Below are 55411 nucleotides of genomic sequence, written 5' to 3' on the forward strand. Positions count from 1 at the left end.
AACAGGCCGGCGTCGAGGCGGGCGCGCTGACCTCGGGCAATACCGAGGAGGAGACCGAAGAGGTCTTCACCGCGATCGACGAAGGGCGGCTGAAGCTTCTCTACATGGCGCCGGAGCGTCTGGCCTCGGGTGGGACGCAGCATCTGCTGAAGCGGGCTGGCGTCAGCCTGATCGCGGTGGACGAGGCGCATTGCGTCAGCCAATGGGGCCATGATTTCCGGCCCGATTACCTGCGTATCGGTGAGCTGCGCCGCAGCCTCGGCGTGCCGCTCGCGGCCTTCACCGCGACCGCCGACGAAGAAACCCGGACCGAGATCGTTACGCGCCTGTTCGACGGGAAGCCCCCCGAGAGCTTCCTGCGTGGCTTCGATCGGCCGAATATTCACCTCGCCTTTTCCCCGAAAGATCAGCCGCGCCAACAGATTTTGCGTTTCGCCTCGGCGCGCAAAGGGCAGTCCGGGATCGTCTATTGCGGGACGCGGGCGAAGACCGAGAGTTTGGCCAAGGCGCTGAGCGAGGCCGGGCATCTCGCCTGTCACTATCACGGCGGGATGGAGGCCGATGACCGCCGCGCCGTGGAGACCCGCTTTCAGCAGGAAGACGGGCTGATCGTGGTCGCGACGGTCGCTTTCGGGATGGGCGTCGACAAGCCCGATATCCGCTGGGTCGCCCATGCCGATCTGCCCAAGAGCATCGAGGCTTACTATCAGGAAATCGGTCGCGCGGGTCGCGATGGCGCCGCCGCCGAGACGCTGACGCTTTACGGGCCCGACGACATCAAACTGCGCCGGTCCCAGATCGACGAGGGGCTCGCTCCGCCCGAGCGCAAGGAGGCCGATCACGGACGTCTCAATGCGCTGCTGGGTCTGGCCGAGGCGACCGAATGCCGCCGGGTGAAGCTGCTGCGCTATTTCGGCGAAGAGGCCGCGCCCTGCGGCCATTGCGACCTGTGCGATACGCCGCCCGAGCTGTTCGACGGGACCGAGGCCGTGCGCAAGGCGCTGTCGGCTGCGCTGCGCTCGGAAGAACGGTTCGGCGCGGGGCATCTGATCGAAATTCTGCTGGGCTCGCAGACCGACAAGATCAAGCAATGGGGCCATGACAAACTGCCGACTTACGGGGTCGGGCGCGATCTGAGCCGTCCGCAATGGCAGGCGGTGTTCCGGCAGATGATGGGGCATGACCTGATCCGCCCCGACGCGGCGCGGCACGGCGCGCTGGTGATGACCCAGACCGCCCATCCGATCCTGCGCGGCGAGCAGTCGATCACCCTGCGCCGCGATCTGGTGGCGAAGGCGAAGACCAAGCATGTTGTGCGGACGCTGGTGAGCGACGACGACGCGCCGCTTCTGTCGGCGCTGAAGGCGAAGCGGCGCGCGCTGGCCGAGGCGCAGGGCGTGCCGGCTTATGTCGTCTTCACCGACCGCACCCTGATCGAGATGGCCGAGAAACGCCCCGGAACGCTCGACGAGATGGCCGGGATCAGCGGTGTCGGTGCCAAGAAGCTGGAAAGCTATGGCACGGAGTTTCTGGAGGTGATCGCGGGCGCGGTCGAAGAGATGCACCCGCTGCGCCGCAAGCTGGCAGGTTCGACCGAGGGTGAGATATACGACCGTCTGGCCGATGCGCAGCGAAATCTCGAACGTGGCGCGGATGGTTATGATCGCCCGCTCTCCTGTTCGGCCTCGACGATCCGCAAGATCGCCGAGACGAAGCCGCGCTCGCGCGACGACCTCGCCCGGATTTCGAACCTGCCCGAGGCGAAGCTCGACCGATTTGCCGAGGCGTTTCTGGCGGTGTTGGCCGACTACCGCTAGGCGAGTTGGTCGATCGCGGGCGGGCGCGCATCTGCGGGGCGGTCCGACAGGATGCGTTCGGTAATCTCTCGTTTCTTCAAGGGCTTGGTCAGGTAGTGGTCGATCCCGGCGGCGAGAATGCCCTCGCTATCGCCCTCCATCGCATGGGCGGTCAGCGCGCAGATCGGGACATGCGCCGCGCCTTCCGACGCACGGATTTCCCGCGTGGCGTCCCGCCCGTCCATGCCGGGCATCGAGATGTCCATGAAGATTAGATCGGGCTGGAAACTGCGCCACAGCGCGACCGCCTCGTGGCCGTTATTGGCGAAGCGCAGATCGATATCGAGATCCTTCACCATCTTGGAAAAGACCAGCTGGTTGGTGCGGTTATCCTCGGCGGCGAGCACGCGCATCGCGCGCCGCTCGGTCAGCTCTGGTGGCGGGCCGGGGGGTGGCGGATCAGGCGTGGCACATGCCGCCCGCGACAGGTCCTGCAATGCGCGGAACAATTCCGAGCGCAGCACCGGTTTTTGCAGGCAGCCGGTGATACCCTCGGCCATCGCGGCCTTCGCAGCCTCGGGATCGGAGCTGAGCAGCAGGATCGGCACGTCGCCGCCATCCGCCCGAAGCCTCTGCGCCAGGGCAACCCCGTCGAGCGCGGGCATTTGGTGATCGGTCAGGATCACGTCGAAGGCGCTGCCATCCTCGATCACCTGCAACGCCTCCTCGCCGGAGCGGCAAAGCCTTACCTTGAGCCCGTAGGTCTGCAATTGCCGCTCCAGAATGACGCGATTGACCAGAAGATCGTCGACCACCAGCGCCGCGCGCAGCGTGATCGGCGGGGAGGGGGCGTCGATCGGCTCGACCGGTTCGGCGCGGGGCAGCCCCAGTTTGAGGCCGAAACACGAGCCTTCGCCAAGCGCGCTGTCCACCCAGACCTCGCCGCCCATCAGCTCCACCAGTTGGCGGGTTATCGCGAGGCCGAGGCCTGTGCCTTCGAATTTGCGATTGGTCTCGGCCTCGACCTGATTGAACTCGCCGAAGACGTGATCGAGCAGCTCGGGCGCGATGCCGATGCCGGTGTCTTCGACGGTGATATGCAGCTCGTAGTGACCAGCCTCGCGTTCGACCCCCACGACGCGGGCGAGGACGTGACCGGCGTCGGTGAATTTCACCGCATTGCCCAGAAGGTTCGTCAGAATCTGCCGCATCCGCCCGGGATCGGCCTCGAACCGGGTGGGCAGGAACAGGTCGTAATCCACCAGCAGCTTAACCTCGCGGTCCTTGGCGGAGGGCTGCAACAGCACCATGACCTCGTGCAGGCACCGCTCCAGATCGAAGGGCTCGGGGTAGAGCCGCATCCGCTCCGCCTCGATCTTCGAGTAATCCAGAACGTCGTTGATGATGGTCAGAAGCGCCTCGCCCGACGACCGGATGGTCTCGGCGAACAGGCGCTGTTCCTCGGTCAGATCGGTCTCGGCCAGCAGGTCCGCCATGCCGACGACGCCGTTCATCGGGGTGCGGATTTCGTGGCTCATATTGGCGAGGAAGGCGGATTTCGCGCGGTTCGCCGCCTCCGCCCGGTCGCGGGCCTCGCGCAGTTCGACCTCGCGCGCGACGGCGCCGGTGATGTCCTGCGCGAAGGTGACGAGATCGCCCTGCGCGCCCCATGTGTCGTTGAGCCGAAACCAGCGGCCATCCTGCGTGCGCAGCTCCATCGGGGGGATGTCGGTGCGGCGGATGCGTTCGCACATCTCGAAATGCCAATCGAGCGGATCGCGCCCCTGCAGGTCGAAGAAGCCGCTCTCTGCCGCGATGCGCGTCACCTCGTCATAGGAGACGCCGGGGCCGATCGCGATTTCCCCTTCGAAGAAGGCCAGAAACAGTTGGTTGGCAGCGACGAGGCGCAGGTCGCTGTCGAATACTGCGAAACCGTCCGATATCGAATTGACCGCATGCCAGAGCCGTGCCTGCGCGATCTGGGCGAGCGAATTGGCCCGCTCGAGATCGTCGCGCACGCGGCTGTTCTCGCCCAGCAGGGTTTCGCGTTCGCTGAGCGCACGGGCGAGGCCCTCGCGCTGCTCCACCACCTGATCGGAGAGCATGCGCGCGTGCTGGGCCAGCTTCTGGTTGGCGGCGAACAGCTCCTGGCGCTTCTGCTCCAACAGCTTTTCCGCCGCGAGTCGTCCGCGGCGTTCCTGTGCCAGTTTCTCTGCGATCGCCTTGTGCATGGACGCGGCAAAGCCCCTCGTGTGGTCCGGGAGGCAGAGTTGCAGTGCTGCGTGAAAGGCGGGTTAACCGCGATGATGGGCGGGCGGGAAAATCCTTAAATTGCTATGGATTGCCCGCCCGCTTGACCCTCAAAGATCGGGTCTTAGAGACGCTCGATCGACAGCGCGATGCCTTGGCCGCCGCCGATGCACATGGTGACGAGGCCGTGCTTGCCGCCGGTGCGCTCCAGCGCGTGCAACGCCTTCACGATCAGGATCGCGCCGGTGGCGCCGACCGGGTGACCCAGCGCGATCGCACCGCCATCGGGGTTCACCTTCGACGCATCCAGATCCAGCTCGCGCGAGACGGCCAGCGCCTGCGAGGCGAAGGCTTCGTTGCTCTCGATCCAGTCGAAATCGGAGGCCTGCATGCCGGTCTTTTCCAGCAGCGCGCGCACGGCGGGGATCGGGCCGAGGCCCATCACCTCGGGGCGCACGCCCGCGATGGCGTAGCCGGTGATCTTGGCGCGCGGGCTCAGGCCCGCCTCTTTCGCAGCCTCTTCGCGGGCCAGAACCAGCGCCGCCGCACCGTCATTGATGCCCGAGGCGTTGCCCGCCGTGACCGAGCCGTCCTTCTGGAAGACCGGCTTGAGCGAGCCGAGCTTTTCGAGGCTCGTCTGTTTCGGATGCTCGTCGGTGTCGAAGACGGTCGTGCCCTTGCGCGTGGTGATCTCGACGGGGGCGATCTCTTCCTTGAAGTGACCCTCGGAGATCGCTTTCGCCGCGCGCTCCTGGCTTTCCATCGCGAAGGCGTCCTGCTCTTCGCGCGAGATCGAACACTCGGCGGCCACGTTCTCGGCGGTCACGCCCATATGGCCGGTGCCGAAGGGGCACGACAGCGCGCCGGTCATCATGTCGAGCATCTTCGCGTCGCCCATCTTCTGGCCGAAGCGGGCGGCGGGCAGGATATAGGGCGATTTGCTCATCACCTCGGCGCCGCCGGCCAGCGCGAAATCGGCATCGCCCATCATCAGCATCTGCGCCGCCGAGACGACCGCCTGAACGCCGGAGCCGCAAAGGCGGTTCACGTTCATCGCGGGCGTGCCGACCGGGACGCCTGCATTCACCGCCGCCACGCGGCTGAGATACATGTCGCGCGGTTCGGTGTTGATGATATGGCCGAAGACCACCTGACCGATCTTGTCCGCCGACACGCCCGCCCGCGAGATAGCCTCTTTCGAGACATGGGTGGCGAGGTCGATCGGCGCGAAGCCGGACAGCGTGCCGCCGAACGTGCCGATAGGCGTGCGGGTGCCGGAGAGAATGACGATACCGGTCATGGGTAGCCTCCAATGTTTGGGTCGGCGAGAGGGTAGCGAATGGGCTGAACCCGCGCCAGCAGGGCCAGGCGCTTATGACGAGACGTCACTTGGCCGGGCGGTGGGTTGAAACTCTCGGCCAAGGGGACACATTCTAGAAAACGAATATGACTAGGAGGCCGACATGACTGCCAACCCGATCGTCAAAGGGTTCTGGGATAAACCCACCGGAAGCTGGCAATACGTCTTTCACGACCCCGATACGATGAAGGGGGCCGTGGTCGATCCGGTCTGGGATTACGACCATCAGGCGGGTGCCACGACACTGGGCAACGCCGAGAAAATCCTCGATTACGTGAAGGCCGAGGGGATCGACGTGGAGTGGGTGCTCGATACGCATCCCCATGCCGACCACCTTTCTTCCGCCGTCTGGCTGGCCGAGAAACTGGGTGCGAAGCGCGGCATCGGCGAGCGCGTGCGCAAGGTGCAAAGCCTCTGGGCCGAGATCTACAACACGCCCGATCTGCCGCAGGACGGGCGGCAATGGGACCACCTCTTCACCGAGGGCGAGACGTTCAAGATCGGCAATCTCGATGTGAAGGTGATGCTCTCGACCGGGCACACGCTGGCCTCGATCACCTATGTCGTGGGCGATGCGGCCTTCGTGCATGATACGCTGATGCAGCCCGAAAGCGGCACGAGCCGGGCGGATTTCCCGGGCGGCTCTGCGGCCGAGCTGTGGGATTCGATCCGGGCGATCCTCGATCTGCCCGCCGAGACGCGGCTGTTCATCGGGCACGACTATCCCGGCGAGGGCAAGGAGCCGCAGACCGGCGCGACCGTCGCCGATCACCGCAAGCACAACAAGCACGTCAAGGACGGCATCACCCGCGAGGAGTACATCAATACCCGCGAAGCGCGTGATGCGACCCTGCCGCTGCCGAAGCTGATGCTGGCCGCGCTGCAGGTGAATATCCGCGGTGGGCGCAAGCCGGAGGCCGAGACGGACGGGCGGTCCTACCTGAAAATCCCGCTCGACTATTTCGAGCCGCGGTAACGCTCAGCCGCGCGGCAGTTCGGCCCGGCCCTCGGGCGTCAGAAGCCACGCGTCGCGGCCTTCGATGACTGCGGTCGAGAGCGGGTGGCCATAGCCCGCGCCGGAATCGAGATTGAGGCGGTTACCGTAATGGGTGGCCGCCTTGATATTTGTATGGCCATGCACGATCAGCGCCCCGTGGTCGCGCGGATCGGTCAGGAAGGGTTTGCGGATCCACAGCAGGTCATCCTCCACCTGATCCTCCATCGCCACGCCGGGGCGAATACCTGCATGAACGAAGATCGCCTCGCCGCGGGGGAAATAGGCGGGCTGTCCCGCGAGCCAGTCGCGATGGGCCTGCGGGATGGCGGATAGTTCCTTTGCGACCTCGTCGAGGGGCCGGGAGAAAGCGTTCGGGATGCCGTAGCTTTCCAGTGTCGCCTCGCCGCCGACGCGCGGATTGAGATAGGAGACTTCCGCGCTCAGGATCGGGTCTTCGGTATAGGGATCGTCGAGGAAGCCGAGGAACATCCGGTCGTGATTGCCGCGCAGCACGATCCAGTTCTCGCCGCGTTGCTGACCTTTCATCAAGTAATCGATCACCCCGGCAGAATCCGGTCCGCGATCGACCAGATCGCCGACATGCACGATCGGGGCCTCGGTCTCGCCGCATGCCGCGCGATCCGCCGCGATCAGCTCATGCGCGCGCTCGAGCTTGTCGAGATGTCCGTGAATGTCGCCGATCGCATAGGTGCGCATGCCTGTCCCTTCCAATGAAAAGGCCCCCCGCGCGCGGCGGAGGGCCCGGATTCAACCGTTCAGCTAGATCAGCCGAGGACGAATTCCAGCGGTTTGACCTGCTTGAAGCCGCCCGAGGTTTTCAGCGCGTCGACCACGTCCTGGCCGACCGCCTCGTCGACATAGGCAATCGCGATCGCCTCGCCGCCCTGCTTGGAGCGACCCAGGGTGAAGTTCGCGAGGTTCACGCCCTTCTCGCCGAGGATCGTGCCGAGTTTACCGATGATGCCGGGCACGTCGTCATTGGTGGTGTAGAGCATGTGCTCGCCCACTTCGGCGTCGATGTTGATGCCCTTGATCTGGATGAAGCGCGGCTTGCCATCCGAGAACACGGTGCCCGCGATCGAGCGTTCCTTGCTTTCCGAGACGACGGTGACCTTGATGTAGCCCTCGAAGATACCGGTCTGGTCCTGCGAGGTGGTCGAGATCTGGATGCCACGCTCTTTCGCGATGACCGGGGCGGAGACCATGTTCACGTCCGGCTGGCTGGCTTTCAGGATGCCCGAAACCACGGCGGCGTCGAGCGCCTTGAGGTTCATCTCGGACGCCACACCGTCGAAGGTGATGTTGATCGCCTTGATCGCATCCTCGGTCATCTGACCGATGAAGCCGCCGAGGTGCTGCGCGAGTTTCACCCACGGGCCCATGACTTTCGCCTCTTCGGCGGTCATCGAGGGCATGTTGAGCGCATTCTCGACCGCACCGTCCAGCAGGTAGTTCGACATCTGCTCTGCGACTTGCAGGGCGACGTTTTCCTGCGCTTCGGTGGTCGAGGCGCCGAGGTGCGGCGTGCAGACCACGTTCGGCAGGCCGAACAGGACGTTGTCGGTCGCCGGTTCCTCGGCGAAGACGTCGAAGGCCGCGCCCGCGACATGCCCCGACTTGATGAGATCGGCCAGCGCCTGCTCGTCCACCAGACCGCCACGCGCACAGTTGATGATGCGCACACCGGGCTTGGTTTTCTGCAGGTTCTCTTTCGAGAGGATGTTGCGGGTCGAATCCGTCAGCGGCACGTGCAGCGTGATGAAATCGGCGCGACGCAGCAGCTCGTCCAGTTCGACCTTCTCGACGCCCATGTTGGCCGCCTTCTCTTCGCTCAGGAAGGGGTCATAGGCCACGACCTTCATCTTCAGGCCGCGCGCACGGTCGCAGACGATGCCACCGATATTGCCCGCGCCGATCACGCCGAGGGTCTTGGCGGTCAGTTCGACCCCCATGAATTTCGACTTCTCCCATTTGCCGGCCTGCGTCGAGGCATCGGCTTCGGGGATCTGACGCGCCACTGCGAACATCATCGCGATGGCGTGCTCGGCGGTGGTGATCATGTTGCCGAAGGGCGTGTTCATCACGATCACGCCTTTCTTGCTCGAGGCTTCCTTGTCGACATTGTCGGTGCCGATACCGGCGCGGCCGACGACTTTCAGGTTGGTCGCGCTTTCGAGCAGTTTCGCCGTGACCTTGGTTGCCGAGCGGATGGCGAGACCGTCATACTTGCCGATCACCTCGGCGAGCTTTTCCTTGTCCTTGCCGAGCGAGGGTTCGAAATCGACCTCGATGCCACGGTCGCGGAAGATCTGGACGGCGGTTTCCGAGAGCTTGTCGGAGACGAGAACCTTGGGGGCCATTTTCTGGGCTCCTTGAATTTTCAGAATATCGGGAAAGGACGGGCCCGGAGGCCCGCCAATCTGTCACGGATCACGCTTGCGCGGCGATCTCGGCCTCGAAGGCGTATTCGACCCAAGGCATCAGGGCCTCGACATCCGCCGTTTCGACGGTGGAGCCACACCAGATGCGCAGGCCAGCCGGGGCGTCGCGATAGGCGCCGAGATCAAGGCCCACGCCTTCGTTCTCGAGCCGCTTGGCGACGGCCTTGGCGAAGGCTGCGCCGTCCTTGATGCGATCGTCGGTGAACTTCACGCAGACCGAGGTGGTCGACGCGGTCGCCGGGTCGTTGGCGAGGTTCGCGATCCACGGCTTCGAGGCGCAGAAGTCCCACACGACTTTCGCGTTGGCATCGGCGCGGTCGATCAGGCCTTTCAGCCCGCCCACCGATTTGGCCCAGTTCAGCGACACGAGGTAATCTTCGACGCAGAGCATCGAGGGGGTGTTGATCGTCTCACCCTTGAAGATACCCTCATTCAGCTTGCCGCCCTTGGTCATGCGGAAGATCTTCGGCAGCGGCCAAGCGGGGGAGTAGTTTTCCAGACGCTCGACAGCGCGGGGCGACAGGATCAGCACGCCGTGACCGCCTTCGCCGCCCAGCACTTTCTGCCAGGAGAAGGTGGTGACATCGAGCTTGTCCCAGGGCAGGTCCATCGCGAAAGCGGCCGAGGTGGCGTCGCAGATGGTCAGGCCTTCACGGTCCGCCGGGATCGCATCGCCATTGGGGACGCGCACGCCCGAGGTGGTGCCGTTCCACGTGAAAACCACGTCGGTGTTGAAGTCGATGGTGGAGAAATCGACGATATCGCCATAGTCGGCGGTCTTCGTCTCGGCCTCGATCTTGAGCTGCTTGACCACGTCGGTCACCCAGCCCGCGCCAAAGCTTTCCCAAGCGACCATCGTCGCCTTGCGCTCGCCCAACAGCGACCACATCGCCATTTCGACGGCGCCGGTGTCGGAGGCGGGCACGATCCCGATGCGGTAATCGGCGGGCACGCCCAGAATTTCGCGGGTGGTGTCGATCGCCTCTTTCAGCTTCGCCTTGCCGATAGCGGCACGGTGCGAACGGCCCAGCGGCGCGTCATTGAGCATGTCGAGGGAGAAACCGGGGATCTTCGTGCAGGGGCCCGAAGAAAAACGCGCGTTTGCCGGCCGCGTAGCCGGAGCTTGAATAGCCATTGCTGGTATCCTTCCAGATATATGCCCTTCGTTGGGGAAGGGTGTCCCGCCGCCGCAGATACGCTTGCGCCCGCTCTGGCGCAAGGAGAATTTTTGGTCTAATGCGCCGCATCAGGTCACGGATACGACATTTGAACCGACATTCCCCAAGGAGCGCGCATGTTTACCGCCACGCTGATCGCTGACCCGAAAGAGGCCAATCTGGATCAAGGCACGCTGGATGCGCTTTGCGGTGCATGGGGCGGTGGCGCGGCGCGCTGGCTCAACCCGAATGTCGCGGCGGAGTTCATGGTGGACCGCGTGCCGTCGAATCGTTGGGAGGCCTGGGAGGGCCTGCAGGGGCTGGGCGTCGATCTGGTCGTGCAGCCCACCGAGGGGCGGCGCAAGCAGATGCTGCTGGCCGATATGGACTCGACGATGATCCGGCAGGAATGCATCGACGAGCTGGCCGATGTGGCGGGCGTCGGCGAGCGGGTGAAAGAGATCACCGCGCGGGCGATGAATGGCGAGCTGGACTTCGAAGGCGCGCTGACCGAGCGGGTGGGGCTGCTGAAAGGTCTGCCCGAGAGCGTGATTTCCGAGGTGATCGAGAAGCGCATCAGCTTCATGCCGGGCGGGCATGATCTGGTGGCGACGATGAAGGCCAACGGCGCCTATTGCGCGCTGGTCTCGGGCGGGTTCACCGCGTTCACCGGCTTTGTGGCGGAGACGCTTGGGTTCGACGAGAACCGCGCGAACCTGCTGCTGGTCGAGGATGGCAAGCTGACGGGCGTGCCGTCGCAGCCGATCCTTGGACGTGAAGCCAAAGTTCAGGCTTTGCTGGAAATTTCGGAAAAGCTGAAACTGGATCACGCGCAGGTCATGGCCGTGGGCGATGGGGCGAACGATCTGGGGATGCTGAAGCTCGCCGGTGCGGGCGTGGCGCTGCATGCCAAACCCTCGGTCGCCGCGGAATGCGACATCCGGATCAACTTCGGCGATCTGAGCGCGCTGCTCTACATTCAGGGCTATGCGGTGGAGGATTTCGCCTGACCACCCTGCCAGACTTCCGTCAGGCGCCAGTCGTCATCGAAATGCACCAGATCCCCGGCGAAGCCCGGCGCGATCCGGCCCACCGGCGCGCCGATTGCCTCTGCCGGGATGCGGCTTGCCATCGCGAGCGCCTGTTCCGGTGACACACCCACCGTCTCGATCATGAAACGCACCGCCTGCGGCAGCGACAGATCGGCCCCGGCAAGCGTGCCATCCTCCAGCCGCAGCGCCCCGTCGCGGCGCAGGATGCCGCGACCGGCGAGATCGAATTCCATCAGATCGGACCCGGCGCAGGCCATCGCGTCGGAGACGAGGAAAACATCGCCCTGCCGCTTCGCCGCCAGCGCCAGCCGGATCGTCTCGGGATGCACATGGATGCCGTCTGCGATCAGCCCCGCGGAGACCGGCTGCGACAGCGCCGCGCCGACGAGGCCCGGCTCGCGACTGCCAAGCTGGCTCATCGCGTTGAAGAGATGCGTGACCATCCGCGCGCCCGCCGCGATCGCCTCCTGAGCCTCCGAGAAGCTGCAATCGGAATGGCCGAGGCTGACGACAATCCCGGCCTCGGACAGCCGCGCGATCTGCTCGGGCGTCGCATTGGCGGGCGAGAGCGTCACGATCAGCGCGGGCAGCCCGGTTTTTGCCTCCAGCAGCGTCTCGATGTCTTCCTCGTCCAGCGGGCGGATGCAGCCGGGCGGATGGCAGCCGGGGCGTTTGGGGTCGAGATGTGGGCCTTCCAGATGCAGCCCGCCGAATCCCGCAACGCGGGTCACGGCGGCGATGCCAGCGGCCAGCACCGTCTGAGTCGCGGCGCGGGTGTCGGTGATCAGCGTCGGCAGGATCGTGGTCGCGCCGAGAGCGGTATGCGCGGCGCAGATGGTGGAGAGCGTCTCGAGCGTCGCGTGCCCGTCGAGCATCACGCCGCCCCCGCCATTCACCTGCAGATCGACGAGGCCGGGCGCGAGCGTGCCCCCCGGAAACTCGACCACCTCGCCCTCGGGCATCTCCGCGATCGGGCACAGCGCCGAAATTCGACCCTGTTCCAGCACAATCGCATGGTTTTCATGGAAGGCGGTGCCGTCGAAAACGCGCGCACCCGTCAGGATCAGCTTGTCCAAAACGCATCCTCCATCGCCAATGCCAAAGCGCCGTCCAGCGCGTTGCCTTTCGCAGCCCGTTGCGGCCAGTCCCCCAGCGCAAGACCCTCTCCAAGCCCGCCGAGCCACGTCACGGGCAACGGCTCCTCGGGTTGCAGCAGCGCAATCGCCGCGCGGATCTCGGCCTGCGCCGCATCGCGCACGGCCACGGCGGCGGGGTCGGTCGATTGCAGGATGCGCGGCGCAAACCGCGCCCAATCGGCGGGGGTCGCGTCGAGGCTGAAAGCGATCAGCCCGTTGCGCCCATCCATATCTTCGAGCAGCTCGCGCAGGAGCGGCGTCACCGCACAGAACCCGTCGAGCGCACGTCCGGCCCGCATCCCGAGCGCCCGGCCGATCCACGCGCCCGAGCCCTCATCGCCCAGCCGCAAGCCCCAACCGCCGATCGCGTGCTGCTGCCCGTCCAGCTGCCGCGCGAAAAACGAGCCGGTGCCGATGGCCGCGACGATCCCATCCTCGGGCCCCAGAGCACCCCGCACCGAGGTCGTCACGTCCTGCACGACGCGGGCGGGAAAAGGCAGCTCGTCCGCCAAGGCCTCTGCAGCCGGGGCATGGTTCGCCCCTGCCAGCCCGAGCACCGCGCGAATCTCGCGTGCGTCGATAGTTCCCATCGCGGTTTCGATGGCGGTGAAGATGTGATGGCGCGCCTCGTCATAGTCCGAGGCGATGTTCGCAGGGCCGGATTCGCCACGCCCGATGACATGGCCAGAACCGTCGGCAAATACCGCCCGGCACCCGCTGCCTCCGCCATCGACTGCAATGAAATGCATCCCCGCCTCCGTTTTGTGCGTAACAGTGCCAAATAGCGGCTCCGAGAGAAAGCGCGTAACGAAATCGGCGCGCGAAACGACTTGGGGAAAGATCGCATCGCCTCTATCACTGGGGCGTGACCCACGGGAGGACCATGCGCAAACCTCTGATATTCCTTGGCCTGATCGCTCTGGCGGTGATCGCGGCCTTTCTGGTGGCCGATCCCGACCCCGAGCGGCTGCGCGCGCTGCGCGACAGCCTCGCCGCGTGGCGCGAGGCGCATCCGCTGGCGCTGCCCATCGGGTTCTTCGTCACTTACGTCGTGGTGACGGCGCTGTCGCTGCCCTTCGCGGTCTGGTTGACGCTGCTGGGTGCGGCGCTTTTGGGGTTCTGGCAGGGGTTGGTGCTGATCTCTTTCGCGTCTTCGATCGGGGCGCTGCTGGCCTTTCTGGTCGCGCGCTATCTGATGCGCGACTGGGTGCGCGGACGGCTTGGCCCGAGGTTGGCGAAGATCGAGAAGGGTGCGGCGCGCGACGGGGAATTCTACCTGTTCTCGCTGCGCCTGATCCCGGTCGTGCCGTTCTTCGTCATTAACCTCGCCTTCGGGCTGACCCGGATGAAGGGGTGGAAATTCTATGCGGTGTCGCAGCTCGGCATGCTGCCCGGCACCGCGGTATATGTCGCGGCGGGCGCGCAACTGGGTGACCTGAACAGCCTGTCGGGGATCGTCTCGCCGGGGCTGCTGGGTGCCTTCGCGGCGCTGGCGGTGTTTCCCTGGGTGGCGCGCGCGGCGCTGCGGGTATGGGCACGCAAGCGGGCCTATCGCGGGTATGAGCGCCCGGCGAAGTTCGACCGCAACCTGATCGTGATCGGCGCGGGGGCTGCGGGGCTGGTGGCCTCTTACGTCGCGGCGCAGGTGAAGGCGAAGGTGACGCTCGTGCAGGAAGGCTCGATGGGCGGCGATTGCCTGAATTTCGGCTGCGTGCCGTCGAAGGCGCTGATCGCCTCGGCACGGGCTGCGGGCGTGGCGCGCGGCTCCGAGGCGCTGGGCGTGCGCGCGGATGTCTCGGTCGATTGGCCGGTGGTGACGCATCGGATTTCCGAGGTGATCGCGCAGATCGAGCCTAATGATTCCGTGGAGCGCTATGAGGGCTTGGGCGTCGAGGTGATCGAAGGTCATGCGCGGCTGGATGACCCGTGGACGGTGCGTGTCGGCGATGAGCGCCTGACCGCGCGCGGGGTGGTGCTCGCGACCGGCGCGGCCCCGGTGATCCCGCCGATCGAGGGGATCGGATCGGTCGAGCCGCTGACCTCGGACACGCTGTGGGAGACGCTCGCCGCGATGCCTGCGCCGCCCGAGAGAATGGTGATCCTCGGCGGCGGGCCGATCGGCTGCGAGATCGCGCAGGCGCTGGCGCGGCTGGGCGCGGGCGTCACCGTGGTCGAGGCGGCGGAGCGGCTGTTGATCCGTGAGGATGTCGAAGCCTCGGACGCCATCGCGGCAGCCTTGCGCGCCGATGGGGTCGACCTGAAGCTGGGCGCGAAGGCGATCCGTTTCGGGCACGATGACAGCAAATGGCTGGAGCTGGAGGACGGCTCGAAGATCGCGTTCGACACGCTGCTGGTCGCGGTCGGGCGCAAGGCGCGGCTCGAAGGCTTCGGGCTGGAGGAGCTGGGCATTCCGGCGAACAAGGTGATCGAGACGAACGACTACCTCGAAACCCTCATGCCCAATATCTACGCCGCGGGCGATGCGGCGGGGCCATTGCAGCTGACCAATGCCGCAGGTCATCAGGGCTGGATCGCGGCGGCCAATGCGCTGGCCTCCCCCTTCTGGCGCTTCAAGGCCCATGCCGCGCCGATCCCGCATGCGGTCTTCACCTCGCCCGAACTGGCACGGGTGGGAATGACGGCGGCGGAAGCCGAGGCCGAGGGCGTGCATCACGAGGTCACGACCTATCCGCTGGGCGATCTGGACCGGGCGCTCGCCGAAGGGGCGGGGCAGGGCTTCGTGCGGATCGTCACCGCGGAGGGCTCCGACAAGATCCTCGGCGCGACAGTTTGCGGGGCGCACGCGGCCGAGGTGCTGGCGGAATTCGCGCTGGCGATGCGGCACGGGCTGGGCTTGGGCAAGATCCTCTCGACGCCGCATATCTATCCGAGCTGGTCCGAGGCCGCGAAGAACGCCGCCGGGCGTTGGCGGCAGGCTCATGTGAACCCGCGCACGCTGCGGACCGCCGAGCGCTTCATGGCGTGGAGGCGCGGATGATCGACGCTGCTCTCCTGCCGCTGCAACGTGCCATGATGCAGCCCCCCGCCGAGGCGCTGGCCGCGCGCGGTATCCGCGCCGATCAGGTGACGGTGGCGGGCTTCGCGCTGGGCCTTCTGGCGATCCCGGCGCTGGCGTTTCACGCCTATTGGCTGGCGCTGGCGCTGATCCTTATCAACCGGATCGCGGACGGGCTCGACGGGGCCATCGCGCGGATCAAGGGGCCGACAGATCGCGGGGCGTTCCTCGATATCGCGCTGGATTTCCTGTTCTACGCGCTGATCCCGGTGGGCTTCGCGCTGGCCGATCCTGCGCGCAACGCGCTGGCCGCGACCATCCTGATCGCGGCCTTCGTCGGCACCGGGTCGAGCTTTCTCGCCTTCGCCTCCATCGCCGCCAAGCGCGGGATGAGCACCGATGCCTATCCGACCAAGGGCATCTACTACCTCGGCGGGCTCACTGAGGGGGCCGAGACGATCCTGTTCTTCTCGGCGATCTGCCTGTTTCCGCAGGCCTTCCCGATCCTCGCGGGCCTCTTCGCCGTCGCCTGTTTCGTGACCACCGTGACCCGCTGGCTGATGGGCTGGCGGGCGTTTTCCTGAACGGAGAGAGTATGAGAAACCTCCTTGCCGCCCCGGTTCTTGCCGCGAGTTTCGCGCTGCCGCTCGCATCCCCCGCCTTTGCCGATTGGGCACAGACCGAGGCCGAGGCGAAGGGTCAGACGGTCTATTTCAACGCCTGGGGCGGCGATCCGCGCACCAATGCCTTCATCGAATGGGTGTCCGACCAGATGCAGGAGAAATACGGCGTCACGGTCGAACAAGTGAAGCTGTCCGACACCGCGGAGGCTGTCTCGCGCGTTCAGGCCGAGAAGGCGGCGGGTAAGAATGACGGCGGCGCGGTTGACCTTATCTGGATCAACGGGCCGAATTTTCTGGCGATGAAAGAGGCGGGCTTGCTGCATGGGCCGTTCGTTTCCGATCTGCCCAATGCGAAATATCTCGACCTGTCCGAAGGCTCGGCGGCGACGACCGATTTCACCGTCCCGACGGAAGGGTACGAGAGCCCGTGGCGGCTCGCGAAATTCGCCTTCGCCTATGATGCGGAGCGAGTGAGCGATCCGCCGAAGGATATGGCGGGGCTGCTGGACTGGGCAAAGGCGCATCCGGGCCGCTTCACCCATCCCAACCCTTCGAATTTCATGGGGGCGAGCTTCCTCAAGCAGGCGCTGGTCGAGCTGGCGCCCGATCCGGCGGCGCTGTCGCAGCCCGTGACGGACGAGGCCTATGCCAAGGAAACCGCGCCGCTCTGGGCGTGGTATGATGCGCTGCGCCCGCTGATGTGGCGTGAAGGCAAATCCTTCCCCGAGAATGAGAGCGCGCAGGCGCAACTGCTGGCCGATGGCGAGGTCGATTTCGCGATGTTCTTCGATCCGGCCGCGCCCGCCGCGATGATCGAGCAGGGTGTGCTGCCGCCCTCGGTCCGCGTCTGGGTGCCCGAAGGGGGCACGATCGGGAATATCTCCTACGTTGCGATTCCCTATAATGCCGCGCATCAGGCGGGGGCGGAGCTGGTCGCGAATTTCCTGCTCGATCCGGCCACGCAGGCGCATATGCAGGATATCCGTGTGCTCGGCAGTTTCTCGGTGCTCGATCCGGCGAAGCTGGATGCCGATGCGAAACAGGCTTTCGCGGACCTGCCCACCGCGCCCGCGCTGCCGACGCTGGACGATCTCGGGCCGACGCTCCCCGAGCCGCATCCGAGCTGGATGACCAAGCTCACCGAGGACTGGGCGCAGCGCTACACGAAGTGAGGGTTTGATGCGGCTCGCCGGGGCGATCCTGACGCTGGTGATCGGCGCGCCGGTACTGCTCGGTGCGGCGCTGACGCTGGCGACCGGATTCGGCTGGCAGCCGGGGCTGGGGCGCGTCGCGCTGGGCTGGGAGGGCTTCACTGAGGCGCTGGCCGCACCGGGTATCCTCACCTCGCTGCGGCTGACGCTGGTGACGGGGATCGGCGCGGCGCTGCTGTCTCTCGCGGCCTCGATCCCGCTGGCGCGCTGGCTGGTGACGCGGCAATCGGCGTCGCGCTGGCTGACGCCGCTGCTGGCAGTGCCCCATGCGGCGCTGGCGATCGGGCTGGCCTTTCTGATCGCACCCTCGGGCTGGGCGGCGCGGCTGGTTTCGCCCTGGGCGACCGGCTGGGATCTGCCGCCGCAGATCGTGACGCTGGGCGATCCGTGGGGGCTGTCGCTGATCCTCGGGCTGATGCTGAAAGAGGTGCCGTTCCTGACCTTGATGACGCTGGTGGCCGCGGCGCAGCGCCCGGTTGCCGAGCAGATGGCGGCGGGGCGCGCGCTTGGCTATGCGCCGGGCCGCGTCTGGGCGCGGATCGTCTGGCCGCAGCTGTACCCGGCGCTGCGGTTGCCGGTGCTGATCGTGCTAGCCTTCTCGCTGTCGGTTGTCGACATGGCGCTGATCCTCGGGCCGTCGAACCCGCCGACGCTGGCGGTGCGCATTCTGCGGCTCTACGGCGCGCCGGATCCCGCGCAGGCGGTGCCCGCCTCGGCGCTGGCGGTGATCTTGCTGGCCGTGATGGGGGCGAGTGCGGCGCTGTGGATTGGGGGCGAGCGCGCGGTGGCACGGCTCGGCAAGGCGCTGATCCGCACCGGGCATCGCGGCGCATCACGGAGAAACTGGAACGGCGCTGGCCTGATCGGGGCGGGCGGTGCCTTCGCGCTCGGATCGCTCGGCGCGCTGATCCTCTGGAGCCTCGCGAGCTTCTGGCGCTTTCCCGACGCGCTGCCCGCTGATCTGACCTTCAAACGCTGGGCGAGCGCCGACTGGGCGGGGCCCGTGCTGACCAGCCTGACGCTTGCGCTTGTCTCGACCTCGCTGGCGCTGATCCTCGCGATGCTCTGGCTGGAAAGCGAGGACCGCTCCGGCAAACGCCTGCCGCTGGGCGCGCTGATCGTCCTGCCGCTCTTGTTGCCGCAGATCGGGTTTCTGCAGGGGCTGACCACCGGGTTTCTCTGGCTTGGCCTGCCGCCGGGAGTGGTTGCCGTCACTTGGGCCGAGCTGCTCTTCGTCTTTCCCTACGTGATGATCGCACTCGCCGGGCCATGGCGCGCGCTCGACCGGGTGCATCTCGCCAGTGCGGCGAGCCTCGGGGCTGGGCCGACGCGGCGCCTGCTGCGGATCAAGCTGCCGATGCTGCTGGGGCCGATCTGCGCGGCGGCGGCGATCGGGGTCGCGGTGTCGGTCGCGCAATATCTCGCCGTTCTGCTGCCCGGGGCGGGGCGCGTGCAGGCGCTCGCGACCGAAGCCGTGGCGCTGGCGTCCGGGGCGGATCGAAGGCTGGCCGCGATCCTTGCGATTATGCAGGCGGCGCTGCCATGGGTGGGTTTCGCGTTGGCGCTCGCCGTGCCGGCATGGTGGCATCGCAACCGGCGCGGCTTGCGCGGAGGAGTGGCATGAGTCTGGAACTGATCGATCTGAGCCTGACTGCGCCCGGCGCCTCCGCCCCGCTATTCGCGCCGCTGTCGCTGATCGTGGCGCCCGGAGAGACCGTCTGCCTGATGGGGCCGTCCGGGATCGGCAAGTCGAGCCTGCTCGCCCATATCGGGGGCCATCTGCCGCGTGGGTTCACGGCTTCGGGCGATGTGCGGCTCGATGGTGAAAGCGTCACGCATCTGCCCGCCGAGAAGCGCTGCATCGGGATTCTGTTCCAGCAGGCGCAGCTTTTCCCGCATCTCTCGGTCGGCGACAATCTGGCCTTTGGGTTGTCGGCGCAGGTGAAGGGCAAAGCGGCCCGGCGCACGGAGGTGGAGGCTGCGCTGGAACAGGCCGGGCTTGCAGGCATGGCGGATCGAGACCCGGCGACGCTGTCGGGCGGGCAGCGCACCCGCGCGGCGTTGATGCGTACGCTGCTGGCGCGGCCCCGTGCGGTACTGATCGACGAACCCTTCGCCGCGCTCGATGCGGAACTGCGCGCCGAGATCCGCAGCTTCACGCTGCAGCATCTCCAGGCCGAGCGTATCCCCTGCCTCATGGTCAGCCACGATCCGGACGACGGCGCGGCTGCGGCGCGCCGGATCGCGTTGGGCTGAACCCCGCGCAGCCGCAATGCGGCGAAACCCGGCAGACTTGCGCGATGAGGGCGCTGAGGCTATTTCCAAGCGCATGATTTTTGCTGTCGGACACCGCTCGTCACGTCTTTTGAAGCCCCTCGCCCTCGCGCTGGGGATGACCGGTTTGCTGGCCGCCTGCCAGCCGACGGCCTTCGGCACGGCGCAGGTCGCCAAGGCTCGCACCACGTTGGCCAATGGCGCGTTGACGGTGGCGGCGCCGAAAGGCTGGTGCATCGATCCGAAAAGCCTGCGCAATTCCGGCGCGGGGGGCTTTGCGCTCTTTGGCAATTGCGCGGCGATCTCCGGCAATGCCGAGGATGCCCACGCGCCCGAGCCCGCGCTGCTGAGCGTCACGGTCGGGCCGCCCGCCTTGGAGGACGGCTCCGGCAAGCTTTCGCAGGACCGGCTCAAGAAGATTGGTGATTTCTTCCATTCCGAAATCGGGCGCGCGGCGCTGTCGCGCTCCGGCGAAGCCGCCGACGTCACGATCAAGGGCACCGATATCTCGAATGGCACCTTGCTGCTGCGGGTCGAGGACCGCTCCGGCACGGGCGGACCGCCGATTGCCAAGACCTACCTGCGGGGCGTCACGGCCCTTGGCGGGCGGATCACGGCGCTGTCGGTGATGCCGCTCAAGGAAGGCGAAATGAGCTATGCCCAGCAGCGGCAATTGCTGGAGACATTCATCGCCGCGATCCGCGCCGCGAATTGACCGCCCAAGCCGACGCGCGGTTACCTTCCCGGTCAAAACCCGGAACGTGATGAGTTCGTGCGGAAATTCCCCCTTTCTCGCAACCCGATGATAAGGAATAACTGCTGTGATGCCGCAGACGGCACTGGCAGGCGGGAAAGAAGGGCAGCACATGGCAGGACGGAACGGCGGATCGCTGTTGCAACGGATTGCCGAGCGACGCAGCTTGCGGCGCTGGCGCGATGCGGCGTCCAAGGTCCCTGCATTGGATCCGGAGGGGCTTCGCGGTCTGCGCGCGCGTGCCCGCGCCCTGCGCAACGAAGTCGACACGGTGCTGCGCGCGACCGAACAGCGGCTAACGGCTTTTCCCGGCGATAGCTCTGTGCGCAAACCGTCGGGCAGCGATTGGGCGTGGCGACCGCCGCTCTGGCGCGTGAAGGCGCATCCGCATGGCATCGCGGGGGCGCAAAGCCGCGCCAAGCTCGGCGATGACCTCACCCTGTTCCATGACTGTCCGCGCTCCGAGATCACGCTGCGCCAGATCCGCAATACGACGGGCGAGACGCTCGCGCCGTTCGGGCTGCGGCTCGATGTGCTGCGGTTCGAAGGGTCGTTCCTGTCGCTGGTGCTCGACCTGCCCGATGCGGCGCTGGGCGGGCTGCAACTCAACCATCTCATCCGGCTGGAGATGCAGCTGGACTGCGAGCGGGAGCTGGAAGTGTTCTGCCGCCTCAACATCAAGCACGGCCCCAATTCGGAGCAGCTGGTGCGCGAACTGCCTCATGGCGATGGCGCGCGCTCTGTCGAATTCGATCTGGCCTATACGCGGATGAACGAGCGACGACTGGAAAAAGCGTGGGTCGATCTGATTTTTGAAAACCCACGGATGAACGAGGTGGTGATCCGCGATCTCACCTTCGCGCGCTACCCGCGCGCCGAACTGTGACGGAGGCGAGGATGCTGGACAGCACGCGGATCAAGGCAGGGCGCTGGGAAGCGGTGAGCCATGAGAAAGAGGCGCCCGATCTGGAGGTGCGCCATCAGGGCGAGGTGCTCGAAGGGCTGTCGGTCAGCGGCGCGCCCGGCGACTGGCGCCTCGCGCAGCCGATTCCGGCGGAGTTGCTGAGCGAGGGGGTGCTGACCTTCCTCGTCTGCCGCAAGGCGGATGGCGAGGTGATCGACCGCTTCTCGCTGGTCGCAGGCGCGCCGCTCGCGGGTGATCTGCGCGCCGAGATCGACCTGCTGCGCGCCGAGCTGGATATGCTGTCGCGCGCATTCCGCCAGCACTGCGCCGAGAGCGAAAACTGAGCATTTCACGCGCGCCCCTCGCGCGCGGGCGCGCGCACGCGTAGAAAGAAGCCCTACTCGTCGAGCAATTTGGCGACCGCCCGCAGCTCGAATTTCTGGATCTTGCCGGTCGAGGTCTTCGGCAGTTCCGAGAAGATCACACGCTTGGGCGTCTTGAAGCCTGCGAGCCGCGCGCGGCAGAACTTGATAAGTTCCTCCTCCGTCGCCTCCTTGCCCTCCTTCAGCTCGACAAAGGCGCAGGGCACCTCGCCCCAGGTCTCGTCCGGCTTGGCCACGACCGAGGCGAGCGACACCGCCGGATGGGCGCAGATCACGCCCTCCACCTCGACCGAGGAGACGTTCTCGCCGCCCGAAATGATGATGTCCTTCGCGCGGTCGGTGATCTTGATGTAGCCGTCGGGATGCATGAAGGCGATGTCGCCCGAATGGAACACGCCGCCCTCGAAGGCCTCGCGCGTCGCCTGCGGGTTCTTGAAGTAGCCCTTCATCACCATGTTGCCGCGGAAGACGATCTCGCCCAGATGCTGGGCGTCGCGCGCGACCTCCTTGCCCTGATCGTAGACGGTGACCTTCTCGAGCATCGGCATCGAGACCCCGGTGCGCGCCTTGAGATCGGCGCGGGCCTCGCCCTCGGTGCCCTCCCAAGAGGGCTTCCATGTGCATTCGACGGCCGGGCCATAGGTTTCGGTCAGCCCGTAGACCTGCGTGACGTTGAAGCCCAGCGGCTCGATCGCGGCCAGCGTCGAGGCGGGCGGGGGCGCACCGGCGGTGAAGACCTCCACCACATGATCGAAGGCGCGGCGATGTTCTTCCTTGGCGTTGATGATGGTGTTGAGCACGATCGGCGCGCCGCCGAAATGTGTCACGCCATGATCGGCAATCGCGTCATAGATATTCTTCGCGGTCACATCGCGGCAGCCGACGACCGTGCCGCCCATCATCGGCACCATCCAGCTATGGGTCCACGAGTTGCAATGGAACAGCGGCACGATGGTCAGCAGCACCGGATAAAGCTGCATCCGCCACGAGATCGCATTCGCCTGAGTCGAGAGATAGGCGCCCCGGTGGTGATAGACGACGCCCTTGGGCTTGCCGGTCGTGCCGGAGGTGTAATTGAGCGCGATGCTCTCCCATTCGTCCTCGGGCATGATCCAGTCGAACATCGGATCGCCCTCGGCGACCAGCGCCTCGTATTCGAGGTAATGCCCGGTCGGCTCGAAGCCGTGCTCGGGGTCGGCCACTTCGATGATCTGCGGCGCGGGGCCCTTCATCTTCTTCACGGCTTCTTCGGCCACGGGCAGGAAGGCCACGTCACAGAGCACGATCTTCGCACCGCCATGTTCGAAGATATAGGCGACGGTATCGACATCGAGCCGGGTGTTGATTGCGTTGAGCACCGCACCACAGGCGGGCACGCCGAAATGCGCCTCGATCTGGGGCAGGGTGTTGGGCAGGATTGTCGCCACCACGTCGCCGGGCTGGACACCGCGTGCCTTGAGGGCGGAAGCGAGCTGACTCACGCGCGCGTGGTAATCAACGTAACTATAAGAGCGGCTGCCGTAGATCACCGCCGGTCGCTCGGGGAAGACCTCCAGCGCGCGATTGAGATGCGACAAAGGTGTAAGCGGTGCGTAATTCGCCGCGCATTTCTCCAGACCCGTCTCGTCGGCAAGCCAGCCCATGAAATCCTCCACGTAAATTGTCCGGGCATCTTCAGGCGGCATCGCGCGAAAGGAAAGAGGGTTTGCGTCATCTTTCGTCACAGCTAGTGTCGCGCGCATGATCGTTTCGCATGGCCGCCGCTACATCTTCGTTCATATCCCGAAGACGGGTGGCACGGCGCTGACGCTCGCGCTGGAGAACCGCGCGATGGCGGATGACCTGCTGATCGGCGATACGCCCAAGGCGCGGCGACGCAAACGCAGGCTGGAGGGGCGTGAAACCCGGGGGCGGCTTTGGAAGCACTCGACGCTGAGCGACGGGCTGGGGCTCTATAGCGAAGACGAGGCGCGCGCCTATTTCACCTTCACGCTGGTGCGGAACCCGTGGGACCGGGTTGTCAGCTACTACCATTGGTTGCGCGAGCAGCGGATGGCGCATCCCGCCGTGGCGTTAGCAAAGTCGCTCAGCTTTTCGGACTTCCTTAACCATCCGCACACGCAGGCATCGCTCGCGGCGGCCCCCTATGGCAGCTACATGCGGCTGCCGGACGGGGAGGAGATTTGCGGCCTTTATATTCGCCTCGAAGATGTAGAGGCCGATGCCGCCCCCCTCGCGTCACATCTCGGTTTTTCCGTGACACCCCTCGCGAGATGCAACATCTCCGAGCGGAAGCGCAACTGGCGCGGGTATTTTTCAGATTTCGATGCTGAAGTGGTTTCGAAACTCTGTGCCGAGGACATCGCGCGGTTCGGTTACCGATTCTAAATTTTCGCGCAATTGCAATTTGCGACGCAATTTGGGCGATTCTCACGGGTCTGTGAGCGCCCCCCTATCCAAAAAGATAGGTCAAACGCGCGAACCCCTATCCAAAAAGATAGGTCAATCACGGGTCCGTGAGCAACTTACTGTCCGAAAGTATAGGTTTGCCACATTTCGGTCACCTTTCGGCCCCGGAAACTCCCCAGGAATCAATTGATCTAGGTAGGACGAAGAAATGGCCTCGCCGACTTTCAGAAGGAAGACCGACATGACCCGCAGTGCAACGACGACTTGGAACGACGATTGCGCCTTTGATTCCGCTCTGGCGGGCGCAACCTCCGGGCGAGTGCTCGATAACGGGGCTGCTTCGGGGATCGTTGCCGGAACGCGAATCGCGACCGCTATGGGCTGGCGCCCGGTGGAAGCAATTGCGGTTGGCGGCATGGTCATGACCTTCGACAGTGGCCTGCGTCCCGTCGTGGACGTCAAGCGAACTCAACTCTGGCTCGGTCACGGGCGTTGCCCGGACCATCGCAAGCCGCTCGCCGTGCCGGTCGGCGCGTTGGGCAACAAAACCCCGATGCTGCTTTTGCCTGAACAGAACATGATGGTGGAAAGCGACATGGCCGAGGCAATTTACGGTGACCCCTTCGCCGTAATCCCCGCCTCTGCTCTTGAAGGCTATCGTGGGATCGATCGGATTACACCCCACCGTCCGATCGACGTGATCGTGCTGGAGTTTGAGGAGGAGGAGATCGTCTACGCGAATGGTTCTGGCATGGTCCATTGCGGTTCGATCAACAGCCACCGGCTTGAAGCACTCTTCGACGATGATGCAGGCCCGAACTACGAGACGCTGTCGCTTGAAATGGCACGCTCGATCGTTGCAGGGCTCATCGACGAAGATCTGACCGCGCACGCTTACGCGGCAGAGTGATAGCCCGGCCTGATTCCCTCCTGATCAACTGACAGGCCGAACGCCGCACCCATGACCAGGGTGCGGCGTTTTCCTTTGTCTTGGAGGCAGGTGGGAGGCGGGCGTTGAAGTGCCTCCCGGCCATAGAAAAACGCCGGGGCCTTTCGGTCCCGGCGTTCTGGTTTCTCTGGCGCTGTCGGGTCAGGCGGCTTTCGCGGCCTGACCTTCGCCGTAGCGACCGTAGAAGGTCTCGCCCTTGGCTGCGATGTCGCGCAGCAGGGCCGGGGCCTCGAAGCGCGGACCGTATTGCGCGGTGAGCGCTTCGCAGATCGTGACGGCCTTGCCGGCGCCGAGAATGTCGAGCCAGCTGAACGGACCACCCGACCACGGGGCGAAGCCCCAGCCGAGGATCGCGCCCACGTCACCCTCGCGGATGTCTTCCAGCACGCCCTGCTCGAAGGCACGAACCGCTTCCAGCACCTGCGCCATCAGCAGGCGATGCTGGACGTGATGCACGTCGGGCTGCTCGTCGGCGCGCGGGAACTTGGCGTCGAGACCTTCCCAGAGGCCCTGACGTTTGCCCTTCTCGTCATAGTCGTAGAAGCCCGCGTTCGACTTGCGGCCCATCCGGCCTTCGTCGGCCATCCAGAACAGCACGTCATCGACCGCCTCGTCGGGATAGGCATCGCCCATCGCGGCCTTGGTGGCCTTGGCGATCTTCACGCCGAGGTCGATCGAGGTCTCGTCCACCAGCTGCAGCGGGCCAAGCGGCATGCCGACCATGGTGGCTGCGTGTTCCACCAGCGTCGGGTTCACCCCTTCGGCCACCATGCGAATCCCCTCGTTGATATAGGGAATGATGCAGCGGTTGGCGTAGAAGAAGCGCGCGTCGTTGACCACGATCGGCGTCTTGCGGATCTGGCGCACGAAGTCGAGCGCCTTGGCTACAGCCACCGGACCGGTCTGGGCACCCTTGATGATCTCCACCAGCATCATCTTGTCGACGGGCGAGAAGAAGTGGATGCCGATGAACTGCTCGGGGCGCGCGCTGGCCTTGGCCAGTTCGGTGATCGGCAGGGTCGAGGTGTTGGTCGCGAAGATCGCGTCCTGCGGGATCACGGCTTCGGCCTTCTTGGTGACCTCGGCTTTGACGCCCGGATCTTCGAACACCGCTTCCACGATCAGGTCGCAGCCCTCAAGGGCGGCATAATCCGTGGTCGCGTTGATCAGGCCCAGCGTCTTGGCCTTGCCCTCTTCGGTGACCTTCTTGCGCGAGATGCCCTTATCGAGGATGCCCTCGGAATAGGATTTCCCGCGATCGGCGGCCTCCTGGCTGTTGTCGATCAGCACGACCTCGATACCGGCCTTGGCCGAGACATAGGCAATACCTGCGCCCATCATGCCCGCGCCGAGGATGCCGACCTTCTTCACCTTCTGGTCCGGCACGTCGGGACGGTTCGCGCCTTTCTCCAGCGCGCCCTTGTTGATGAAGAGCGAGCGGATCATCGAGGTCGACGACGGGTTCAGCAGCACGTTGGTGAACCAGCGCGCCTCGATCTTGATCGCCTGATCGAAGGGCACGAGCGCGCCTTCATAGACCGCCGACAGAAGCGCCTTGGCCGCCGGATAGACGCCTGCGGTCTTGCCATGCACCATCGCGGAGGCACCGACGAAGGTCATGAAGCCCGCCGGGTGATAGGGCGCGCCGCCGGGCATCTTGAAGCCCTTCGCGTCCCACGGTTTCACCAGATCGGCGTCTTTCGCGTTCAGCACCCATTCCTTCGCGGCGGCCAGCGGATCCTCGACGACCTCGTCGATCAGGCCCGCCGCTTTTGCCTTCTTGGGGTCCGAGAGCTTGCCTTCCAGCAGGAAGGGCGCCGCCGCCATCGCACCGAGCTTGCGCGAGACACGGGTGGTGCCGCCGCCGCCGGGGAAGATGCCGACCATGATCTCGGGCAGGCCGATCTTGGCCTTCGGATTGTCCGCGACAAAGGTGCGGTGCGTCGACAGCGGCAGCTCCAGACCGATGCCGAGCGCGGTGCCGGGGATCGCGGTCGCGATCGGCTTGCCGCCCTTGTTGGTCTTCGGATCCATGCCGGCGCGCTCGATCTTGCGCAGGACATGGTGCATCTGCATCACGCCGTCGAAGATCGCCTGAGCGCCGCCTTCGCGCATCTGCGCGATGACGTTGAGGTCCATACCGCCCGCGAAGTCGGGTTTGCCGGAGGTGATGACCACGCCTTTGCATTTGTCATCCGCCAGCGCCTTGTCGATGAAGCTGTCGAGGAGCGCGAAGCCCTCCATGCTCATCACGTTCATCGACTTCTCGGGCACGTCCCAAGTGATGACGGCAACGCCGTCGCTGCCAAGTTCGTATTTGAAATCAGCCATTTGTTCCTCCCTCACACGCGCTCGATGATGGTCGCGGCGCCCATGCCGGACGCGACGCAAAGCGTGGCCAGACCGGTGTTCAGGTCGCGGCGTTCCAGCTCGTCCAGCAGCGTGCCGATGATGATCGCGCCGGTGGCGCCGAGCGGGTGGCCAAGCGCGATCGCGCCGCCATTGACGTTGACCTTGTCGGCATCGACCTGGAAGGCCTGCATGAAGCGCAGCACGACAGCCGCAAACGCCTCGTTCACCTCGAACAGGTCGATGTCGGAGATCGACATACCCGAATCCGCGAGGATCTTCTCGGTCACCGGAACCGGGCCGGTCAGCATGATCGTCGGATCGGTGCCGATCTTCGCGGTGGCGCGGATGCGCGCGCGGGGCTTGAGGCCATGCGCCTCACCGAATTCCTTGTTGCCGATCAGCACGGCGGCGGCGCCGTCCACGATCCCCGACGAGTTGCCCGCGTGGTGGACGTGGTTGATGTGATCGAGATGCGGGTATTTCAGCATCGCGACCTTGTCGAAGCCCGGCATCACCTCGCCCATCTCCTTGAAGGAGGGCTTGAGGCCGCCGAGGCTTTCCATCGTGGTGCCCGCCCGCGGGAATTCGTCGTGGTCGAGGATGGTCAGACCGTTCTGGTCCTTCACCGGCACGATGGATTTCGCGAAACGGTTTTCCTTGATTGCTTCGGCTGCACGGCGCTGCGATTCCACGCCGAGCGCGTCGACGTCTTCGCGGCTAAAGCCGTATTCGGTGGCGATGATATCGGCCGAGATGCCCTGCGGGACGAAGTAGGTCTTCATCGCGAGCGACGGGTCCACGGCGATTGCCGCGCCGTCCGAGCCCATCGCGACGCGGCCCATCATTTCGACGCCGCCTGCGATGTAGCCCATGCCAGCGCCGCCGCAGACCTGGTTCGCGGCGAGGTTCACCGCTTCCATGCCGGATGCGCAGAAGCGGTTGATCGACAGGCCCGGAATGCGCTCGTCGAGGTCCGACAGAAGCACCGCCGAGCGCGCAAGGCAGCCGCCCTGCTCCATCACCTGGGTCGCGTTGCCCCAGATCACGTCCTCGACCGCGTGACCTTCGAGGTTGTTACGCTCCGCCACCGCGTTCAGCAGCCGCGCCGACAGCGCGACCGAGCTGACCTCGTGCAACGAGCCGTCCTTGCGGCCCTTGCCCCGCGGGGTGCGGGCTGCGTCATAGATATAGGCTTCCGTCATGGTTCCTCCTCACGCCCGGTCGGAAGGATTGCCGGGCATCAAATCATAGGGGTGTTTCCAACCGGGCAGGGCTTTGAGCCCGTCCAGCCAACGGTCGATATTGGGGAATTCCTTGCGGTCGAACCCGAAGGGCTCGGGATAGTAGAGGTAGCCGCAGCAGGCGAAATCGGCCAAGCTGGGCTGGTCGCCGACGACCCAGTCGCGGCCGTCCATATGCTTTTCCAGCGTCTTGATCGCGGTGAGCACGCGGCCCTTGAGCCAGCCGATCGCCTCTTGCGGGCGCTTCTCTTCGGGCAGGAAGTTCATCAGGAAGCGCAGGCCGCCTTGCTGGCCCGAGCCCTTTTGCGCGTCCCAGAACATCCAGCGCAGCATCTCGTTGCGATCCTCGGCGAGGAATTTGCCGGTTTGCTCCGCGATATGAAGCTGGATGACGCAGGATTGCGACAGGGTCAGATCGCCCTCTTTGAAGACGGGTGCTTCGGCCATTTCGTTCAGCGCGTGATATTCGGCGCTGCGCGCCTCGCCGTTGAAGAAATCGACATAAACAGGCTCCCAGTCGTAGCCCGCCAGTTCCATCGTCAGCGCCGCCTTGTAGGCGTTGCCAGACTCTCCGAAGCAATAAAGTTGTGCCGCCATTCGCTGCGGTCCTCCCTGATCACGGGGCCAATCTGACCCCTAAGTGACGCGAACGTAAGCCCCTCATGAGCATTTCGCCGCAACGTCATTCCAGCACGACGTCGCGTCCAACGCGAGGGAGAGGGCGACGTTCCGTCGCGAGAGGTGAACGGACGTGAACGGAAAGCGCGGAAAAAGCGAGGGCCGCGGCGCGGTTAGCGTACCGCTTCCATCGTGCCTTTGGGAAACTCGATGCCTTCGAAATCGGGGTAGACCTTGCGCAGAACCGCGATCTGCGCCGGGCTGTCGATGCGCACGAGATACCATTCCTCGCCGTCTTGCAGCGCCAGCGTGGTATTGGTCGAGCGCACCTTGCCCATATCGGGCACCTCCATCACCGTCGAGGTCGGGATCTGCGCATAGGCCCGGCCCGAAGACGTCTCTCCGGTCTTCATCGCGGCGATGTTCATCTCGAAATCGTCGATCGTCACCGAGGCCATCGCGTCGTTGATCTGCTTGCGCATGATGTCTTCGAGCTGCTCTTTCGGGACGCCCGTCTGATCCGCGATCGCCTGCATCATCTTCGGCGGCACCGTGTCGAAGAAGACGGAGTAATCCTTCGCATCCACCGCCTTGGTGAAGCCCGCGACTTCCTGCGTCACCGCGTTGCGGTCGGCGGAGTCGAACGCGAGCGCAGGCAGGGTCGAGAGGGCAAGGGACGCGACAGCGAAAGCGAGAGACAGGCGGGTCATGGATGTCCTTTCGAAATCAGGCTTTGCGCTCGCCAAGCTCGGCCTTGAACAGCCGCAGGCGGTGGTTGAGATTTTCCTCGTGGGTGACGGAGTTGAAATGCTCGAACAGGAAGGTCAGTGCCTCGTCGGGCGTGATTTCCGCCTCCTGCGCGAAGCGGTTGAGTCTGCGATAGGCGTCATTGGTCATGGCGACGGGAAAGCGACGGGTCAGGCGCAGGCGTTTGGGCATTCAGGCTCCGGGGCAATGTGGCGCGGGAAGGCGCGTCAGGTTGCGCGCAGCTTAGGAAGAAACCTGCGTGCTGGCCAGACCGCCGGTGCTTTGGGTTCGTGCATGGGAATCGCCCCTAGAGGTCGTCCCAATCGCTCAGCCCGAGCTTGTTCTTGCGGTGGATCTGCCACAGCGCCATCAGCGCACCGAAGGCGAGCGCCGAGATCACCAGCGTCACCAGATGCGGCGCAAAGGACATACCCTCGGTCGCGCTGAGCAGGTGGTCCACCAGAAGCTGCGCGACCGCGAAACCGGCGGCGAAGATCAGCAGGTTCTGCTTCCAGTCGAGATAGGGAATCGGGCGCGGCTCGAAGCCCAGCCAATGCAGCACCCGCGCGCCCATTGGCGGTCGGGTCGAGCGGAACACGCCCCGCGCCCGCAGCTCTGCGAGAGCGGCGTCGTAACGGCGGTTGGTTTCTGCATTATCGAGATACATGACGGCGGGACTCGGTGGGAATCGTCTCTGGATGGAGACTCCGAGGTTAGACCCGCACGGCCGCAAAACAATCGTCCGGCCCTACACTTCGCCTGACATGGCGGTGATTGAAAATTGAAACGGCGGGCCGAGGCCCGCCGTTCATTTTTTCGTTGGATCCGGTCGCCTTAGAACTGGTCGTCGGTCAGCGCCATGACCGGGTCCGCGCCGGTCTCGATCCGCGCGAGGTGCATCGCGCAGGCCGGAAGCTGACGCGCCATGTAGTAGCGGCCCGTGGCGATCTTGCCTTCGTAGAAGGCGGTGTCCGACGCCCCGTTGTCGAGCGCGGTGAAGGCGGCTTTCGCCATCCGCGTCCACATCAGGCCAAGGCAGACATGACCCATCAGGTGCATGAAGTCATAGCTGCCCGAGAGCGCTGCGTTCGGGTTCTTCATGCCGTTTTGCATGAAGAACATGCCCGCGGTCTGAAGCTGCTTGGAGGCATTCTTCAGCGCGTCGGTGAAGGGCTTCATCCGCTCGTCATCGTCATGCGATTTGCACTCGGCTTTGACCATCTCGAAGAAGGCCATGACGTGCTTGCCGCCGTCCTGAGCGAGCTTGCGGCCCACCAGGTCGAGCGCCTGAATGCCGTTCGCGCCCTCGTAGATCATCGCGATGCGCGCGTCGCGCACATGCTGCGACATCGGCCAGTCCTCGGTATAGCCGTGGCCACCGAAGACCTGCTGCGCGGAGACGGCGGTCTCGAAGCCCTTGTCGGTCAGGAAGCCCTTGATGACCGGGGTCATCAGCGAGATCAGACCTTCGGCCTCGGCGTCGTCGAGCGCATGGGAGCGGTCGATCAGATGCGCACCCCAGAAGGTGAAGGCGCGCGCACCCTCGACGAAGCTCTTCTGATCCATCAGCATCCGGCGCACGTCCGGGTGCACGATGATCGGATCGGCGGCTTTCTCGGGCGCTTTCACGCCGGTCACGTCGCGACCCTGCGTGCGGTCCTTCGCGTAAGCCACCGCTTCCTGATAGGCGGCCTCGGCCACGGCATAGCCTTGCAGGCCCACGCCGAGACGCGCTTCGTTCATCATCGTGAACATCGCGCGCATCCCCTTGTGGAGATCGCCCAGCAGCCAGCCCTTCGCGCCGTCATAGTTCATGACGCAGGTCGCGTTGCCGTGGATGCCCATCTTCTCTTCGAGCTTGCCGACCGAGAGCGAGTTGCGCTCGCCGAGGCTACCGTCCTCGTTCACGAGGAATTTCGGCACGATGAAGAGCGACACGCCCTTGGTGCCTTCGCCACCGCCCGGCGCTTTCGCCAGCACGAGGTGAATCACGTTATCCGACAGGTCGTGATCGCCCGCCGAGATGAAGATCTTCGTGCCGGTGATCGCGTAGGAACCATCGTCCTGCGGCTCGGCCTTGGTGCGCATCAGACCCAGATCGGTGCCGCAATGGGGCTCCGTCAGGTTCATCGTGCCGGTCCAGTCGCAGGTGACCATCTTCGGCAGATAGGTCTGCTTCTGCTCATCCGTGCCGTGAGTGTGGATCGCCGAATAGGCGCCGTGGGTCAGGCCCTGATACATGTTGAAGGCCATGTTGGCCGAGACGAACATCTCGCCCACCGCGCAGTTGAGCAGATAGGGCATGCCCTGACCGCCGAACTCGGGATCGCAATCGAGCGCGGTCCAGCCGCCCTCTTTCATCGCCTCGAACGCTTTGTCGAACCCTTTGGGCGTGCGGACCACGCCGTTTTCGAGCACGCAGCCTTCCTTGTCGCCCACCTCGTTCAGCGGGGCCAGCACCTCGGACGAGACCTTGCCCGCGGCATCCAGAACGGCCTCGGTGAAGTCGCGGTCCATTTCCTCGTAACCCGGCACATCCGAATTCGAGACCTTGAGCAGCTCATGCAGCACAAACTGCATGTCCTTGGTGTTGGCGATAAAGCTCGACATGGTTCGCTCCCTTTAGTCGTCTTCGCGGATCAGGCCGCGTCGTCGTGGCGCGCCTTCTCCAGTTCCTTCTCCGCCCACTCGATCTGACCGGCCAGTTCGTCGATCGCCTGACCCAGTTCCTCGCGTTGGCGCGTCATTTCCTCCAGACGTTGCTGCGCGAGCTTGATCGTCTCGTTCAGCTGCGTCTTCTGCTTGTCGCCCATCTCGTAGAGGTCCAGCAGCTGGCGGATATCCTCCAGCGAGAACCCGAAACGCTTGCCGCGCAGGATCAGTTTCAGCCGGGCGCGATCGCGTCGCGTAAACAGCCGCTTCTGTCCCTCGCGAATGGGAAACAGCAACTCCTTGCTTTCGTAGAACCGCAGGGTGCGCGGGGTCACCTCGAAGGCGCCGCACATCTCGCGGATCGTCATTACTGTGTCGGTCATACTCTCTGCCTCGCGTTTCCTTTGCGTAATGCGACGCGGCAAATCGTCTGCCCGCAGCCACATTACAAGACTTCTTTACGTTCGCGTCACCGTAACGTGGCGTCACGAATCCAATGACGTAATGTCAGGGAATTTTTACCGTACGGTAAAGCAAGTTTCTTTCCTCGAAACCCGCCATAATCGTCAAGCTTACAAGGCGCTCTCACGTCCCCGCTGACGTTAAGGAATGCATTTCAGGGTCAAGAATCAAGAGTGTCCTGAACCTGATCACGCAATTGTCGTAGGTCGTCGATCGCCGCGTCCAGTTCTTCACGTTGTCGCGTGAGGACGTCAAGCTGCCGGTCGGCCAGTTCGACCCAGACGCGGTTCTGCTCTTCCGTGCCTTGCTGATCGTAGATCATCAGCCACTGGCGCAGTTCCTCGAGCGAGAAGCCAAATCGACGCCCGCGCAGGATCAGGGTCATCCGCGCGACTTCGCGCGGGCCGTAATAGCGTGAGCGGCCTTCCTTCTGGGGATTGAGAAGCTCGATATACTCGTAATAGCGCAGCGTGCGCGGGGTCACGTCGAACCGCTCGCACATCTCCTTGAAGGACAATAAGTCTGACATCTATTCGGCCTCCCGATCCGGGCGAGAAGCTAGCGCGCCGGGCTGCGGGCTGCAAGCTATGCCGCCCCCGGCCCGGCGGGCAGCAGCTCAGATTTCGATCGCTTTGAGTATCTCGGGCTCGATCACATCCACGCCGGGCAAGCCGTCGATGAGCGGCTGGGCCGATTGCTCCAGCGCATCGAAGGTCTTGTAGTGGCAGGGAATGACGGTCTTGAAGTTGAAATACTTCTTCGACGCCCAGGCCGCGCGCTTCATGTCCATCGTGAAATGGCCGCCCGCTGCGAGGATGCCGATATCGGGATTATGCAGTTCGCCCATCCATTCCATGTCGGCCATGATGTCGGTGTCGCCGGTGACATAGATCGTGTGACCTTCGGCTTCGATCATGAAGCCCGCGGGCTGGCCTGCATAGACCGGATCGCCGCCCTTGTAGTCGATCGAGGCCGAATGGGTCGCGTTCACCATCGTGACCTTCGCGCCGCCTAGATCGACCGTGCCGCCCTTGCCGAAGCCGACGGTTTCGGCCCCCTCGGCGCCAAGGATGATCGACAATTCGTGAATGCAGTAGATCGGAATGCCCAGTTCCTTCGCGATCGGCACCGCATCGGAGGCGTGATCGCCATGGCCATGGGTCAACAGCAGATGCGTCGCGCCTTTGATAGCTTCGCTGCGCTTATCGTCCGGAAAGACCGGCGAGCCGGTCAGGAACGGGTCGAGCAGGATCACGGCATCGCCGGTTTCGATGCGGAAGCCGGAATGGCCGAGCCAAATGACTTTCATATGGGTTTCCTCCGTTAGGCACTTCGATTGTGACAGGGTGACGTATCAGCACTGTGCAGGTTCCAAGATTAGCGCGCAAATTCGCGTGTGACAGGGCAGGGGCCCGCTGATGCGGGGCGCGGCGCTTGAAAGCCCCAGTGGCTCGGGCTAAACCGCCTTCCAAGACAAGCGGAGAAGCACATGTCCATTGATATCGACACCGCCCGCAAAGTGGCGCATCTGGCCCGGATCCGGGTGCCCGAAGACCATCTGCCCGAGCTCGCGCAGGAGCTGTCCAGCATCCTGACCTTCATGGAGCAGCTCAACGAGGTCGACGTCGAGGGCGTCGAGCCGATGACCTCCGTGACGCCGATGCGCCTCAAGCGCCGCGTCGACGAGGTGACCGATGGCGGTTATCCCGAGAAAATCCTCAAGAACGCCCCCTATGCCCGTGAGGGCTTCTTTGCCGTGCCGAAGGTGGTCGAATGAGCCTGAACAAACTGACGATTGCCGACGCGCGCGACGCGCTGAAAAAGGGCGATGTGACCGCGGTCGAATTGACCGAGTCCTGCCTTAGCGAGATCGAGGGCGCAGGCGCGCTGAACGCTTACGTGCACAAGACCCCCGAGATCGCGCTGGAGCAGGCCAAGGCCGCCGATGCCCGCATCAAGTCGGGCGACGCGCCCGCGATGTGCGGTATCCCGCTGGGCATCAAGGATCTTTTCGCGACCAAGGGCGTGGCGACGCAGGCCGCGTCGAACATCCTCGACGGGTTCAAGCCGGAATACGAATCCACCGTCACGCAGAACCTGTGGGACGCGGGCGCGGTGATGCTCGGCAAGCTGTCGATGGACGAATTCGCGATGGGCTCGTCGAACGAGACCGCGTGCTACGGTCCTGCAGTGAACCCGTGGAAGATCGACGACCGGCAACTGACGCCGGGTGGCTCCTCGGGCGGGTCCGCTGCCGCCGTGGCTGCCGATCTGTGCCTTGCCGCGACCGGCACCGATACCGGCGGCTCGATCCGCCAGCCCGCCGCTTTCACCGGCATCGTCGGCATCAAGCCGACATATGGCCGGGTCTCGCGCTGGGGCGTGGTGGCGTTCGCCTCCTCGCTCGATCAGGCAGGTCCGATGACCAAATCGGTGCGCGACGCGGCGATCATGCTGGGCACGATGTGCTCGCACGATCCGAAGGATTCGACCTCCGCCGATATTCCGGTCCCGGATTTCGAGGCGGCGCTGACCGGCGACATTCGCGGCAAGAAGATCGGGATCCCGAAGGAATACCGCATCGAGGGCATGCCCGCCGAGATCCAGAAGCTCTGGGACGACGGCATCGCGATGATGAAAGATGCGGGTGCCGAGATCGTCGATATTTCGCTGCCGCATACGAAATACGCGCTGCCCGCTTATTACGTCGTGGCCCCGGCGGAAGCCTCGTCGAACCTCGCGCGCTATGACGGCGTCCGCTATGGCCACCGCGCCAAGCTCGCGGCGGGCGAGGGCATCGTCGACATGTACGAGAAGACCCGCGCCGAAGGCTTCGGCCCCGAGGTCCAGCGTCGCGTGATGATCGGCACCTATGTGCTCTCGGCAGGCTTCTACGACGCCTATTACAACCGCGCCCGCAAGGTCCGCGCGTTGATCAAGCGCGACTTCGAGCAGGTCTTCGCACAGGGTATCGACTCGATCCTGACGCCCGCCACCCCGTCGGCCGCTTTCGGGCTGGGCGAGATGGACGGCGCCGATCCGGTCGAGATGTATATGCAGGATGTGTTCACCGTGACGGTGAACCTTGCGGGCCTTCCCGGCGTTTCAGTGCCGTGCGGGCTGGACAGCAAGGGGCTTCCGCTGGGGCTGCAACTCATCGGGCGGCCCTGGGAAGAGGGCGATCTGCTGAATCACGCGCATGTCCTCGAACAGGCCGCAGGCTTCTCGGCCAAACCGGAGAAATGGTGGTAACATGAAACAGGCACTCGCGATCCTCGGCGGCGTTCTGGCCCTCTCGGGCTGTATCTCTTCGATCCCTGACAGTGGCCCCGAGGCCCGTCGCGAGGCCGAACTGCGCGGCCAGCCCATCGTGCCGCCCTCGGCGCAGAGCGTCCTGCCGACTGACAATGGCACGACGAACCCCGACGCGCCCGGCGCACCGCTGAACGCGACCGGCACCGCGATGCCCGGCACGACCAATGCGCTGTCTGCGCCGACGATCGACGCAGGCGGCACCATCGGTGACGACCCGTCGACCTCGGCCTCCAGCTCGAATGGCGGCGACAATAGCGGCGCTGCGATCGGGGCCGATGCGATGGCCGCGCTGCAGCAGACCGACGCGTCGAACAGCACCGCCGGGTCGAGCACCACGGCCAGCTCGCCGAGCTTCGACACCACCGCGTCGAGCAGCCTCGCCACCGCGCCGGTCACGCAGAACACGATCAGCAATCAGAACAGCTCGGGGCCGAACCTTGCCGCTTATGCGCTGTCGGTGTCGAACCGGCCGGGTGATTCCGTCTACAAGCGCTCGGGCATCAAGCTGACCTCGTCGGACAAGGCCTGCGCGAAATACGTCTCTGCCGATCAGGCGCAGCGCGCCTTCCTCTCGGCAGGCGGCCCGCAGAAAGACCGGCTGAACCTCGATCCCGATGGCGACGGGTTCGCCTGCGGTTGGGATCCGACGCCGTTCCAGCAAGCGCGTCAGTGAGCGCCGACTGGCCCTCGCCCAATTACGGCCCGCGCCGCGATGGGGCGGTGCCGGAACTTATCGTCATCCACTACACCGCGATGCGGTCCTGCGAGGCCGCACGAACCCGCCTCTGCCTGCCCGAGGCGGAGGTCTCCGCGCATTGGCTGATCGGGCGTGACGGTTCGGTCGAGCAACTCGTGCCCGAAGAGAAGCGCGCCTGGCATGCGGGTTTGGGAAGCTGGCAGGGCTTGGGCGATGTGAACTCGCGCTCCATCGGGATCGAGTTGGACAATGAAGGCGACCGTCCGTTCCCCGAGCCGCTGATGGCGTCGCTGGAAGAGCTGCTGCCGCAGATCATGCGCCGATGGGCAATCGCGCCGGAAAACGTCATCGGCCATTCGGATTTCGCGCCCGAGCGCAAGATCGACCCCGGTCCGCGTTTCGATTGGCAAAGGCTCGCGCGGCAGGGCTTGGCGATCTGGCCTGAACGGAGTCCAGCTGCACCCGCGGTCGATCCCGAGAGCTTCCTCGCGCTGGCCTCGAGCCTTGGCTATCCGGAAGCGCCGCTCGCGACGATCCTGCCCGCCTTCCGCCTGCGCTTTCGCCCGCGCCATGAGGGGCCGCTGGATGCGGTCGACATGGCGCTGGTCGCCGATTTGGCGATGCGCTTCGGTGCGGATGGCGGGGCTTGGCGATCGAGCTGAAGACGAGGAGGGGGCTCTGCCCCCGCTCCCTGCGGGAGCCCCCCGGGATATTTCTGCCAAGCCGAAAAGGTGATCAGAGCGCTGCGGCGAGCCGGGTGCCCTGATCGATGGCGCGTTTCGCGTCGAGTTCCGCCGCCACATCCGCGCCGCCGATCACATGCGGGCTGCGACCCGCCGCGATCAGCGCATCGGCCAGCGAGCGGTCCGAGAGCTGACCTGCGCAGAGCACCACCGTATCGGCCTCGATCAGCGTCGGGTTTTCGCGCGCCTCGCCGAAAGTGACATGCAGCCCCTCGGCAGTGATCTTTTCGTAATTCACGCCGCCGATCATTTTGACGTCCTTCATATTCAGCGCCGCGCGGTGAACCCAGCCGGTGGTCTTGCCGAGGCGGCGGCCGAGTTTTTCCTTCTTGCGCTGCAGCAGGGTGACCTCGCGGGCAGGGGCTTCCGGCTCGGGCTTGGTCAAGCCGCCCGGTGTCTGCGCCGGATCGCCGACGCCCCATTCGCGCTTCCATTCCTCGAGATCGAGGGTCGGGCTGTCGGTGACGGTCAGGAATTCGGCCACGTCGAAGCCGATGCCGCCCGCGCCGATCACCGCGACGCGTTTGCCGGCGGTGACGCGGCCCTTGAGGATGTCGATGTAACTCACGACCTGCCCGCCCTCGGTCGGGATTTCCGGGTCGCGCGGCTGCACGCCGGTGGCGATGATGATCTCGTCGAAGGGCGCGAGCAATTCGGGCGTGGCGTCGGTCTCCAGCTTCACCGTCACGCCGGTCTTCTCGACCATGGTCTTGAACCAGTCGGTGAGCCCGTGGAATTCCTCCTTGCCGGGGATCGCACGCGCCATCGTCAGCTGCCCGCCGAGTTCAGACGCGCGGTCGAACAGGGTCACCGCGTGGCCGCGCTCTGCCGCGGTGATCGCGGCAGACAGGCCCGCCGGGCCCGCGCCGACGACGGCGACGGATTTCGGCGCCTCGGTCTTGGTGATGACGATCTCGGTCTCATGGGCGGCGCGCGGATTCACGAGGCAGCTCGAGACCTTGCCTTGGAAGGTGTGGTCCAGGCAGGCCTGGTTGCAGGCGATGCAGGGCGCGATCTCGGCAGCGCGGCCCTCTTTCGCCTTCACTACGAAATCCGCATCGGCGAGGAAGGGACGCGCCATCGACACCATGTCGGCGCAGCCGTCGCCCAGCACCTCTTCGGCGACCTCAGGCGTGTTGATGCGATTGGACGTGATGACCGGGATCGAGACCTCGGGCTTGAGCCGACCGGTGAGCCAGGTGAAGGCCGCCCGCGGCACCGACGTCACGATGGTCGGCACCCGCGCCTCGTGCCAGCCGATGCCGGTGTTGAGCATCGTGGCACCCGCTGCCTCGACGGCCTTGGCGAGCGTGACGACCTCTTCCCAGGTCGAGCCGTCGGGGATCAGGTCGATCAGCGAGATGCGGAAGATCACGATGAAATCGGGGCCGACCGCTTCGCGCACGCGCTTGACCACTTCGACGGGCAGGCGCATCCGGTTCTCGAACGAGCCGCCCCAACCGTCTTCGCGCTTGTTGGTGTGGCGCACGAGGAACTGGTTGAGGAAATAGCCCTCCGAGCCCATCACCTCGACGCCGTCATAACCCGCCTCGCGGGCGCGCGCGGCGGCGGTGGCAATGTCGGCGATCTGCTTTTCGATCCCGGCTTCGTCGAGCTCTTTCGGCGGGAAAGGCGAAATCGGTGATTTGACGGCCGACGGGGCCACGCAATCGGGGCCATAGGCGTAGCGCCCGGCGTGCAGAATCTGCATCGCGATGCGGCCGCCCGCTTCGTGGACGCGGTCAGTGATGATGCGGTGATGCGCGATATCCTCGGGGGTGAACAGCCCCGCCGCGCCGGGGAACACGCCGCCTTCGTTATTGGGGGCCATGCCGCCCGTAACCATCAGCGCGACACCGCCGCGCGCGCGCTCGGCATAGAACTCGGCCACCGCATTCCAGTCGCCGCGCTCCTCGAGATTGGTGTGCATCGAGCCCATCAGCACGCGGTTCGGCAGCGTCACATGGCCCAGATCGAGCGGCGTGAAGATATGCGGATATTGGCTCATATAACCCTCCCTGATTTGGCCCGCACTCTGCGGCGCGGGGCCAAGCTTGTCACGTCGAACGCGGCGTCAGAGCGAAAGCGCCACCGTTTCGCAGGGTTCACCAACCTGCGGGATTCTCTCCGATTGTTACCCTCGTATTGTCGCCGCGAAGTCTAAATTGCGCCCGATTTCGTGCCGATAAGCGGGAAATAAGAAACAGAAATTACAAGCCGAAGGGTGTTTGGGATGGATCGCCTGACTGAAATGGAAGCCTTTGCCACCGTTGTGGACCAAGGGGGCTTCACCGATGCGGCCAAGAAGATGGGCATCTCCAAATCGGCTGTGTCGAAACACGTCTCGGCATTGGAGGCGCGCCTCGGCGCACGTCTTCTGAATCGCACCACGCGTCGCGTTTCGCCGACGGAAATCGGGCTGGCCTATTACGATCGCGCGCGTCGTGTTCTCAACGATGCGGGCGAGGCCGATGCACTGGTCACGTCGATGCAGACGGCGCCCTCGGGGCTGCTGCGCATCTCGGTCGCCACCGATTTCGGTGTGAATCTTCTCTCGCCCGTTCTGGGCGAATTCCTGCAGGAATTTCCCGAAATCACCGTGAATATGGTGCTGAATAACCGCTACGTCGAACTCATCTCCGAAGGGTTCGACATGGCGATCCGCGTCGGCGAGCTGGAGGATTCGAGCCTGCGCGCGCGCAAGCTGACCGAGACCTCGCGTCGGATGATCGCCTCGCCCGCTTACTTCCAGAAATTCGGCCGTCCCGAGCGGATCGACGATCTCAACGACCACAAGCTGCTGCATTATTCCAACCAGTCGGCGGGCAATGTCTGGAAGCTGACCGCGCCTTCGGGCGAGCGGCGTCAGGTCCGCTCGGCGGGCTGGCTGACGGTCAATGACGGCCAATCGCTGCTGCATGCCGCAACGGCCGGTCTGGGGATCGCTTACCTGCCGTCCTTCCTTTACGCCGATGCGATGCGCGAAGGGTTGGTGGAAGAGGCGATGCCCGATCTGCCGATGGAAACGCTGGGCATCTACGCGATCTATCCGCCGGGCCGTTTCACCCAGCCGAAAGTGCGCGCCTTCATAGATTTCCTCGCCAAGACCTTCGCCGAGAAGGGCCCCGACAACTGGTGAGAGCGAACTCCCTCCCGCGCCGGGCCATTCCGCCGGCTGGCGCTAACTCCGGGTCGAGGTGAGAACCGCTTCGACCCGTCTGTTTTTCTCGCGCCCCTCTTTGGTCAGATTGCTTGCGCGCGGGGCAAGGAAACCCGCCCCCTCGGCACTGACCTGCGACGCCGCCACCCCGTAATCGCCAATCAGCTTCTGCCGTGCCGATTGCGCGCGTTTCTTCGACAGCGCGATATTGGCCGCAAGCGAGCCCACCGCATCGGTATGGCCCACCAGCATCACCTGAAAATCGGGATTGGCCTTGAGGAACTCGGCCAGCGCCTGCAGCGAGGCGAAATCGCCAGAACCGAGCGCAGAGGCCCCGGACGGAAAGTCGAGATCGTCGAGCGCGACCGACCCCTGCGCCTCCAGCGTCTGCGCAAGTGCGGACGGGGCGACGGCGGGCGCATCGGCGCGCGGCAGAATCGGCGCGGTTTGCGGCGGGGCGAGCGGATCATCGGGCTGGGCGGGGGTGACGTCCTGCACCCGCATCTCGGTCACCTGAATGAAGCCCGACTCGGACGAGCGCGACACGGTGATCGCGAAATAATCGGCCCCCTTGCGCGCCGCGATATAGCGGAAGTCGCCCAGATCGACATGCATCGCGGGCTCTGACAGCAGGTCGAGCGCGTAGCGGAAATCGAAGCCGCCGCAGGCCTGCGTGTCGCATTCATAGAGGATGTCGTAGCCCGCCTGTTTGAGCTGGTCGCGCAGCGGGGCGAGGATTTGCAGCGTCGTGTTCTGATTGGCGCGCAGCTGATAGGCGGTGTCGGAGCGCGCGCCTTCCAGATCGCGGGTCTCGAGCTGACCGTCCTGCCACGGCCCGACGGCCAACTGGTAGCTGGTAGCGGGGCTCGTTTCCTGCGCGGATTGGGTGGCGCCCGCCGGCAGCGTCAGGTCCGCCGATGCGGCCAGCGCCGCGTGGGACAGGGTGACGGCCAGAAGACCGGCCAGCAGGAGGGTCGCCCGGCGGGTCATGCCACCTCCGGCGCGCGGCGATAGTGATATTGCGCGCGCACTTCCATGCCGAAGCTTTCGGCGAGTGTGTTCGAGGCGTCATTGGCGAGTGTCGTGATCATCTCGAACCGCTCCGCCCCGGCCTCGGCGGCCCAGCGAGCGCCCTCATAGATCATCTCGCGCGCGAGGCTCATCCGGCGGTATTTTGGGGCGACGGCGAGCGCGTGGAGCATCGCCGCCCCCTCGTAGAGACCGATATAGGCGACGCCTGCGGCCCGGTCTTCCTTGCGGCCCAGAACGCAGGTTTTCGGCACCTCGGCGCGATCCATGATCGCTTGGCGCTCGGGTCCGACATCGAGCTCGGTCCAGAGGTCGCGGGCGATCTGCAGCGGCGGCCAATGGGCGAAAGCGGTCACGGGCGGCACCTCGCCCTGCATCGCGGCGATCGGAGCCGACCAGATCCGCACCGGGTCATAGGATTCGTAGCCGCGCGCCTCCAGGACCGCATCCAGGGCCTCGTCGCCCGCGCGGATCATGAAGCGCGGGCGCTGGCCCAAGGCGCGATGCGCAGCTTCGGCGGTCGGAATGTCGGCCTGCTCGAGCGGCACCTCCAGCGTCGCGCAGCTGACACGCGATCCGCCGCCTTGCCCGTCGCGGATCAGAAACCCGCCCGCGCGGCGATATTCGGCTGCGGGCCAGGTCGCGTCGATGATCGCGTAGGCGTCGATCATGTGCCCTCCGGGAAGGCGGTTTTCAGCTCGGCGAAGCCCGCATCGACCTGAACGGGATCGGTGCCGCGCAGAACGAGGTTCGTGCCGTAACGGCCCTCCTGCACGAAGGGGTAGGAGCCGATCGAGAGGTCGGGATAGCGGCCCGCCAGCGCGCGCAGATCGTCGGCCACCGAGGATTCCGCGCGCAGCACCTGCAGGCTGCGCGAGAGCATCGGCGCGCCGCCGGTGAGCTTCGGCAAAAGCCCTTCGACCATCGCCTGAAAGATGTTCGGCACGCCCGCCATCACATGGACATTGCCGAGCGAAAAGCCCGGCGCGGCGGAGATCGGGTTCTCGATCAAAACTGCCCCGTCGGGGATACGCGCCATGCGCAGCCGCGCGGCGGTGAACTCGGTGTCGCGGGCAGCATAATGCGCGGCGAGGATCGCCTTGGCATCCTCGCGCACGTCGAGCTTCGCCCCCATCGCCTCAGCCACCGCATCGGCGGTGATGTCGTCATGGGTCGGACCGATTCCGCCGCTCGTAAAAAGGTGATCATGGGCTGCCGAGAGCTCCCGCACCGCAGCCACGATCACGTCATTGTCGTCCGGCACCACGCGGATTTCGCGGCAGGTGATTCCGCGCTCGACCAGCTGTCCGGCCAGATAATGCGCGTTTCCCTCGCGGGTGCGCCCCGAGAGGATTTCATCGCCGATGATCAGGATCGCTGCGGTGGGATTTGGCATCTGTGAGGCTCCTTTCGACTTGGTATAGGGCGCGGAACGGGGCGCGAAAAGCCCGGGCACTGGCCAAGCCCCGCTTTTGTGACTATCTAAAGGCCGAAACCCTTAAGGAGCAGACCGTTGGACGATACTCAGGGCCGCACCACGAAGGACGGAATCCGGATCTACGATCAGAGCGATTTTGCGGGAATGCGCGCCTCCTCGCAGGTGACGGCGCAAATTCTCGACGAGGTCGCCGATCTGGTGGAGCCGGGGGTCACGACCGCAGCACTCGACGCCTTCATCGAACGCCGCGTGGGCGAGCTGGGCGCCACCTCGGCGACCATCGGGTATCGCGGCTATCAGCACGCGAGCTGCATCTCGGTGAACCATGTCGTCTGCCACGGCATCCCGGGCGACAAGAAGCTGAAGGACGGCGATATCATCAATATCGACGTGACCGTGATCCTCGACGGCTGGTTCGGGGACAGCTCGCGCATGTATGTCGCGGGCAATCTGAGCCGCAAGGCCGAGCGTCTGATTCAGGTCACCCATGACTCGCTCATGGTCGGCATCGAGCAGGTGAAGCCCGGCAACACCTTTGGCGATATCGGTCACGCGATCCAGAAATTCGTCGAAAGCAACCGTATGTCGGTGGTGCGCGACTTCTGCGGTCACGGCGTGGGCAAGGTGTTCCACGCGCCGCCGAACGTGCTGCATTACGGGCGCGCGGGCACCGGCGCGATGCTCGAAGAGGGTATGATCTTCACGATCGAGCCGATGGTGAATCTGGGCCGCCCCGAGACCAAGGTTCTGGCCGATGACTGGACCGCCGTGACGCGGGACAAATCGCTGTCGGCGCAGTTCGAGCATTCGGTGGGCGTGACCGCCGATGGCTGCGAGATCTTCACCACCTCGCCGGCGGGGCGCTTCCACCCGACCTGGCGCTAAAGGTCAGGCGTTGGTGGGGGCGCTGCCCCCGCTGGCTGCGCCAGCCCCCCGGGATACTTTCGCCAAGCCGAAGATCAGGGATCGAGGCCGATGAGCCGCGGCACTTGAGCCATGTCGGTGAACAGTTCCGCCCCTTCCGCGGCGAGCTTCGGATTGTCGCCTTTCGGAGAATAGCCGAGGCAGCGCATACCTGCGTTTTTCGCCGCGCGCGCGCCGGTGGCGCTATCCTCGATCACGACGCAAGCCTTCGGGTCAGCGCCCAGATGGCGCGCGGCATGGATGTAGAGATCGGGCTTCGGCTTGGGCAGTCCCATGTCCTGCCCCGAGAACAGCAGCCCTTCGAGCCGCGTGCGGATATCCGGGTGCTGCCCGAGCGTCGCCTCCATCTTCGCCTGCCGCCCGTTCGAGCCGACCGCAAAGGGAATTCCCTCTGCATCGAGCCGGGCGAGAAGGCGCGGGATGCCGGGCATCAACTCGGTGCCCTCGCGCAGCCGGGCGTAGAGCCCCTCGTAATAGCTATCGACCCAGCCTTCGGGCAGATCGGCCCCGTGCTCGCGGCCCCATTGATAGACATTCTCAATTGTGGAGCCGATGAAGGCCTCCTCCAGTTCGGAGATCGTCTTGTGCAAGTCGTAGCGGGCGAATTCTTCCTGGATCAGGTCGAAGGTCGCAGGCTCGCTGTCGACGAGCACGCCGTCGCAATCGAACAGGACGGCATGGGGGATCTTCGGGTGGTGCGTCATTCAGACATCCTGGCAAGGGTTACGAGCGTGTCGCCATAACGGCGCTGGTCGAGCTGTTCGAGGGCGGCGGGCAGGATCGGCGGGGTGTTCTCTTCCCAAACGATCATCGCGCCCGGAGCGATCCATCCATTCTCGAGACAGGAGGCGAGGGCGCGTTCGCCCAGCCCCATTCCGTAGGGCGGATCGAGGAAGATCAGATCGTAGCCGGGGCCGCGATTGGGACCCATATTGGTTGCATCGCGCCGCCAGACATCGGTCACGCCCATCGCGCGCATCGCCTCGATATTGCGGCGCAGAAGCGCGCGGGCGGCGGTGCCGTCATCGACGAAGGCGACGCGGGCCGCGCCACGCGACAGAGCCTCCAGCCCCAGCGCGCCGGTGCCTGCGAAGAGATCGAGCACCCGCGCCTCGGGCACCGGATTGCCATGCCCGCCATTCGTCAGCAGGTTGAAGATCGACTCGCGCACGCGGTCGGTCGTGGGACGCAGATGCGCGTCCATGTCGCCCGCACCCACATCCGCCAGTTTCAGCCCGCGCTTCGCCCCACCGATAATTCTCATTTCATCAGGGCTTTCAGCTCTGCCGTGGTCTCGACCGCCTCGGGCGTCACGGGCTTGCCCGCTTCGATCAGGCGTTTGCCGACCATGTAAGCGCGCGCGTCGTTGATCGCGTCCACCGCGATCAGGCGGCCTGCGCGGAAATACCAGAAGCTGCTGCCTTCATCGTGGCGGCTGACGACCTGATCATAGCCCGCATTGAGCCCGGCGATCTGCAATTTCGCGTCGAACTGATCCGACCAGAACCACGGTTTTGGGGCATAGTCGCGGCCTGCGCCCAGCATGTTCTCGGCGACCAGCTCGCCCATGTCGATGGCGTTGCCGACGGATTCGAGGCGGATACGTCCCTCGGTCCCGGGGAAGGAAGAACAATCGCCCGCCGCCCAGATATGGGGCGCGGAGGTGCGGCCCTGCGCGTCCGCGGCGATGCCGTTTTCGCAATGGATACCGGCTTCGCGGGCGACCTCTTCGTCGGGGGTGATGCCGATGCCAACGATCACGAAATCGGCCGGCAATTCGCGCCCGTCCTCGAGGATCGCGCCGGTGACGGTCTCCTCGCCGGTCAAACGCGTCAGGCCGACCCCTTCGAGGATTTCGACGCCGCGCTCGCTGTGCAGCTTGCGGATCGCGTCTGCGGTTTCTTCGCAGGCGACGCGACCGAGGATGCGCGGGGCGGCCTCGACCAACGTGACCTCGAGGCCGAGCTTGCGGGCGACTGCCGCCGCCTCCAGCCCGATATAGCCGCCGCCGACCACCAAGAGCCGCTTGCCGGGGGTGAAATGGGGCTGCATCCGGTCGACATCCGCGAGGTTGCGCACGGTGAAGACATTGCCCAGATCGCCGCCGATCGCCGCGGGCAGACGGCGCGGCGTGGCCCCGGTGCAGAGCGCGAGTTCGGAATAATCGAGCGTCTCGCCATCCGACAGGGTGACCGTCTGCGCCTCGGCATCGATCGCGGTGACGGAGGTGCCGAGCCGCAGCGCGATGTCGTTCTCCTGCCACCAGTCGGGGGCGCGCAGCGTCAGGCGCTCCAGCTCCATCTCGCCCAGCAGATAGGCCTTCGACAGGGGCGGACGCTGGTAGGGCTGAATGGGCTCCGCACCGATCACGGTGATCGCACCGTCATATTTCAGCGCCCGCAGTTTCGCGGCCATGGAGGCTGCGGCCTGTCCCGCGCCGACGATCACTATTCCGCTCATAACTTTCTCCACTGGCCCGGCTCGCGCCTGACCCTATATCGACGGGCGGAACAAGTGCAACGCGAACAAATCGGAGCTTTCTATGACCTTAACGACCGGCGACGTTCTTCCCGGCGCGACTTTCCTCGCCGTGGGCGATGAAGGGCCGCAACCCGTGAGCCTTGGCGACAAGATGAAGGGCCGCAAGATCGTGATCTTCGCCGTGCCTGGCGCCTATACCGGCGTCTGCACCACCGCGCATGTGCCCAGCTTCATCCGCACCAAGGACCAATTCGCCGAAAAGGGCGTGGACGAGATCATCTGCGTCTCGGTCAACGATCCCTTCGTCATGCAGGCTTGGGGCGAGGCAACGGGCGCGACCGATGCAGGGCTGACCATGCTGGCCGATCCGGAAGCCGCCTTCACGCAGGCGATCGAGATGGACTTCACTGCGCCGCCCGCGGGTCTCATCAACCGCTCGAAGCGCTACGCGATGCTCGTCGAGGATGGTGTGGTCAAGCACCTGAATGTCGAGGAAAGCCCCGGCACCTGCGAGGCCTCGGCAGGCGAGGGCCTTCTCGCGGAACTCTGATCCGCCGCCCTGACAAAATGAAAACGCCCGGCCAAGGAGCCGGGCGTTTTTCGTTTAGTCTTCGTCTTTTTCGACCGGTTCGGTCAGACGCATCACCGGGCGCCCGATGTCGCGGTCGACTTCGGCCACGCCCTCGGCCAGCGAATCCAGCGCACCGGCCAGTTCGATATCGAGGACGCTGATGCCGCCGCAATCGTGGGTCGTCAGCGTGATTTCGAGCTTGTTGTAGACATTGCGCCAGTCGGGATGGTGATCCATCTTCTCGGCGCAGAGCGCGGCTTGGCTCATGAAGCCCCACGCGGCGGAGAAATCCTTGAAGAGAAGCCGCTTGATCAGGGCATCCTGCCCATCGGCCGCGCGCCATCCGGTATCTTCAAGCGCGTTCAGCAGCGCCTTGCGTTCCTCGGGTTCGAGCTTCGATGTCATCGCTTACTCCCTGATGCGTTAAGCTGGCCCGCAGCCTTGCAGCCCCGGGCCGCCAGTTCAAGCGGCACCGCTTTCGCGGGTCACGCTGCGGGTCTCGATTTTCGGCACCTGCACCACTTCGAGTGTGCGCGTGGGGAAGGGGATGCCGATATCGTTCGCGTCGAACTCCACCTTGATCTTGCGGGTATATTCCGCCTGCAGGCCCCAGAAATCTTCCGTCTTGGCCCAGACGCGGAAGGTGAAATCGACCGAGCTGTCGCCCAGTTGCTTCACCCGGATCACGGGCGCGGGCTCCGGCAGGGCGCGCGGATCGGAGAGCGAGATATTCTCCAGCACTTCCTGCGTCTTCTTCAGGTCCGCGTCATAGGCGACGCCGATGGTCAGATCCATCATCCGCGTCGGGTTGGCGGAGAAATTGGTGATCGCGCTCGACCAGATATCGCTGTTGGGCACGATGATCTGGATGCCGTCATAGGTCGTCAGCACCGTGTAAAAGAGCTGGATCTCGGTCACCGTGCCGCTTTCCGAGCCCGCCGCGATGAAATCGCCTTGGCGGAACGGGCGGAACAGAATGATCATCACGCCCGCGGCAAGGTTCGACAGCGTGCCCTGCAGCGCCAGACCGATAGCCAGACCGGCGGCACCGACAAGGGCGGCCAGCGAGGTGGTGTGAATACCGAAGCGGTTGAGGATGAAGATCACCCCGATCGCGAGGATCAGGTATTTCACCATATTGCCGAGGAAGCCGAAGAGCGTGTCGTCCAGCCGTTTGTAGCGCTGCGACAGCGCCACGATGCGCCGTTTGGCCCAAGCCGAGATCGCCATCGCGACCAGCAGGATCACCAGCGCAGCCACCACATTCACCGCAACCATGATGGCCGCATCGATCCGATCCTGCGTTAGCCACGCGCTGACATCGGTCAGGTCATTCAAATTCATTCATCGCTCCCGCTCAAACGTCTTTGACATCGTTACTTATCACGCCTGCTCGTCGCTTCCACCCGAGGGGGCTCGGAACGGGCCCATTTCGGTGAGAACCTCGATATCTTCGTCCACGGCGGCGCGTTCGGCCTCCAGATACTCCGCGACCGCCCCGCGCAGACCTTCATGGCCGATCCAATGCGCGGAATAGGTCGGAACGGGCAGGTAGCCGCGCGCCAGCTTATGTTCGCCCTGCGCCCCGGCCTCGACCCGGCTCAGCTTGTGCGCGATCGCGTAATCGACCGCCTGATGGTAGCAAAGCTCGAAGTGCAGGAAGGGGTGATCCTCGATACAGCCCCAATAGCGCCCGAACAGCGCATCGCGCCCGATCAGGTTCAGCGCGCCCGCAATCGGGCGGTCTCCGTTCATCGCAAGCACCAGAAGCACGTCGTCGCGCATCTCGTGCAGAAGATCGAAGAAGGCGCGGCTCAGGTACGGGCGGCCCCATTTCCGCGCGCCAGTGTCCTGATAGAACTGCCAGAACGCATCCCAATGCTCGGGCCGGATATCGTCGCCGGTCAGCTGAACGATCTCGCCGCCGAAAGCCTGTGCCCGCTGGCGTTCCTTGCGCAGCGTCTTGCGCTTGCGCGAACTCAGTTCGCCGAGGAACTGGTCGAAGCTCTCGTAACCCTCGTTGAACCAGTGGAATTGCTGCCCGATCCGCGGCAGCCAGCCCGCCTCGGCGGCAAGCGCCGCCTCGTCCTCGGTGCAAAACGTCATATGGACCGAAGATACCCCGGCCCCTTCGGCGATCTGCGCCATCCCGGCCAGAAGCGCGCGGCCGCCGGCCTCTTCCAGCCCCGGCAGAACCAGCAGACGTCGTCCGGCTACGGGGGTGAAGGGCACCGCGCATTGCAGCTTGGGGTAATAGCGCCCGCCCGCACGCTCGAACGCATCGGCCCAGCCGTGATCGAAGACATATTCGCCTTGGCTGTGCGATTTCACGTAGAGCGGCGCGACGCCGATCACCCGATCGCCCATCCGCGCCACAAGATGCCGTGCGTCCCAGCCCGTCCCCGGCCCGACCGAGCCGGAAGCCTCGAGGGCAGCAAGAAACCGATGCGTGGTGAACGGGTCGAACGCCCGCTCCCCATCCCCGATTTCGGGGCAGGCACAGGCGTTCCAGTCTTCTTCACTTATTTCGGAAATATCCGAATAAAGCGTGATTTCAACGCTTTGATCCATTTTATCCCGGGTGGTTAGGCCATCCTTTGCCTGAATCTGTGCTCGACGCGCGCGGCGTCAAGCCGGAAGCGCCGAGAGGTAGCCCTCGAAGGTCACGTTATCGGCCACCCGACGCGCGAGAGCCTCCTCGTCGACCGAGCGGATCGTCCAGCACAGAACCGGCACGCCGAGCGATTTCAGCTCACTCACCCGAAGCGCGTTCAGGTCCTTCGCCTCATGCGAGATGAAGGCCGCGCCGACGCGCTCGAAATCGGGAATATGGCGCAGCTCGTCGCCGCGCGCTGCGGGCAGCAGCGCCCAGTCATTGGGCTGATAGGCCGAGGTCGTCAGCCCGACCGGAACGCCCGGGGCCAGTTCGCCGAATGCCGCCACCGCATGGGGGTTGAAGGACATCACCGCAACCGGGCCTTCGTAATCGCGCAGCAACAGCGCCGTAGCTTCTTCCAGCGGGCCGATCTGCTGGCCGAGCGCGCCGTCCTGATCCTTGATCTCGACCAGAAGCGGCACCTGCCCGTCCACGATCTTCAGCACTTCGGCGAGGGTCGGAATGCCCTCCTGCGTGCCGCTCAGATGGATCGCGCCAAGTTCTGCCGACGTGCGCTGGCGCACCGGGCCGCGCTCTGCGGTCAGCCGGTCCAGCGCGTAGTCGTGAAACACCATCGGCACGCCATCGGCCGAGAGTTGCACGTCGATCTCGATCCCGTAGCCCGCCGCGATGGCCGCGCGGATTGCGCCGCGGCTGTTTTCTGGGCGCCCGAGCGTGTAGTCGTGCAGCGCCCGATGCGCGATCGGAAGCCGGAGAAAATCAGGATGCAATGCCATCACGCGACCTCGAAAATCGCCTCGATTTCGACCGCGACGCCCATCGGCAGCGAGGCCGCCGAGACCGCCGAACGCGCGTGACGCCCCGCATCGCCGAAGACTTCGACCATCAGGTCCGAACAGCCGTTCACGACCTTGGGCTGATCGGTGAACTCAGGCGTCGAATTCACGAAGCCCACCAGCTTCACCACGCGGAGCTTGTCGAGATCACCAATGGCCGCTTTCGCCTGCGCGATCAGCGCCAGCCCGCAGAACCGCGCCGCCATCGCGCCCTCTTCGACATCCATCCCGTCGCCGAGCTTGCCGCGGATCAGCCCCTCGGGCCCGTTCGAGATCTGTCCCGAGACGAACAGTTGATTGCCGGTGCGCACGAAGGGCACGTAGTTTGCCGCCGGGGCCGGGGCATCGGGAAGGTGAATTCCCAGCTCTTCGAGACGTGCTTCGATCTTGGCCATTGCGCCCTCCATGAAATTTCGCGGCGAGGCTAGGCGCGCGCCTGTTTCCCCGCAAGCGGATTCGCGTCTCTTCTTCTTGATCGAAATATCCCGGGAGCGCGCAGTATGCGCGGGGGCAGAGCCCCCTCTGCCTCAGGCCACCAGCGCCTCGGCCTTCTTCAGGTCGACCGAAACGAGCTGGCTCACGCCCTGCTCCTGCATCGTCACCCCGAACAGCCGGTCCATCCGCGCCATCGTCACCGCGTGGTGGGTGATGATCAGGAAGCGCGTATCGGTGCGCCGCGTCATCTCGTCGAGCAGGTCGCAGAAGCGCGTCACATTGGCGTCATCGAGCGGCGCGTCGACCTCGTCGAGCACGCAGATCGGGGCGGGGTTGGCCATGAAGACCGCGAAGATCAGCGCCATTGCGGTCAGCGTCTGCTCACCACCCGACAGCAGCGACAGCGTGGACAGCTTTTTGCCCGGCGGTTGGCACATGATCTCGAGACCGGCCTCCAGCGGGTCGTCGCTTTCGACCAGCTGCAGGTTCGCCGAGCCGCCGCCGAAGAGGTGGGTGAACAGCGTGCGGAAGTTCTCGTTCACCTGCTCGAACGCGGTCAGAAGACGCTCGCGCCCTTCGCGGTTGAGGCCGGAAATCCCGGCGCGCAGCTTGCGGATCGCCTCTTCGAGATCGGATTTCTCCTGCACCAGCGCGTCATGCTCTTCCTGCACCTCGCGGGCGTCTTCCTCGGCGCGCAGGTTCACCGCACCAAGGCTCTCGCGCAGGCGCTTGAGCCGGTTCACCTCGTTGTCCAGATTCTCCGCGTCGGGCATCTTCTCGGGATCGGCGTCGAGGCTTGCCAACAGGTCCTGCGGCGACTTCTCGGTCTCCTCCAGGATACGTTCGGCGGCATAGGCGACGGTTTCGCGGGCCGCATCGACGCGGGCTTCGGCGCGGGCGCGGGCTTCGCGCGCCTCACCGGCAAGACGTTCGGATTCGCGCTCGGCCAGCTGCGCTTCGCGCAGGGCGCTTTCCGCGCCCGACAGCTTGTCCGACGCTTCGGCCTGACGCGCTTCGGCGGTGGCGATGGCCTCCGACAGCTCGGCGCGTTTCGCAGACAGTTCCTCGGGCGCGGCGGAGGCATCCTTCAACTCCGCCTCGCTCTCGATCTTGCGGGTTTCCAGCTCGGCGGAGCGTTTCTCGGCGGTCTCCAAGCGGTGCCGCCAGCCGGAGATTTCCTTGGTGATCTCCTGCCGACGCTTCAGCCGCGCTTCGCCCTCGCGACGGATTTCGTCATGGGCGGAGCGCTTGGTCATCATCGTCATGCGCGCCGCTTCAACGGTCATCTTCACCGCCTCGACGTCGCCGCGCGCGGCGTCCAGATCGGGCAGGGAGGATTGCGCATTCTCCGCTTCGCGCAGTGCCATCCGCGCGCTGCCAGCCTCTTCCTCGTGGCGGGCGACGGCAAGCTGGGCGCTTTCCAGCTTGGAACTGGCGATGGAGCGATCGGCCTCGGCCCGGCTGAGCGCGCGGCCCGCTTCGGCCAGACGGCGATCGGCATCGCGGCGCGCCTCGCGGGCGGCGGCATCGGCGCGGGTGGCCTCGGCCAGCGCGGCGGTCAGTGCCTCATGGGCGGATTTCGCGCCCGAAGCGCGCGCCTCGGCCTCTTCCAGATCGCGCTTCAACTCCACCAGACGGTTGAGCTGTTGCAGGCGCAGCGCGGCGGCTGTCGGCGCATCCTCGGCGCCTGCGCGATAGCCGTCCCAGCGCCACAGGTCGCCCTCGGTCGAGACGAGCCGTTGGCCGGGGGCCAGTTGATCCTGCAGCCGCACGCCCTCGTCGTAATCCTCGACCAGACCGATCTGCGAAATCCGGCGGACCAGCACATCGGGCACATCCACATGAGCCGAGAGCGGCTCGACACCGACGGGCAGGGGCTGCGGCGCGGGATAGTCGGGCAGGGCTTGCCAGCCGGTCGCGTCATCCTCGCCCACTTCCGGCGCGCGCAGGTCATCGGCGAGCGCGGCACCGAGCGCCGCCTCGTAGCCGCGATCCACCCGGACGCGGTCGAGAATCTGCTGGCCGTTGGAGGCTTCGCGCTCGACCAGACGGGCCAGCGCCGACACTTCGGCCCGCAAGGCCCCCGCTTCGCCCTCGGCTTCCGAGCGTGCCGCCCGGGCCGCGCTTTCGCGGCCCTGCGCTTCGGCGCGCGCGTCATCAGCTTGGCCAAGCGCTTCCTCGGCGGCTTCGGCGGCGGCCTGCGCCTGTGTCTGAGCGCCTTCGGCCGCCTCGAATTCCGTATTCGCCTTCGCAAGCGCGGCGGCAGCGGCCTCGGCGGCCTGCTTCGCCTGCGCCGCGGCGGCTTCGGATTTCTCCGCCGTCGCGCGGTTGTCGGTGACGAGGCGCTGGGACGACTGGTGGCGGGCGGCGAGCCGCGCGACATCCTCGGTCAGCTCCGAAAGTTGCGCCTCGCGCTCCTGCAAAATCTGCGCGGCCTCATGGGCGGCATCGACCGCGGCCGCCAGCTTGTCTTCATGCCCCTCGGAGGCTTTCGCGATCTGGGATTGCTCCCATTCGAGCCGTCCGATCGTCTCGCCCGCATCGCGGTTGAGCCCCGCTTCGCGCTCCATGTCATGCACGAGCTGTTCGATCCGGGCCTTCAGCGTCTCGATCCGCGCGATCGCCTGATCTTCCTGATCCGAGAGCGCGTCACGCTGCACGGTGAGGCGTTGCAGGATCGCGCCCGCGATGGCCTCTTCCTCGCGCAGCGGCGGCAATGCGTCTTCCTTGCCCTGCCGCGCCTTCGCCGCCTCGCGGGAGGCTTTCTCGGCCTGCGCGGCCCCTGCGACCTTCTCGCGATGCGCCTCTTCGGCAGTGGTGCGGGCCAGATCGGCTTCGCGCCAGCGGCGATACAGCAGCATCCCCTCGGCGCGGCGCAGCTCTTCGCCGATGGTGCGGTAACGTGCGGCCTGGCGGGCCTGCCGGGCGAGGGTGGCCAGTTGCGAGGCGAGTTGCTCGATCACGTCATCGACGCGGGTCAGGTTCTGTTCCGCGCCGTTCAGCTTCAGCTCCGCTTCGTGGCGGCGCTGATAGAGGCCCGAAATCCCGGCCGCTTCCTCGAGGATACGGCGGCGGTTCTTCGGCTTGGCGTTGATCAGTTCGGAAATCTGGCCCTGCCGCACGAGCGCGGGCGAATGGGCGCCGGTCGAGGCGTCGGCGAACAGCATCTGCACGTCGCGGGCGCGCACGTCCTTGGAGTTTACCTTATAGGCCGAGCCCGCATCGCGGGTGATCCGGCGCACGATCTCCAGCCCGTCGCTGTCATTGAACCCGGAGGGCGCGAGCCGTTCGGTATTGTCGATCTGCAGTGCGACTTCTGCGAAATTGCGCGCGCCGCGCGACGAGGCGCCCGCGAAGATCACGTCTTCCATCCCGCCGCCGCGCATCGCCGAGGGGCGGTTCTCGCCCATCACCCAGCGCAGCGCTTCCAGGAGGTTCGACTTGCCGCAACCATTGGGTCCGACGACGCCGGTCAGCCCGTCATGGATCACGAGATCCGTGGGGTCCACGAAGCTCTTGAAACCGTTGAGACGAAGCCGAGAGAAGCGCAATTGCCGAACTTTCCGAATCTGACTGAGTTCTGAGGAGTGTCCGTAGAGCAGGCCTGCGAGTCAATGGAAAGACACCGCATCTGGCGATGATGGGGCTGTTATCCACAATATATTGGCGCATTCTTGCGCAGGTATCGGGGGTGCGAGATGCCCGTCGACGCAGTCGGGTATGCACCTCCGCTGTCTTTTCCTTTTGATCGCGGAGGCTTAGCATCAGGTGCGTCCCAAGGAGCCGTCCGATGATCCCAGCCCTGTCCCTGATCCTCGCCTGCCAACTCGCCGGCGAGATCCTGTCCCGTGCTTTGCAACTGCCGCTTCCCGGCCCGGTTCTGGGGATGATCTTCCTGCTTTTGCTCATGAGCCTCTCGGGCAAGGTGCAACAGATCGTGCGCCCCACGGCCCAGTTCGTCTTGCAACACCTGTCGCTTCTCTTCGTGCCTGCGGGCGTGGGGATCGTCGCGCATCTCGGCGCGCTGCGCGAGCATGGGCTGGGGCTGGCGGTCGCGTTGGTGGTGTCGACCATGCTGGCGATCGTGGTCGGGGCGGCGGCCTTCGTCGCGGTGGCGAAGCTGACCCGGAGCGATGTCGATGACTGATCCGTTCAAGCTCTGGTCCTACCTGTCCTCCGAACCGCTGCTGTGGCTGTGGGCGACGCTGATCGCCTATTGGATCGGGGATACGATTTTCGGGCGCTTGAACCGCAGCCCCTTCGCCAATCCGGTGATGATCGCGGTGGTGATCCTCGGCGCGGTGCTCCTGATGACGGATACGCCCTATCAGCGCTATTTCGACGGGGCGCAATTCGTGCA

General features: G+C 65.3%; 53 protein-coding genes (2 of these 53 running past the window's edge). 22 read left to right on the top strand and 31 right to left on the bottom strand.

Features of this window, described 5'->3' with window-relative positions:
* On the top strand, positions 1-1817 hold the 3' portion of the coding sequence (recQ, locus tag BMI86_RS12315) for a DNA helicase RecQ (protein ID WP_078541656.1). Its footprint begins 247 nt before the window's first position; the window shows 1817 of its 2064 coding nt (coding positions 248-2064); the start codon falls outside the window, past its left edge; its stop codon occupies positions 1815-1817.
* Here recQ and BMI86_RS12320 read toward each other — a convergent pair.
* Both BMI86_RS12320 and BMI86_RS12325 read right to left on the bottom strand, forming a co-directional pair.
* On the bottom strand, positions 1814-4027 hold the full coding sequence (locus tag BMI86_RS12320) for a response regulator (protein ID WP_078541657.1): 2214 nt from the start codon (positions 4025-4027) through the stop codon (positions 1814-1816). The two genes, recQ and BMI86_RS12320, sit on opposite strands and share 4 nt — an antisense overlap.
* Positions 4028-4170: 143 nt before the next feature.
* Positions 4171-5346 carry an acetyl-CoA C-acyltransferase family protein gene (locus BMI86_RS12325; protein ID WP_078541658.1) on the bottom strand — a complete coding sequence of 392 codons (1176 nt, stop codon included), beginning with the start codon at positions 5344-5346 and terminating at the stop codon, positions 4171-4173.
* A 163-nt stretch (positions 5347-5509) separates the two neighbouring features.
* Between BMI86_RS12325 and BMI86_RS12330 the strand changes: the two genes are divergently transcribed.
* Positions 5510-6382 carry an MBL fold metallo-hydrolase gene (locus BMI86_RS12330; protein ID WP_078541659.1) on the top strand — a complete coding sequence of 291 codons (873 nt, stop codon included), beginning with the start codon at positions 5510-5512 and terminating at the stop codon, positions 6380-6382.
* A 3-nt stretch (positions 6383-6385) separates the two neighbouring features.
* On the opposite strand, the gene BMI86_RS12335 is transcribed toward BMI86_RS12330, so the two are convergent.
* The 3 genes from BMI86_RS12335 to BMI86_RS12345 form a co-directional block, all read right to left on the bottom strand.
* Positions 6386-7120, bottom strand: coding sequence for a metallophosphoesterase family protein (locus BMI86_RS12335; RefSeq protein WP_078541660.1), 735 nt, complete (start codon positions 7118-7120; stop codon positions 6386-6388).
* A 68-nt stretch (positions 7121-7188) separates the two neighbouring features.
* Positions 7189-8784 (bottom strand): phosphoglycerate dehydrogenase, encoded by a 1596-nt coding sequence (serA, locus tag BMI86_RS12340; protein WP_078522305.1) that lies wholly within the window; start codon positions 8782-8784, stop codon positions 7189-7191.
* 70 nt (positions 8785-8854) lie between these two features.
* Positions 8855-10000 carry a phosphoserine transaminase gene (locus BMI86_RS12345; RefSeq protein ID WP_078541661.1) on the bottom strand — a complete coding sequence of 382 codons (1146 nt, stop codon included), beginning with the start codon at positions 9998-10000 and terminating at the stop codon, positions 8855-8857.
* A gap of 159 nt (positions 10001-10159) precedes the next feature.
* Between BMI86_RS12345 and serB the strand changes: the two genes are divergently transcribed.
* A complete protein-coding gene (gene serB, locus BMI86_RS12350; protein ID WP_078541662.1) occupies positions 10160-11032 on the top strand; it encodes a phosphoserine phosphatase SerB in 873 nt (290 codons plus the stop codon).
* On the opposite strand, the gene nagA is transcribed toward serB, so the two are convergent.
* Positions 11008-12150, bottom strand: a complete 1143-nt coding sequence (gene nagA / locus BMI86_RS12355; protein ID WP_078541663.1) for an N-acetylglucosamine-6-phosphate deacetylase — start codon at positions 12148-12150, stop codon at positions 11008-11010. The genes serB and nagA overlap by 25 nt on opposite strands.
* Positions 12138-12959: a BadF/BadG/BcrA/BcrD ATPase family protein gene (locus tag BMI86_RS12360; protein ID WP_078541664.1), complete on the bottom strand. Its 822-nt coding sequence runs from the start codon at positions 12957-12959 to the stop codon at positions 12138-12140. The genes nagA and BMI86_RS12360 overlap by 13 nt, the downstream gene beginning before the upstream one ends.
* Positions 12960-13093: 134 nt before the next feature.
* Between BMI86_RS12360 and BMI86_RS12365 the strand changes: the two genes are divergently transcribed.
* The 8 genes from BMI86_RS12365 (at position 13094) to BMI86_RS12400 (ending at position 21336) form a co-directional block, all read left to right on the top strand.
* Positions 13094-15208: a bifunctional TVP38/TMEM64 family protein/FAD-dependent oxidoreductase gene (locus tag BMI86_RS12365; RefSeq protein WP_078541665.1), complete on the top strand. Its 2115-nt coding sequence runs from the start codon at positions 13094-13096 to the stop codon at positions 15206-15208.
* Complete coding sequence (locus tag BMI86_RS12370) at positions 15205-15810, top strand: CDP-alcohol phosphatidyltransferase family protein (protein ID WP_078541666.1); 606 nt, start codon at positions 15205-15207, stop codon at positions 15808-15810. The genes BMI86_RS12365 and BMI86_RS12370 overlap by 4 nt, the downstream gene beginning before the upstream one ends.
* 11 nt (positions 15811-15821) lie before the next feature.
* Complete coding sequence (locus tag BMI86_RS12375; RefSeq protein ID WP_078541667.1) at positions 15822-17021, top strand: ABC transporter substrate-binding protein; 1200 nt, start codon at positions 15822-15824, stop codon at positions 17019-17021.
* A gap of 7 nt (positions 17022-17028) precedes the next feature.
* Positions 17029-18684 carry a hypothetical protein gene (locus BMI86_RS12380; RefSeq protein ID WP_078541668.1) on the top strand — a complete coding sequence of 552 codons (1656 nt, stop codon included), beginning with the start codon at positions 17029-17031 and terminating at the stop codon, positions 18682-18684.
* Entirely contained in the window at positions 18681-19316 is a 636-nt protein-coding gene (locus BMI86_RS12385; protein WP_078541669.1) for an ATP-binding cassette domain-containing protein, read from the top strand. The genes BMI86_RS12380 and BMI86_RS12385 overlap by 4 nt, the downstream gene beginning before the upstream one ends.
* Positions 19317-19452: 136 nt before the next feature.
* The gene (locus BMI86_RS12390; protein ID WP_078541670.1) at positions 19453-20049 is read left to right on the top strand and encodes a hypothetical protein; all 597 of its coding nucleotides are present in this window, start codon (positions 19453-19455) and stop codon (positions 20047-20049) included.
* A gap of 151 nt (positions 20050-20200) precedes the next feature.
* Positions 20201-20974 (top strand): DUF6478 family protein, encoded by a 774-nt coding sequence (locus BMI86_RS12395; RefSeq protein ID WP_078541764.1) that lies wholly within the window; start codon positions 20201-20203, stop codon positions 20972-20974.
* Positions 20975-20985: 11 nt separating this feature from the next.
* Positions 20986-21336 (top strand): hypothetical protein, encoded by a 351-nt coding sequence (locus BMI86_RS12400; protein WP_078541671.1) that lies wholly within the window; start codon positions 20986-20988, stop codon positions 21334-21336.
* Between the two features lie 53 nt (positions 21337-21389).
* On the opposite strand, the gene BMI86_RS12405 is transcribed toward BMI86_RS12400, so the two are convergent.
* A complete protein-coding gene (locus BMI86_RS12405) occupies positions 21390-23018 on the bottom strand; it encodes an AMP-binding protein (protein ID WP_078541672.1) in 1629 nt (542 codons plus the stop codon).
* A 97-nt stretch (positions 23019-23115) separates the two neighbouring features.
* On the opposite strand from BMI86_RS12405, the gene BMI86_RS12410 reads away from it, so the two are divergent.
* Together BMI86_RS12410 and BMI86_RS12415 are read left to right on the top strand one after the other, a co-directional pair.
* Positions 23116-23763, top strand: a complete 648-nt coding sequence (locus BMI86_RS12410) for a sulfotransferase family 2 domain-containing protein (RefSeq protein ID WP_078541673.1) — start codon at positions 23116-23118, stop codon at positions 23761-23763.
* A 262-nt stretch (positions 23764-24025) separates the two neighbouring features.
* Entirely contained in the window at positions 24026-24694 is a 669-nt protein-coding gene (locus BMI86_RS12415; RefSeq protein WP_168173850.1) for a Hint domain-containing protein, read from the top strand.
* Between the two features lie 180 nt (positions 24695-24874).
* Here the strand turns inward: BMI86_RS12415 and BMI86_RS12420 are convergent, their stop codons facing one another.
* The 10 genes from BMI86_RS12420 to BMI86_RS12465 all read right to left on the bottom strand — a co-directional run bounded on the left by BMI86_RS12420 (position 24875) and on the right by BMI86_RS12465 (position 34114).
* Positions 24875-27064: a 3-hydroxyacyl-CoA dehydrogenase NAD-binding domain-containing protein gene (locus BMI86_RS12420; RefSeq protein WP_078541675.1), complete on the bottom strand. Its 2190-nt coding sequence runs from the start codon at positions 27062-27064 to the stop codon at positions 24875-24877.
* An 11-nt stretch (positions 27065-27075) separates the two neighbouring features.
* Entirely contained in the window at positions 27076-28287 is a 1212-nt protein-coding gene (locus BMI86_RS12425) for an acetyl-CoA C-acetyltransferase (RefSeq protein WP_078541676.1), read from the bottom strand.
* A 9-nt stretch (positions 28288-28296) separates the two neighbouring features.
* On the bottom strand, positions 28297-28923 hold the full coding sequence (locus tag BMI86_RS12430; RefSeq protein WP_078541677.1) for a glutathione S-transferase family protein: 627 nt from the start codon (positions 28921-28923) through the stop codon (positions 28297-28299).
* A gap of 194 nt (positions 28924-29117) precedes the next feature.
* The gene (locus BMI86_RS12435; RefSeq protein ID WP_078541678.1) at positions 29118-29654 is read right to left on the bottom strand and encodes a hypothetical protein; all 537 of its coding nucleotides are present in this window, start codon (positions 29652-29654) and stop codon (positions 29118-29120) included.
* Between the two features lie 16 nt (positions 29655-29670).
* Positions 29671-29883 carry a hypothetical protein gene (locus BMI86_RS12440; RefSeq protein WP_078522325.1) on the bottom strand — a complete coding sequence of 71 codons (213 nt, stop codon included), beginning with the start codon at positions 29881-29883 and terminating at the stop codon, positions 29671-29673.
* Between the two features lie 115 nt (positions 29884-29998).
* Positions 29999-30358, bottom strand: coding sequence for a DUF6404 family protein (locus BMI86_RS12445; RefSeq protein WP_078522326.1), 360 nt, complete (start codon positions 30356-30358; stop codon positions 29999-30001).
* 167 nt (positions 30359-30525) lie between these two features.
* Entirely contained in the window at positions 30526-32301 is a 1776-nt protein-coding gene (locus tag BMI86_RS12450; RefSeq protein ID WP_078541679.1) for an acyl-CoA dehydrogenase C-terminal domain-containing protein, read from the bottom strand.
* Positions 32302-32330: 29 nt separating this feature from the next.
* Entirely contained in the window at positions 32331-32726 is a 396-nt protein-coding gene (locus BMI86_RS12455; RefSeq protein ID WP_078541680.1) for a MerR family DNA-binding transcriptional regulator, read from the bottom strand.
* 239 nt (positions 32727-32965) lie between these two features.
* Positions 32966-33334 (bottom strand): MerR family DNA-binding transcriptional regulator, encoded by a 369-nt coding sequence (locus tag BMI86_RS12460; protein WP_078541681.1) that lies wholly within the window; start codon positions 33332-33334, stop codon positions 32966-32968.
* An 87-nt stretch (positions 33335-33421) separates the two neighbouring features.
* A complete protein-coding gene (locus tag BMI86_RS12465) occupies positions 33422-34114 on the bottom strand; it encodes a metal-dependent hydrolase (protein WP_078541682.1) in 693 nt (230 codons plus the stop codon).
* A gap of 180 nt (positions 34115-34294) precedes the next feature.
* Here BMI86_RS12465 and gatC point away from each other — a divergent pair, with 180 nt between their 5' ends.
* From gatC to BMI86_RS12485, 4 genes are read left to right on the top strand one after another with little or no spacing between them, the layout of a single operon-like run.
* A complete protein-coding gene (gatC, locus tag BMI86_RS12470; protein WP_078541683.1) occupies positions 34295-34582 on the top strand; it encodes an Asp-tRNA(Asn)/Glu-tRNA(Gln) amidotransferase subunit GatC in 288 nt (95 codons plus the stop codon).
* A complete protein-coding gene (gatA, locus tag BMI86_RS12475) occupies positions 34579-36057 on the top strand; it encodes an Asp-tRNA(Asn)/Glu-tRNA(Gln) amidotransferase subunit GatA (protein WP_078541684.1) in 1479 nt (492 codons plus the stop codon). Before gatC ends, gatA begins: the two co-directional genes overlap by 4 nt.
* 1 nt (position 36058) lies before the next feature.
* Positions 36059-36793 (top strand): hypothetical protein, encoded by a 735-nt coding sequence (locus BMI86_RS12480; protein ID WP_078541685.1) that lies wholly within the window; start codon positions 36059-36061, stop codon positions 36791-36793.
* Positions 36790-37479: an N-acetylmuramoyl-L-alanine amidase gene (locus BMI86_RS12485; RefSeq protein WP_246831705.1), complete on the top strand. Its 690-nt coding sequence runs from the start codon at positions 36790-36792 to the stop codon at positions 37477-37479. The genes BMI86_RS12480 and BMI86_RS12485 overlap by 4 nt, the downstream gene beginning before the upstream one ends.
* Positions 37480-37552: 73 nt before the next feature.
* On the opposite strand, the gene BMI86_RS12490 is transcribed toward BMI86_RS12485, so the two are convergent.
* Entirely contained in the window at positions 37553-39568 is a 2016-nt protein-coding gene (locus BMI86_RS12490; RefSeq protein WP_078541686.1) for an NADPH-dependent 2,4-dienoyl-CoA reductase, read from the bottom strand.
* Between the two features lie 225 nt (positions 39569-39793).
* On the opposite strand from BMI86_RS12490, the gene BMI86_RS12495 reads away from it, so the two are divergent.
* A complete protein-coding gene (locus BMI86_RS12495) occupies positions 39794-40699 on the top strand; it encodes a LysR family transcriptional regulator (RefSeq protein WP_078541687.1) in 906 nt (301 codons plus the stop codon).
* Positions 40700-40741: 42 nt separating this feature from the next.
* On the opposite strand, the gene BMI86_RS12500 is transcribed toward BMI86_RS12495, so the two are convergent.
* The 3 genes from BMI86_RS12500 to BMI86_RS12510 are packed head-to-tail and all read right to left on the bottom strand — an operon-like array spanning position 40742 to position 43145.
* A complete protein-coding gene (locus BMI86_RS12500; protein WP_143594788.1) occupies positions 40742-41710 on the bottom strand; it encodes an OmpA family protein in 969 nt (322 codons plus the stop codon).
* Positions 41707-42420: a GNAT family N-acetyltransferase gene (locus BMI86_RS12505; RefSeq protein ID WP_078541688.1), complete on the bottom strand. Its 714-nt coding sequence runs from the start codon at positions 42418-42420 to the stop codon at positions 41707-41709. The genes BMI86_RS12500 and BMI86_RS12505 overlap by 4 nt, the downstream gene beginning before the upstream one ends.
* Positions 42417-43145, bottom strand: a complete 729-nt coding sequence (locus BMI86_RS12510) for a molybdopterin-binding protein (RefSeq protein ID WP_078541689.1) — start codon at positions 43143-43145, stop codon at positions 42417-42419. Before BMI86_RS12510 ends, BMI86_RS12505 begins: the two co-directional genes overlap by 4 nt.
* 117 nt (positions 43146-43262) lie before the next feature.
* Here BMI86_RS12510 and map point away from each other — a divergent pair, with 117 nt between their 5' ends.
* Entirely contained in the window at positions 43263-44072 is an 810-nt protein-coding gene (map, locus tag BMI86_RS12515) for a type I methionyl aminopeptidase (protein ID WP_078541690.1), read from the top strand.
* A 74-nt stretch (positions 44073-44146) separates the two neighbouring features.
* On the opposite strand, the gene BMI86_RS12520 is transcribed toward map, so the two are convergent.
* The 3 genes from BMI86_RS12520 to BMI86_RS12530 are packed head-to-tail and all read right to left on the bottom strand — an operon-like array spanning position 44147 to position 46571.
* Complete coding sequence (locus BMI86_RS12520) at positions 44147-44815, bottom strand: HAD family phosphatase (protein ID WP_078541691.1); 669 nt, start codon at positions 44813-44815, stop codon at positions 44147-44149.
* A complete protein-coding gene (gene rsmD / locus BMI86_RS12525; RefSeq protein ID WP_078541692.1) occupies positions 44812-45375 on the bottom strand; it encodes a 16S rRNA (guanine(966)-N(2))-methyltransferase RsmD in 564 nt (187 codons plus the stop codon). Before rsmD ends, BMI86_RS12520 begins: the two co-directional genes overlap by 4 nt.
* Positions 45372-46571 (bottom strand): FAD-dependent oxidoreductase, encoded by a 1200-nt coding sequence (locus BMI86_RS12530; protein WP_078541693.1) that lies wholly within the window; start codon positions 46569-46571, stop codon positions 45372-45374. Before BMI86_RS12530 ends, rsmD begins: the two co-directional genes overlap by 4 nt.
* 82 nt (positions 46572-46653) lie before the next feature.
* On the opposite strand from BMI86_RS12530, the gene BMI86_RS12535 reads away from it, so the two are divergent.
* Complete coding sequence (locus tag BMI86_RS12535; RefSeq protein ID WP_078522341.1) at positions 46654-47142, top strand: peroxiredoxin; 489 nt, start codon at positions 46654-46656, stop codon at positions 47140-47142.
* Between the two features lie 54 nt (positions 47143-47196).
* Here the strand turns inward: BMI86_RS12535 and BMI86_RS12540 are convergent, their stop codons facing one another.
* The 6 genes from BMI86_RS12540 to smc all read right to left on the bottom strand — a co-directional run bounded on the left by BMI86_RS12540 (position 47197) and on the right by smc (position 54602).
* Positions 47197-47568 carry a 4a-hydroxytetrahydrobiopterin dehydratase gene (locus BMI86_RS12540; RefSeq protein ID WP_078541694.1) on the bottom strand — a complete coding sequence of 124 codons (372 nt, stop codon included), beginning with the start codon at positions 47566-47568 and terminating at the stop codon, positions 47197-47199.
* 57 nt (positions 47569-47625) lie between these two features.
* Positions 47626-48507 (bottom strand): mechanosensitive ion channel domain-containing protein, encoded by an 882-nt coding sequence (locus BMI86_RS12545; protein ID WP_078541695.1) that lies wholly within the window; start codon positions 48505-48507, stop codon positions 47626-47628.
* A gap of 39 nt (positions 48508-48546) precedes the next feature.
* Positions 48547-49734, bottom strand: coding sequence for a GNAT family N-acetyltransferase (locus BMI86_RS12550; RefSeq protein WP_078541696.1), 1188 nt, complete (start codon positions 49732-49734; stop codon positions 48547-48549).
* Between the two features lie 57 nt (positions 49735-49791).
* Entirely contained in the window at positions 49792-50559 is a 768-nt protein-coding gene (locus tag BMI86_RS12555) for a glycerophosphodiester phosphodiesterase family protein (RefSeq protein ID WP_078541697.1), read from the bottom strand.
* Positions 50556-51011: a RidA family protein gene (locus tag BMI86_RS12560; RefSeq protein WP_078541698.1), complete on the bottom strand. Its 456-nt coding sequence runs from the start codon at positions 51009-51011 to the stop codon at positions 50556-50558. Before BMI86_RS12560 ends, BMI86_RS12555 begins: the two co-directional genes overlap by 4 nt.
* A gap of 132 nt (positions 51012-51143) precedes the next feature.
* The gene (gene smc / locus BMI86_RS12565) at positions 51144-54602 is read right to left on the bottom strand and encodes a chromosome segregation protein SMC (protein WP_078541699.1); all 3459 of its coding nucleotides are present in this window, start codon (positions 54600-54602) and stop codon (positions 51144-51146) included.
* A gap of 239 nt (positions 54603-54841) precedes the next feature.
* Between smc and BMI86_RS12570 the strand changes: the two genes are divergently transcribed.
* Both BMI86_RS12570 and BMI86_RS12575 read left to right on the top strand, forming a co-directional pair.
* On the top strand, positions 54842-55198 hold the full coding sequence (locus BMI86_RS12570; protein ID WP_078541700.1) for a CidA/LrgA family protein: 357 nt from the start codon (positions 54842-54844) through the stop codon (positions 55196-55198).
* A protein-coding gene (locus tag BMI86_RS12575) for an LrgB family protein (RefSeq protein WP_078541701.1) crosses the window boundary here: on the top strand, positions 55191-55411 show its beginning. Its footprint extends 496 nt past the window's final position; 221 of the gene's 717 nt are visible here — the first part of the coding sequence; the start codon lies at positions 55191-55193; the stop codon falls past the right edge of the window. The genes BMI86_RS12570 and BMI86_RS12575 overlap by 8 nt, the downstream gene beginning before the upstream one ends.

Origin of the sequence: Thioclava sp. DLFJ5-1 (genome assembly GCF_002020115.1) — a bacterium.
Lineage (GTDB): Bacteria > Pseudomonadota > Alphaproteobacteria > Rhodobacterales > Rhodobacteraceae > Thioclava > Thioclava sediminum.

Excerpts from the sequence above, each read along its gene's own strand:
- BMI86_RS12320 (WP_078541657.1), bottom strand. The coding sequence starts at position 4,027 with ATGCACAAGGCGATCGCAGAGAAACTGGCACAGGAACGCCGCGGACGA.
- BMI86_RS12325 (WP_078541658.1), bottom strand. The coding sequence starts at position 5,346 with ATGACCGGTATCGTCATTCTCTCCGGCACCCGCACGCCTATCGGCACG.
- BMI86_RS12330 (WP_078541659.1), top strand. The coding sequence starts at position 5,510 with ATGACTGCCAACCCGATCGTCAAAGGGTTCTGGGATAAACCCACCGGA.
- BMI86_RS12335 (WP_078541660.1), bottom strand. The coding sequence starts at position 7,120 with ATGCGCACCTATGCGATCGGCGACATTCACGGACATCTCGACAAGCTC.
- serA (WP_078522305.1), bottom strand. The coding sequence starts at position 8,784 with ATGGCCCCCAAGGTTCTCGTCTCCGACAAGCTCTCGGAAACCGCCGTC.
- BMI86_RS12345 (WP_078541661.1), bottom strand. The coding sequence starts at position 10,000 with ATGGCTATTCAAGCTCCGGCTACGCGGCCGGCAAACGCGCGTTTTTCT.
- serB (WP_078541662.1), top strand. The coding sequence starts at position 10,160 with ATGTTTACCGCCACGCTGATCGCTGACCCGAAAGAGGCCAATCTGGAT.
- BMI86_RS12360 (WP_078541664.1), bottom strand. The coding sequence starts at position 12,959 with ATGCATTTCATTGCAGTCGATGGCGGAGGCAGCGGGTGCCGGGCGGTA.
- BMI86_RS12365 (WP_078541665.1), top strand. The coding sequence starts at position 13,094 with ATGCGCAAACCTCTGATATTCCTTGGCCTGATCGCTCTGGCGGTGATC.
- BMI86_RS12370 (WP_078541666.1), top strand. The coding sequence starts at position 15,205 with ATGATCGACGCTGCTCTCCTGCCGCTGCAACGTGCCATGATGCAGCCC.
- BMI86_RS12375 (WP_078541667.1), top strand. The coding sequence starts at position 15,822 with ATGAGAAACCTCCTTGCCGCCCCGGTTCTTGCCGCGAGTTTCGCGCTG.
- BMI86_RS12380 (WP_078541668.1), top strand. The coding sequence starts at position 17,029 with ATGCGGCTCGCCGGGGCGATCCTGACGCTGGTGATCGGCGCGCCGGTA.
- BMI86_RS12385 (WP_078541669.1), top strand. The coding sequence starts at position 18,681 with ATGAGTCTGGAACTGATCGATCTGAGCCTGACTGCGCCCGGCGCCTCC.
- BMI86_RS12390 (WP_078541670.1), top strand. The coding sequence starts at position 19,453 with ATGACCGGTTTGCTGGCCGCCTGCCAGCCGACGGCCTTCGGCACGGCG.
- BMI86_RS12395 (WP_078541764.1), top strand. The coding sequence starts at position 20,201 with ATGGCAGGACGGAACGGCGGATCGCTGTTGCAACGGATTGCCGAGCGA.
- BMI86_RS12400 (WP_078541671.1), top strand. The coding sequence starts at position 20,986 with ATGCTGGACAGCACGCGGATCAAGGCAGGGCGCTGGGAAGCGGTGAGC.
- BMI86_RS12405 (WP_078541672.1), bottom strand. The coding sequence starts at position 23,018 with ATGGGCTGGCTTGCCGACGAGACGGGTCTGGAGAAATGCGCGGCGAAT.
- BMI86_RS12410 (WP_078541673.1), top strand. The coding sequence starts at position 23,116 with ATGATCGTTTCGCATGGCCGCCGCTACATCTTCGTTCATATCCCGAAG.
- BMI86_RS12415 (WP_168173850.1), top strand. The coding sequence starts at position 24,026 with ATGACCCGCAGTGCAACGACGACTTGGAACGACGATTGCGCCTTTGAT.
- BMI86_RS12420 (WP_078541675.1), bottom strand. The coding sequence starts at position 27,064 with ATGGCTGATTTCAAATACGAACTTGGCAGCGACGGCGTTGCCGTCATC.
- BMI86_RS12425 (WP_078541676.1), bottom strand. The coding sequence starts at position 28,287 with ATGACGGAAGCCTATATCTATGACGCAGCCCGCACCCCGCGGGGCAAG.
- BMI86_RS12430 (WP_078541677.1), bottom strand. The coding sequence starts at position 28,923 with ATGGCGGCACAACTTTATTGCTTCGGAGAGTCTGGCAACGCCTACAAG.
- BMI86_RS12435 (WP_078541678.1), bottom strand. The coding sequence starts at position 29,654 with ATGACCCGCCTGTCTCTCGCTTTCGCTGTCGCGTCCCTTGCCCTCTCG.
- BMI86_RS12440 (WP_078522325.1), bottom strand. The coding sequence starts at position 29,883 with ATGCCCAAACGCCTGCGCCTGACCCGTCGCTTTCCCGTCGCCATGACC.
- BMI86_RS12445 (WP_078522326.1), bottom strand. The coding sequence starts at position 30,358 with ATGTATCTCGATAATGCAGAAACCAACCGCCGTTACGACGCCGCTCTC.
- BMI86_RS12450 (WP_078541679.1), bottom strand. The coding sequence starts at position 32,301 with ATGTCGAGCTTTATCGCCAACACCAAGGACATGCAGTTTGTGCTGCAT.
- BMI86_RS12455 (WP_078541680.1), bottom strand. The coding sequence starts at position 32,726 with ATGACCGACACAGTAATGACGATCCGCGAGATGTGCGGCGCCTTCGAG.
- BMI86_RS12460 (WP_078541681.1), bottom strand. The coding sequence starts at position 33,334 with ATGTCAGACTTATTGTCCTTCAAGGAGATGTGCGAGCGGTTCGACGTG.
- BMI86_RS12465 (WP_078541682.1), bottom strand. The coding sequence starts at position 34,114 with ATGAAAGTCATTTGGCTCGGCCATTCCGGCTTCCGCATCGAAACCGGC.
- gatC (WP_078541683.1), top strand. The coding sequence starts at position 34,295 with ATGTCCATTGATATCGACACCGCCCGCAAAGTGGCGCATCTGGCCCGG.
- gatA (WP_078541684.1), top strand. The coding sequence starts at position 34,579 with ATGAGCCTGAACAAACTGACGATTGCCGACGCGCGCGACGCGCTGAAA.
- BMI86_RS12480 (WP_078541685.1), top strand. The coding sequence starts at position 36,059 with ATGAAACAGGCACTCGCGATCCTCGGCGGCGTTCTGGCCCTCTCGGGC.
- BMI86_RS12490 (WP_078541686.1), bottom strand. The coding sequence starts at position 39,568 with ATGAGCCAATATCCGCATATCTTCACGCCGCTCGATCTGGGCCATGTG.
- BMI86_RS12495 (WP_078541687.1), top strand. The coding sequence starts at position 39,794 with ATGGATCGCCTGACTGAAATGGAAGCCTTTGCCACCGTTGTGGACCAA.
- BMI86_RS12500 (WP_143594788.1), bottom strand. The coding sequence starts at position 41,710 with ATGACCCGCCGGGCGACCCTCCTGCTGGCCGGTCTTCTGGCCGTCACC.
- BMI86_RS12505 (WP_078541688.1), bottom strand. The coding sequence starts at position 42,420 with ATGATCGACGCCTACGCGATCATCGACGCGACCTGGCCCGCAGCCGAA.
- BMI86_RS12510 (WP_078541689.1), bottom strand. The coding sequence starts at position 43,145 with ATGCCAAATCCCACCGCAGCGATCCTGATCATCGGCGATGAAATCCTC.
- BMI86_RS12520 (WP_078541691.1), bottom strand. The coding sequence starts at position 44,815 with ATGACGCACCACCCGAAGATCCCCCATGCCGTCCTGTTCGATTGCGAC.
- rsmD (WP_078541692.1), bottom strand. The coding sequence starts at position 45,375 with ATGAGAATTATCGGTGGGGCGAAGCGCGGGCTGAAACTGGCGGATGTG.
- BMI86_RS12530 (WP_078541693.1), bottom strand. The coding sequence starts at position 46,571 with ATGAGCGGAATAGTGATCGTCGGCGCGGGACAGGCCGCAGCCTCCATG.
- BMI86_RS12535 (WP_078522341.1), top strand. The coding sequence starts at position 46,654 with ATGACCTTAACGACCGGCGACGTTCTTCCCGGCGCGACTTTCCTCGCC.
- BMI86_RS12540 (WP_078541694.1), bottom strand. The coding sequence starts at position 47,568 with ATGACATCGAAGCTCGAACCCGAGGAACGCAAGGCGCTGCTGAACGCG.
- BMI86_RS12545 (WP_078541695.1), bottom strand. The coding sequence starts at position 48,507 with ATGAATTTGAATGACCTGACCGATGTCAGCGCGTGGCTAACGCAGGAT.
- BMI86_RS12550 (WP_078541696.1), bottom strand. The coding sequence starts at position 49,734 with ATGGATCAAAGCGTTGAAATCACGCTTTATTCGGATATTTCCGAAATA.
- BMI86_RS12560 (WP_078541698.1), bottom strand. The coding sequence starts at position 51,011 with ATGGCCAAGATCGAAGCACGTCTCGAAGAGCTGGGAATTCACCTTCCC.
- BMI86_RS12570 (WP_078541700.1), top strand. The coding sequence starts at position 54,842 with ATGATCCCAGCCCTGTCCCTGATCCTCGCCTGCCAACTCGCCGGCGAG.